At 33.9% G+C, this 45,169-nt stretch carries 36 protein-coding genes (1 of these 36 running past the window's edge); 21 read left to right on the top strand and 15 right to left on the bottom strand.

The window, feature by feature from the left end; translation table 11 throughout:
• Positions 1–477 precede the first annotated feature (477 nt).
• Entirely contained in the window at positions 478–2,763 is a 2,286-nt protein-coding gene (locus AC07XU_RS10775) for a GH92 family glycosyl hydrolase (RefSeq protein WP_494943656.1), read from the bottom strand.
• Positions 2,764–2,912: 149 nt separating this feature from the next.
• Here AC07XU_RS10775 and AC07XU_RS10770 point away from each other — a divergent pair, with 149 nt between their 5' ends.
• A complete protein-coding gene (locus AC07XU_RS10770; RefSeq protein WP_494943655.1) occupies positions 2,913–3,935 on the top strand; it encodes a LacI family DNA-binding transcriptional regulator in 1,023 nt (340 codons plus the stop codon).
• Between the two features lie 77 nt (positions 3,936–4,012).
• On the top strand, positions 4,013–5,104 hold the full coding sequence (mnmA, locus tag AC07XU_RS10765) for a tRNA 2-thiouridine(34) synthase MnmA (RefSeq protein WP_494943654.1): 1,092 nt from the start codon (positions 4,013–4,015) through the stop codon (positions 5,102–5,104).
• A gap of 338 nt (positions 5,105–5,442) precedes the next feature.
• On the opposite strand, the gene AC07XU_RS10760 is transcribed toward mnmA, so the two are convergent.
• Together AC07XU_RS10760 and AC07XU_RS10755 are read right to left on the bottom strand one after the other, a co-directional pair.
• Positions 5,443–6,390, bottom strand: coding sequence for a bifunctional metallophosphatase/5'-nucleotidase (locus tag AC07XU_RS10760; RefSeq protein WP_494943653.1), 948 nt, complete (start codon positions 6,388–6,390; stop codon positions 5,443–5,445).
• On the bottom strand, positions 6,368–7,120 hold the full coding sequence (locus AC07XU_RS10755) for a 5'-nucleotidase C-terminal domain-containing protein (RefSeq protein WP_494943652.1): 753 nt from the start codon (positions 7,118–7,120) through the stop codon (positions 6,368–6,370). The genes AC07XU_RS10760 and AC07XU_RS10755 overlap by 23 nt, the downstream gene beginning before the upstream one ends.
• A 153-nt stretch (positions 7,121–7,273) precedes the next feature.
• On the opposite strand from AC07XU_RS10755, the gene AC07XU_RS10750 reads away from it, so the two are divergent.
• Positions 7,274–8,905 (top strand): ABC-F family ATP-binding cassette domain-containing protein, encoded by a 1,632-nt coding sequence (locus tag AC07XU_RS10750; protein WP_494943651.1) that lies wholly within the window; start codon positions 7,274–7,276, stop codon positions 8,903–8,905.
• Between the two features lie 212 nt (positions 8,906–9,117).
• On the opposite strand, the gene AC07XU_RS10745 is transcribed toward AC07XU_RS10750, so the two are convergent.
• Positions 9,118–9,888, bottom strand: coding sequence for a M90 family metallopeptidase (locus AC07XU_RS10745; protein ID WP_494943650.1), 771 nt, complete (start codon positions 9,886–9,888; stop codon positions 9,118–9,120).
• Positions 9,889–9,950: 62 nt separating this feature from the next.
• On the bottom strand, positions 9,951–10,469 hold the full coding sequence (locus tag AC07XU_RS10740; RefSeq protein WP_494943649.1) for a glutathione peroxidase: 519 nt from the start codon (positions 10,467–10,469) through the stop codon (positions 9,951–9,953).
• Between the two features lie 302 nt (positions 10,470–10,771).
• On the opposite strand from AC07XU_RS10740, the gene topA reads away from it, so the two are divergent.
• The 5 genes from topA (at position 10,772) to pbpC (ending at position 23,230) form a co-directional block, all read left to right on the top strand.
• The gene (topA, locus tag AC07XU_RS10735) at positions 10,772–13,318 is read left to right on the top strand and encodes a type I DNA topoisomerase (RefSeq protein WP_494943648.1); all 2,547 of its coding nucleotides are present in this window, start codon (positions 10,772–10,774) and stop codon (positions 13,316–13,318) included.
• A 158-nt stretch (positions 13,319–13,476) separates the two neighbouring features.
• Entirely contained in the window at positions 13,477–13,881 is a 405-nt protein-coding gene (locus tag AC07XU_RS10730) for a hypothetical protein (RefSeq protein ID WP_494943647.1), read from the top strand.
• 310 nt (positions 13,882–14,191) lie between these two features.
• Complete coding sequence (locus tag AC07XU_RS10725) at positions 14,192–19,777, top strand: alpha-2-macroglobulin family protein (protein WP_494943646.1); 5,586 nt, start codon at positions 14,192–14,194, stop codon at positions 19,775–19,777.
• A gap of 31 nt (positions 19,778–19,808) precedes the next feature.
• On the top strand, positions 19,809–20,528 hold the full coding sequence (locus tag AC07XU_RS10720) for a hypothetical protein (RefSeq protein WP_494943645.1): 720 nt from the start codon (positions 19,809–19,811) through the stop codon (positions 20,526–20,528).
• 323 nt (positions 20,529–20,851) lie between these two features.
• On the top strand, positions 20,852–23,230 hold the full coding sequence (gene pbpC / locus AC07XU_RS10715) for a penicillin-binding protein 1C (RefSeq protein ID WP_494943644.1): 2,379 nt from the start codon (positions 20,852–20,854) through the stop codon (positions 23,228–23,230).
• On the opposite strand, the gene AC07XU_RS10710 is transcribed toward pbpC, so the two are convergent.
• From AC07XU_RS10710 to AC07XU_RS10685, 6 genes are all read right to left on the bottom strand, one after another.
• Positions 23,231–23,959: a lysoplasmalogenase gene (locus AC07XU_RS10710; RefSeq protein ID WP_494943643.1), complete on the bottom strand. Its 729-nt coding sequence runs from the start codon at positions 23,957–23,959 to the stop codon at positions 23,231–23,233.
• A complete protein-coding gene (locus AC07XU_RS10705; protein ID WP_494943642.1) occupies positions 23,940–25,169 on the bottom strand; it encodes a sterol desaturase family protein in 1,230 nt (409 codons plus the stop codon). The genes AC07XU_RS10710 and AC07XU_RS10705 overlap by 20 nt, the downstream gene beginning before the upstream one ends.
• A 177-nt stretch (positions 25,170–25,346) precedes the next feature.
• Complete coding sequence (locus AC07XU_RS10700) at positions 25,347–25,655, bottom strand: RNA recognition motif domain-containing protein (RefSeq protein WP_494943641.1); 309 nt, start codon at positions 25,653–25,655, stop codon at positions 25,347–25,349.
• A 111-nt stretch (positions 25,656–25,766) separates the two neighbouring features.
• On the bottom strand, positions 25,767–26,471 hold the full coding sequence (locus AC07XU_RS10695) for a DUF421 domain-containing protein (protein WP_494943640.1): 705 nt from the start codon (positions 26,469–26,471) through the stop codon (positions 25,767–25,769).
• 127 nt (positions 26,472–26,598) lie between these two features.
• Positions 26,599–27,837, bottom strand: coding sequence for a PAS domain S-box protein (locus AC07XU_RS10690; RefSeq protein WP_494943639.1), 1,239 nt, complete (start codon positions 27,835–27,837; stop codon positions 26,599–26,601).
• Positions 27,838–28,020: 183 nt separating this feature from the next.
• The gene (locus AC07XU_RS10685; protein ID WP_494943638.1) at positions 28,021–28,791 is read right to left on the bottom strand and encodes a queuosine precursor transporter; all 771 of its coding nucleotides are present in this window, start codon (positions 28,789–28,791) and stop codon (positions 28,021–28,023) included.
• 133 nt (positions 28,792–28,924) lie between these two features.
• Between AC07XU_RS10685 and AC07XU_RS10680 the strand changes: the two genes are divergently transcribed.
• The 10 genes from AC07XU_RS10680 to AC07XU_RS10635 all read left to right on the top strand — a co-directional run bounded on the left by AC07XU_RS10680 (position 28,925) and on the right by AC07XU_RS10635 (position 38,459).
• A complete protein-coding gene (locus tag AC07XU_RS10680) occupies positions 28,925–30,121 on the top strand; it encodes a multidrug effflux MFS transporter (RefSeq protein WP_494943637.1) in 1,197 nt (398 codons plus the stop codon).
• Positions 30,122–30,185: 64 nt separating this feature from the next.
• A complete protein-coding gene (locus AC07XU_RS10675) occupies positions 30,186–31,331 on the top strand; it encodes a methionine aminotransferase (RefSeq protein WP_494943636.1) in 1,146 nt (381 codons plus the stop codon).
• A gap of 21 nt (positions 31,332–31,352) precedes the next feature.
• Positions 31,353–32,159, top strand: coding sequence for an amidohydrolase (locus AC07XU_RS10670; protein ID WP_494943635.1), 807 nt, complete (start codon positions 31,353–31,355; stop codon positions 32,157–32,159).
• Positions 32,160–32,187: 28 nt separating this feature from the next.
• Positions 32,188–33,219 carry a glycosylasparaginase gene (locus AC07XU_RS10665; protein WP_494943634.1) on the top strand — a complete coding sequence of 344 codons (1,032 nt, stop codon included), beginning with the start codon at positions 32,188–32,190 and terminating at the stop codon, positions 33,217–33,219.
• A 44-nt stretch (positions 33,220–33,263) separates the two neighbouring features.
• On the top strand, positions 33,264–34,055 hold the full coding sequence (locus AC07XU_RS10660) for a copper homeostasis protein CutC (RefSeq protein ID WP_494943633.1): 792 nt from the start codon (positions 33,264–33,266) through the stop codon (positions 34,053–34,055).
• A gap of 190 nt (positions 34,056–34,245) precedes the next feature.
• Complete coding sequence (locus AC07XU_RS10655) at positions 34,246–34,659, top strand: hypothetical protein (RefSeq protein ID WP_494943632.1); 414 nt, start codon at positions 34,246–34,248, stop codon at positions 34,657–34,659.
• A gap of 273 nt (positions 34,660–34,932) precedes the next feature.
• Positions 34,933–36,720, top strand: a complete 1,788-nt coding sequence (lepA, locus tag AC07XU_RS10650) for a translation elongation factor 4 (RefSeq protein ID WP_494943631.1) — start codon at positions 34,933–34,935, stop codon at positions 36,718–36,720.
• An 81-nt stretch (positions 36,721–36,801) separates the two neighbouring features.
• Positions 36,802–37,683 (top strand): bifunctional 5,10-methylenetetrahydrofolate dehydrogenase/5,10-methenyltetrahydrofolate cyclohydrolase, encoded by an 882-nt coding sequence (locus AC07XU_RS10645; RefSeq protein WP_494943630.1) that lies wholly within the window; start codon positions 36,802–36,804, stop codon positions 37,681–37,683.
• A 93-nt stretch (positions 37,684–37,776) separates the two neighbouring features.
• Positions 37,777–38,037, top strand: coding sequence for a DUF6364 family protein (locus AC07XU_RS10640; protein WP_494943629.1), 261 nt, complete (start codon positions 37,777–37,779; stop codon positions 38,035–38,037).
• Complete coding sequence (locus AC07XU_RS10635; protein ID WP_494943628.1) at positions 38,037–38,459, top strand: PIN domain-containing protein; 423 nt, start codon at positions 38,037–38,039, stop codon at positions 38,457–38,459. Before AC07XU_RS10640 ends, AC07XU_RS10635 begins: the two co-directional genes overlap by 1 nt.
• Before the next feature lie 147 nt (positions 38,460–38,606).
• On the opposite strand, the gene AC07XU_RS10630 is transcribed toward AC07XU_RS10635, so the two are convergent.
• Positions 38,607–38,942, bottom strand: a complete 336-nt coding sequence (locus tag AC07XU_RS10630; protein ID WP_494943627.1) for a Rieske (2Fe-2S) protein — start codon at positions 38,940–38,942, stop codon at positions 38,607–38,609.
• A gap of 46 nt (positions 38,943–38,988) precedes the next feature.
• On the opposite strand from AC07XU_RS10630, the gene AC07XU_RS10625 reads away from it, so the two are divergent.
• Genes AC07XU_RS10625 through AC07XU_RS10615 form a run of 3 tightly spaced genes read left to right on the top strand, consistent with a single transcriptional unit; the run spans position 38,989 to position 41,986 of the window.
• A complete protein-coding gene (locus AC07XU_RS10625) occupies positions 38,989–39,612 on the top strand; it encodes a 7-carboxy-7-deazaguanine synthase QueE (RefSeq protein ID WP_494943626.1) in 624 nt (207 codons plus the stop codon).
• A gap of 47 nt (positions 39,613–39,659) precedes the next feature.
• Positions 39,660–41,555, top strand: a complete 1,896-nt coding sequence (locus tag AC07XU_RS10620) for an OmpA family protein (protein WP_494943625.1) — start codon at positions 39,660–39,662, stop codon at positions 41,553–41,555.
• Positions 41,556–41,557: 2 nt separating this feature from the next.
• Complete coding sequence (locus AC07XU_RS10615; RefSeq protein WP_494943624.1) at positions 41,558–41,986, top strand: DUF6526 family protein; 429 nt, start codon at positions 41,558–41,560, stop codon at positions 41,984–41,986.
• Here AC07XU_RS10615 and AC07XU_RS10610 read toward each other — a convergent pair whose 3' ends face one another.
• The 3 genes from AC07XU_RS10610 to recQ form a co-directional block, all read right to left on the bottom strand.
• Entirely contained in the window at positions 41,987–42,709 is a 723-nt protein-coding gene (locus AC07XU_RS10610) for a YqjF family protein (RefSeq protein ID WP_494943623.1), read from the bottom strand.
• Positions 42,709–43,518 (bottom strand): 3-deoxy-8-phosphooctulonate synthase, encoded by an 810-nt coding sequence (gene kdsA / locus AC07XU_RS10605; RefSeq protein ID WP_494943622.1) that lies wholly within the window; start codon positions 43,516–43,518, stop codon positions 42,709–42,711. Before kdsA ends, AC07XU_RS10610 begins: the two co-directional genes overlap by 1 nt.
• A 99-nt stretch (positions 43,519–43,617) precedes the next feature.
• Positions 43,618–45,169, bottom strand: partial view of a DNA helicase RecQ gene (gene recQ, locus AC07XU_RS10600; RefSeq protein ID WP_494943806.1) — the 3' portion only. It continues 638 nt past the right edge of the window; only the last 1,552 of its 2,190 coding nucleotides appear in the window; the start codon falls outside the window, past its right edge; it ends in the stop codon at positions 43,618–43,620.

Below are 45,169 nucleotides of genomic sequence, written 5' to 3'. Positions count from 1 at the left end.
TCTCTTTTTCCGAATTATATTTTAAATTCCGAAAAGCAATTCCAGTAGTTCTTTTTATCTTTTCAGTCCCGTTTTTCGTTGCAATTTTTTACCCTTAAAACCCCTGAAGGGGATTTGGTAAAAAAGATTTCCACTTCAACCGGGTTTAAAATGCAAGTGCTGTGCAATTATTAAGGTCTAGGGGTATAACAACCATCCATAGAACTACAAGCTTAAGTTAAATAAACGGGATATATGTGTAAATCATTTTGTCATCCTGAGCCTGTCGAAGGACAAATGATTGAAACGTTTAGCCCGACTGACATCAAAAAAAGCTTCTGTCTCTGCTTTTCAAAAATTAATCAGACAAGTGAATTAGGTAAGTTTCGGTCGGTGAGACACCGACCGATAGGCAATTTTTTCATTAGTCTTAAATAATCTAACAAAAAAGCCATCAAATTTGATGGCTTTTTAAAATTTATAGCAAGAATTAAATTTTTAAGACTTCCTAGGCTTTGCGCTCATATAAAATGTAAGTTTTCCACCAGAGGTGATATCATTATGCTTAATAAAAGGTTTTGTAATTTCCTTCCCATTCAATAAAACCTTTTGCACGTAAACATTTTTATCACTTTGATTAATTGCTTCAACATTAAATGTTTTACCATTCTCTAAAGTTAGACTTGCATTTTTAACACCTGGAGAGCCTAAAGCATATTCATCGCCGCCTGGTGAAACCGGATAAAAACCTAAAGAAGAGAACATATACCATGCACTCATTTGTCCACAATCATCATTGCCCCCTAAACCATCTGGTGTAGGTTTATATTGCATTTTTAATATTTTACGAATTTGAGCTTGAGCCTTATAAGCTTGGTCTGTCCAGTTGTAAAAATAAGCTACATGATGTGCAGGCTCATTTCCATGAACATAACCACCAATAATTCCTTCGCGAGTAATATCTTCTGTATCTGCAAAAAATTCGTCAGGCAAATGCATAGTGAATAAGGTATCTAAACGAGCTGCAAATTTCTTTTTACCACCCATTTGCATCATCAACGCCGTTGGATCATGAGGAACAAAGAAACTATAATTCCAGCTATTTCCTTCAATAAACCCTTGTCCATGCGTATTTAAAACATCAAAATCTTTTTTAAAAGTTCCATCCGCTAACCTTGGTCTCATGAAGCCGATTGATGGATCAAAATTATTTTTCCAGTTGCCAGAACGTTTAATAAATTCTTGGTAAACATCTTCTCGATTTAGTTTTTTAGCCAATTGAGCAATACACCAATCATCATAAGCGTACTCTAACGTATTTGAAACAGAAACGCCACTTTTTTCTGCCGGAATGTAGCCCATGTCCATATAATAACCAATTCCTTCGTAATTACGTTTCTTAGCTGTCGCGATGCAAGCATCTAAAGCTGCGTTTGGATCGCCATTATAAACACCTTTTATAATCGCATCTGCAATTACAGAAACACTATGGTAACCACTCATACACCAGTTATCATTTGCATAATGTGACCAAATTGGTAACATTTTTAATGAATTTTGCTCGTAGTGCGCCATCATCGATTTTACCATATCGTTGCTACGAGCTGGCTGCATAATGTTAAAAAATGGATGCAAAGCTCGGTAAGTATCCCACAAAGAAAACGTGGTATAGTTTGTAAAACCATTTGCAGTATGCACATCCTGATCTAAACCCTTATATTGCCCATTAACATCCATGTAAGTGGTTGGGTTAATAAAGGCATGGTACATTGCTGTGTAGAAATTTATTTTATCATCTTCAGCAGCATCAATCTTTATCTTGTTTAATTCTTTGCTCCATGCCGATTGTGCTTGTGATTTAACTTTATCAAAATCCCAACCAGTAACTTCTGCACGCATATTTTGTAAAGCATTAGCCTGACTAACAGGAGATAGCGCAAACTTAATTTTCACTTTTTCTCCCTCGTTGGTATCAAAATCAAAATACATCCTTACTTTTCTGCCAGCAATTTCGGGGTGATTTCTAGTTTGATCAAACTTACCCCAGAAGCCTCTGTAAGCTTGCTTAGCATCATAATTTTTCTGTCCGTAAGATTTAAAAGGCTTAGAAAAACTCATCGCAAAATAAACTGTACGTGTACGAGCCCAACCGTAAGTTTGACGATAACCTGTTACTAAAGTATCATTAACCACTCGAACGTAAGTCCAAACAGTTTTTTCATCATAATTATAAATACCCGCCATTAAATCTAAAATGATATGGCTTTGATCAGATTTTGGAAAAGTATACTGATGAAAACCTACCCTATTGGTTGCTGTAAGTTCAGCTGTAATGTTATCATCATCCAATTTCACTTTGTAATATCCAGCCTCTGCTGTTTCATTTGCATGAGAAAATGCAGAGCGATAACCAGACTTTGTATTGTTTGCAGTACCCGGATTTAACTGCAATTTACCTTGAGTAGGCATAATTAAAAAATCACCTAAATCTGAGTGACCAGTACCACTAAAGTGCGTATGACTAAAGCCAGTTATTGTTTTATCTTCATATTTATATCCTGCGCAATACTTATACACGCTACCATTATACTTGCCATTTACTTCATAAGGAATGGTATCAGTTTCTGGACTTAATTGCACCGCACCAAATGGAACTGTAGGACCTGGGTAAGTGTGCCCCATTTTTTCTGTACCGATAAGAGGCTTTACATATTTTACTAAATTTTGCTGAGCATTGGCAAAAAATGAAGTTAAAATTAATGTATAAAATAAAATTTGTTTCATGTTTTAGTTTTGGGTTCAAAATCAAAAATCTAAGATATAAAAATTACCTTAAAACACTAACTAAAACCTTTTAGTAAATCAATTTTTACGATGTTGTATTTTACCAAGAGCGATAATATTGTATATTTACAAAGCGTAACCCATTTTAAATGCAGAACATTACCCTTCGTGATATCGCTAAAGTTTTAAACTTGTCTGTGTCTACAGTTTCAAGAGCTTTAACAGATAGTTATCAGATTGGAGACAAAACCAAAAAACTTGTTTTAGAATATGCAAAAGCGCACAATTATGTGCCCAATAGAATGGCTCGCGGACTTAAAGAAGGTAAAAGTAGATCTGTTGGAGTTGTAGTTTGTTCTATTGATAATAGTTTTGTTTCGCAAATGCTAGATGGTATTGACCTGTTTTGCACAGCTAATGATTATCAATTAATTATTATGCAAAGCAAGGAAAATTGTGAGCAAGAAAAAGCTTGTGTTAATTTATTGTATGCCGGTGGCATTGATGGCTTACTTATCTCTCCTACTTACCAAACAACAGATTTTGACTATCTAAAGAAACTACAGAATGATGGATTGCCAATTGTTTTATTTGATAGGCTAAGTGAAAATATTAATACCCATAAAGTTGCAGTTGATAATTTTAAAGGTGCCTACAACGCAGTTGTACATTTAATTGCTAACGGATATAAAAACATCGCTCATATAAATAGCAATAGTAAACTTAATTTGGCAACAGATCGTTTTGAAGGTTACAAAAAGGCGCTATGTGATCATCAAATTCCATACAATGATGATTTGGTGAAATTCTGTGATCCAGTTAATTTAACAGATAGCTTAACATTAGCCATCAGTGAGTTGTTTAATTTAGCGCAAAAACCTGATGCTATTTTCACAGCTACAGATCAAATAAGTACTCAAAGCCTTTCGGTTTTAAATGAAATGAATTATCAAATACCAAAAGATATAGCGTTAATAGGATTTAGTAATACTGATTTGGCAAAAGTGCTACATCCTGCTTTAAGCACTGTTTATCAACCAGCATTTGAAATTGGAAATACAGCTGCTAAACAATTGCTTAGTTTAATTCAAAATAAGAATGAAGTAACATTTGAAACCATTTTACTTGATACCGAGCTACAATCTAGAGCCTCTAGCGATCCAAACATCTAGTGTTTTTTACATTGTTCAGACTCCATCAATCATTTAATTAATCTAAAACCTGTATTTTTGCAACCTGATTTTAAGCAATGAGTAAACACGGAAGAATTTTGGTGGCCATGAGTGGCGGTGTTGATAGTTCGGTAGCAGCAGTAATGTTGCACGAGCAAGGTTATGAGGTAATTGGCTTAACCATGAAGACTTGGGATTATGCTACATCCGGCGGTAGCAGTAAAGAAACTGGTTGTTGCAGTCTAGATAGCATAAACGATGCCCGTACTTTGGCTGTAAATTATGGTTTCCCACACTATATCTTAGATATCCGTGATGAATTTGGCGATTTTGTCATCGACAATTTTGTTGATGAATATTTAGCAGGTAGAACACCAAATCCATGTGTTTTATGTAATACCCACATCAAGTGGGAAGCTTTATTGAAACGTGCCAACAAATTAGATTGCGAATTTATCGCCACTGGCCATTATGCAAATATCCGCCAGCAAAATAGTGGTAGGTATGTGATTTCTAAAGGTAAAGACGAAAACAAAGATCAATCTTATGTGCTTTGGGGTGTTTCTCAAGAAAATTTATCTCGTACTAAATTCCCGTTAGGCAGTTTCGCAAAGGCGGATATCCGTCAGATGGCATTAGATATGGGACAAGAAGAACTTGCAAAAAAATCAGAGAGTTACGAAATTTGTTTTGTACCTGATAATGACTACCGAGCGTTTTTAAAACACAAAGTAGAAGATTTAGAAGACAGAGTTGCGGGTGGAAATTTCATCAATAGTCAGGGAATGATTATTGGTCAGCATAAAGGATATCCATTTTATACCATTGGCCAGCGTAAAGGTTTAGGTGTTGCTTTTGGCGAACCGATGTTCGTTACGCAGATTTTACCCGAAAGCAATACTGTTGTTTTAGGCAGAGCCGATGAATTAGAACGTAAAGAAGCGATGGTAAGAAACATTAACTTGGTTAAATATGAAAACATTTACGAACCTATGGATAATGTAATTACTAAAATTCGGTATAAAGATGCAGGTATGTTAAGTACAATTGTACAAGAAAAAGACCAAATGAGAGTTGTTTTTGATCATAATGTTTCTGCAATTGCACCTGGTCAATCAGCTGTTTTTTACGAAGGTAATGATTTGCTTGGCGGAGGATTTTTAGTTTAACCCCTAAATCCCCGCCTCGGCGGGGACTTTAATATATTTCTCTAATTGTTGTTGGCTCCATCGACCATCGTTACGTTTAAATTTAGTTTCAGTCCTTTTCTCATCGACTAATAGGGTAAATACAGTCTTGTTATTACAAGGAATGAGTAATCTCCAATATTAAATATCAGTAGAGATTCTTCGCTGCGCTCTGAATGACAAATAAATCATAATGGTTGGTTTCTTCACCGACTATCAATAAATTTAAGCTCTAGTTTCGGTCGGTGAGACACCGACCGATAAGCTAAAAAAGACAGAATTCTCATCGCTGCGCTCACTCGAAATGACGAGCAAATGAGCTAATCATCAAGTCTATTATTAATTAAATAAGGCGTACCAACCTTCATCTTTTTGGCTTTGTAAGGCTCAAAATAATAATCAATTCTCCCTAAATTAATCCCTGCGAAACCAACTTGATTTATAGTTGTAATTTGTCCATCCAAATTTTTAACATCCTCAGGCACATCTAAAAAGGTATGGGTATGCCCACCAATAATTAAATCAATATTTCTGGTGCTTGCAGCCAAAACTTTATCGGAAACCGTATTGTTACGATAAGAATAACCTAAATGTGAAAGACAAATCACTAAATCACATTTAAAATCATTTTTAAGTTTATTGGCAGTTTCATTAGCAATTGCAATTGGGTCTAAATATTGCGTTTCACCATAATTTTTTGGGTCCACCAAACCTTTTAATTGAATGCCTAAACCAAAAACACCAATTTTCAGTCCAGCCTTTTTAAAGATTTTATATGGCTGGGTAGCTTTAGAGAGTTGGGTATTCCTTAAATCGTAATTTGCAATCAATACTGGAAAATTAGCATTAGGCAATTGTTTGTAAAAGCCTTCTACCCCATTATCAAAATCATGGTTACCCAAAGTTGTAGCATCATACTGCATTTGGCTCATTAACTTCAATTCCAATTCGCCTCCAAACTTATTAAAGTATGGTGTTCCCTGAAAAATATCTCCAGCATCCAACAGTAAAACATTTTCTTGCTCTGCTCTTATTCTTTTAATTAAAGCAGACCGCCTTGCAGTTCCACCCAAACCTTGGTTTCTTGAGCCATCCATCGGAAAAGGTTCTATCCTACTGTGCACATCATTGGTATGCAAAATAGTCAGTTTTTGTAATCGCCCATTGGCAAAAACAGCTAATGAATTAAGGCTTAAAGCAGCAGCAGCACTTGCAATACCACCAGCTTTTATAAAATTACGGCGGTTAATTTTTTGTAATTCTTCCATCTAATTTTGTGTTGATGCTTTTACCAGCAGCTTTAAAATCTTTAACTTCGTTTAACAGTGCATCACGAACCAATAAACCTATATTTTTTCTAGAAATGGGTGTAGCAAAGCCGATAGCATCATCTCCGCCACTGGCAATATAATCTGATGCAACTACCCAATAACTAGCATTTGCATCAAATGATTTTCCATTAATCTGGATATTTTCAGCCTGTTTATCTTTAATGTTAAACTTTAAACCACTTACCGGCTGTCCATTAGAAGCTGCAATGTAATTCACAACTTTTAAAACATCACTTCCTTTTAGGTTAAACATTACCAATTGATTTTCGAAAGGCATCAACTCAAAAATGTTTGAAACCTTAATTTGCCCTTTAGCAATGTCATTTCTTAATCCACCTTTGGTAGTAGGAAAAACAAAATCGACTTTAGGTTCTAACTTTTTTACTTGGTTAAAAACGGCATCCGCGAAAAAATTTCCTAGAACGGATTCAGGTAAACTGGAACTTTTTGAAAGAACTACTTCTGTTTCGCCAACAATCTCATTCATTTCTGCATCTAGCTTGGCTTTATAAGGCAAATATGTTTTAATAATTGTGCTATCAACAGCAATTTCGTTACTAATTTTATACTCTTCTCTGTTCGACTTTACTAACTCATACTTTGTTGTACATGAGCCTAATAGCGATAAGGAAAAAGCAACAGTTAAAATCCTGTTTTTAATATTCATGGAGGATTATTTTGAAGGCGCTAAGATAGATGGCTAATCGATTAAAAACAACATTAAATCGTCACTAAGCTGTTAGAAACAAAATGGAAAGACATTGCTATAAAAAACCATTTCTTCAATTATCTTTGCGGCTCATTTTAAAATACTCAAAAATTGATCGACGTAAATAACATCTCTGTATCATTTGGTGGCACAACACTTTTTAGCGATGTGTCTTTTTCTATCAACGAAAACGATAAAATTGCCCTTATGGGTAAAAATGGCGCAGGAAAATCAACCTTGTTAAAAATTATTGCTGGCGAAGGTAAAGCGACTTCTGGTCATATATCTGGCCCAAAAGAAGCTATAATTGCTTATTTGCCACAACATTTGCTAACACATGATGATGTTACAGTTTTCGAAGAAACCTCTAAAGCATTTAGCGAAGTTTACGTAATGCGTGATGAGCTTGAGCGCCTAAATGAGCAGTTGAATATCCGAACAGATTATGATACAGACGATTACATGAAGTTAATTGAGCGAGTATCTGAATTGAGCGAGAAATTTTATTCGATTGAAGAAGTAAATTATGATGCTGAGGTAGAAAAAGTACTAAAAGGTTTAGGCTTCTTGCGTAGTGATTTTACCCGCAAAACATCAGAATTTTCTGGCGGATGGAGAATGCGAATTGAATTGGCTAAAATATTATTGAAAAAACCTGATTTAATTTTATTGGATGAGCCAACCAACCACATGGATATTGAAAGTATTCAATGGTTAGAAGATTTTTTAATTAACTCGGCAAAGGCAGTAATAGTAATTTCTCACGATCGTGCATTTGTAGACAACATTACAAACCGCACTATAGAGGTTACAATGGGTCGCATATACGATTATAAAGCGAAGTATACACATTACCTACAATTACGCAAAGAACGTCGTGAGCACCAGTTAAAAGCTTATGAGGAGCAACAACGTTTTATTGCCGACAACCAAGAATTTATAGATCGTTTTAAAGGCACCTATTCTAAAACATTGCAGGTGCAATCTCGAGTTAAGATGCTAGAGAAATTAGAAGTGATAGAAATTGATGAAGTTGATAATTCTGCTTTACGTTTAAAATTTCCACCCTCTCCTCGATCTGGAAGTTACCCTGTAATGGTTGAGGAATTAACCAAAGCTTATGGAGATCATGTTGTTTTTGAAAAAGCAAATATGGTTATTGAACGCGGACAGAAAGTTGCTTTTGTTGGTAAAAACGGTGAAGGTAAATCGACCATGATTAAAGCTATAATGGGCGAGATTGATTTTGAAGGCGAATTAAAAGTTGGTCACAATGTGAAGATCGGCTATTTCGCTCAAAATCAAGCAGCTTTGCTTGATGGGGAATTAACTGTTTTTGATACCATTGATCAAATTGCCATAGGCGATGTTCGCGTAAAGATTAAAGATTTATTGGGTGCTTTTATGTTTAGTGGCGATGATACCACCAAAAAAGTTAAAGTATTATCTGGCGGAGAAAAAACGCGTTTAGCCATGATTAAACTTTTATTGGAGCCAGTTAATGTTTTAATTCTGGATGAGCCAACAAATCATTTAGACATGAAAACTAAGGATATCATTAAAGACGCACTAAAAGACTTCGATGGAACTTTAATTCTAGTTTCTCACGACAGAGATTTTTTAGACGGCTTAGCAGAAAAGGTATTTGAATTTGGTAATAAACGTGTACGCGAACATTTTGAAGATATCAAAGGTTTCTTAGCCTATAAAAAGATGGCTAGTTTAAAGGAGATTGAGAAGTAGAAAATGAAGTTCGTCCTTTCGAACGAGGTTTTTCACCGAGGAGAAATCTATTTGTTACAGATAAATTAGATATCTCCTCGCTGCGCTGCGTTCGATATGACGAGCCTATCGGATACCGTCATTCCCGCGAATGCGGGAATCGTAAAGCGTTTGCTACAATTTGCCTTTTATAGCATTACGATTGCCAGTAGAGCTGGCAATGACGAGAGTTTTTATAACTGCTGCCCAAAAGTTTTGCTCAACATCTCGTACAACCCTGGATGTTTGTCTTTCAAAATTTCTGGTTGCTCAAAGAAATACTCAGAAACAACTGCAAAAAACTCAGCTTCATTAGTCAATGCATAAGGATTGATATCAGATTTATCATCTTCAATTTCAGCAATTTTTTCATGCATCAGTTTTACCCAGGGTAAAGTATATTCATGTGCCAATAAATTAGATGGAATGCCATCTACTGCACCATCAGATTTATCTAAAAGATGAACAAACTCATGTATGCCAGTATTTTCTTTACCTGCACTTTTAGAAAAACCATGGCGCAATGCGCTTAATGACAAAATCATTTGCCCATTCATAAAACCACTACCAACCATACCCATAATATTTCTATCGCCACCTTCAAACTGAAAATCTTTATTAAAAGTATCGGGGTACAACAACACGTTTGTTAAATTTTTGTACTCCCAATCGTCAAATCCAAATATGGGGATAACTGCACTAGCTGCAACTAATAATCGATCTAAAGGCGTTAACGCTAATCCTACACCTTCAATTTTAACAATAGCCAAAAAGTGGGCAACCTTTTTTTCAAACAATTTTTTTTTTTCGCCATCAAGGCGGATATAAAAATCTACATTGTCGTTTAAAAGTTTTACATCAGCTTTGCTTAATTGCTCAACTACAACCTTTTTCTTTTTAAAAATGAAATACAAAGCAACGATAAAAACTGCCAATAATATTAACCAGGGTAAAATGTTCATCATCAATAATAACAAAAAAACCCAAAACAATTTAGCTTTGGGTTTCTATAAATATTTAATTCTAATTATAAATTTTGCACAATTTTATTGTCGAATGGCGTAGTAGCAGAACGAAATCTGTGTACCAATTGCCCTTTTTCATTTATTAAGAATTTCTCAAAATTCCATTTAATGTCACCAGTAAAATCAGGATTTTCTTGGCTAGTTAAATAAGCAAACAAGGGAGTAATATCGCTACCTTTAACGCTAACTTTCTCGCTTAATAAAAAGGTAACACCAAAATTCTTTTTACAAAAATCTTGGATCTCAGCATTTGTAGCTAATTCTTGTCCACCAAAATTACCTGCCGGGAAACCAATTAGCACTAAATCTTTACCATACTGTTTGTGTAATTTTTCAAGATCTTCATATTGTTTAGTATATCCACATTTAGATGCAGTATTAACAATCATTATCTTTTTGCCTTTAAATTGAGATAACTTCACCGTTTTGCCATCAATAGTTTTAATGCTGTAATCATAAACAGATTTAGGTGGATTTGGTGCAATCCACATTGTAAGTAGTAATAATAAGGTATTGATCATTTTATTTTAAGTTTAATTGTTTTAACTGCTAAGTTGGATGAAAAATCAGTTTAAAATCTCACATTTCCCATCTAACGTCTCAAATCTTTAATACGAAGATAGTTACTAAACAGATTTATTACCTATATATATTAGTAAGATTATAATTTTTTACAAAATAAATATAAATGCTATTCTAGCAGCATTAAGCAGTGTAAAAGAGCCATTTAAACTTCAAATTTGAATACTCTTTTTAAAATAATTCATTCATCAATTTTGATTTTAGACTTATTTATAGTTTTATTTGCAGAAAAACGTTCTGAATGGCAAAAAATTTACTGATAGTCGAGTCACCTGCAAAAGCTAAAACCATAGAGGGTTATTTAGGAAAAGATTTTTTGGTTAAGTCTAGTTATGGTCATATCCGCGATTTGGTAAAAGGCGATATGGGAATAGATATCGATAATGATTTTTCGCAAACCTACGAGGTGCCTGCCGATAAAAAAGCACTTGTTGCAGAACTTAAAAAATTAGCTAAAGGTGCCGAAATGGTATGGTTAGCATCCGATGAAGACCGTGAAGGGGAAGCTATTTCATGGCACTTATATGAAACACTAGGATTAAAAGAAAGCAATACAAAACGCATTGTTTTTCATGAAATTACCAAACCAGCTATTTTAAAAGCAATCGATAATCCGCGAACTATAGATTATAATTTAGTAAATGCACAACAAGCTCGTCGTGTATTAGATAGATTGGTAGGTTTTGAGCTCTCTCCTGTATTATGGAAAAAAGTAAAACCATCGCTTTCTGCTGGTCGTGTGCAATCTGTAGCTGTACGTTTAATTGTAGATAGAGAAAGAGAAGTAAATAAATTTAATGCTACTGCAGCATTTAAAATAACCGCACAATTTACTACTGGTAACGGAAAGGAAATTGTTAAAGCAGAATTACCACAGCGTTTTGATAAGGCAGAAGATGCAGAGAAATTTTTGCAAGATTGCACAAGCGCTGGTTTTGCAGTAAGTAAGTTAGAAGTTAAACCAGCAAAACGCAATCCGGCCGCTCCTTTTACAACCTCAACTTTGCAACAAGAAGCATCTAGAAAATTAGGTTTTTCTGTTGCTAGAACCATGCAAATTGCACAACGTTTGTACGAGAGTGGTAAAATAACTTACATGAGAACAGATTCGGTAAATCTATCTCAAACAGCAATTGATGCAGCATCGGCTGAAATTAGATCAGCTTATGGCGATAAATACCATCAGCCTAGAGTTTACAAAACTAAGTCTGCTGGTGCTCAAGAAGCTCACGAAGCTATTCGTCCTACTTATTTTAATCAACACAGCGTGGATGGGGATAATTCTGAGAAACGCTTGTACGATTTGATTTGGAAACGTGCCATTGCATCGCAAATGAGTGAGGCAATTTTCGAGAAAACTAATGTAAATATTAGCATCAGTACCAGAAAAGAAGAGTTATTGGCAGAAGGTGAAGTGTTGAAATTTGATGGATTTTTAAAAGTTTATCTTGAATCAACTGATGATGAAGATGACGATAATGAAAATAACAATTTATTACCTCCATTAGCAAAAGGCCAAGCTTTACACTTAAAAGAATTGGCAGCAACAGAGCGTTTTTCTCGTCCGCCTGCTCGATATACCGAGGCAAGCTTAGTTAAAAAATTAGAAGAATTAGGCATTGGCCGACCATCAACATATGCACCAACAATTTCTACGGTTCAAAATCGTGGTTATGTGGTTAAAGAAGATAGAGACGGAAGAAAAAGAGAATTTGCAAGCATGGTTTTAGCTAATGGAAAAATTAGCAAAGTGACCAAATCTGAAATAACAGGTGCAGAAAAATCTAAGCTCTTCCCAACTGATATTGGCGAAGTGGTAAACGATTTCTTAGTTGAACACTTTAAAGGTATTGTAGATTTTAATTTTACCGCAAAAGTTGAAAAACAATTTGATGAAATTGCGCAAGGTTTGCAAGAATGGACTAAAATGCTCCACTCTTTTTACACTCCTTTTCACAACGAAGTTGAAGATACTTTAGAAAATGCAGATCGTGCAAATGGTGAGCGTTTATTAGGAATTGACCCTACAACTGGTAAAAATGTTTATGCCAAGGTTGGCCGTTATGGTCCTTTAGTTCAAATAGGAGAATTATCTGATGATGAGGAAGATAAGCCAAGGTACGCAAGTTTAGGAAAGACACAATCTGTTGGTACAGTAACACTTGAAGAAGCACTTGATCAATTTAAATTGCCATTCCAATTAGAAGACTATGATGGTAAAGAAGTTGCCGTTGGTGTTGGTAGATTTGGACCATATGTAAAATGGGGAGATGCCTTTATTTCTATTCCCAAAAATGAAGACCCATTAACAGTTGACCAAGCCAGAGCGATTGAAATTATTGAGGAAAAAGTTACTGCTGATGCTCCAGTTGCTGAATATGAAGGTTTACCAGTTACAAAAGGAACGGGTCGTTTTGGGCCGTTTATTAAATGGAATAGCCTATTCATTAACGTGCCTAAAGCTTATAATTTTGATTTTCTATCTGCAAATGACATCAAGGAATTAATTGAGAAAAAAATAGAGAAAGAGAACAATCGTTATATACAGCAATGGGATAGTGAGAAAATTGCAATAGAAAATGGCCGTTGGGGACCGTTTATCCGTTTCGGAAAAGAAATGCTGAAATTGAGAAACAACCCAAAAACAAAGGCTAAATATACGGCAGAAGAACTGGCAGAAATTTCTTTGGATGATGTAAAAAAATTAATTTTAGAGCAGTTACCAAAAGCTTTTGATGTTAAGAAAAAGGCACCAGCGAAGAAAAAAGCAGTAGCTAAGAAGAAGTAAGTTTTCAGTTGGCAGTTGGGAATTTTCAGTTTTGGATGCGCAACTGCAATGTGGCAAACAAAATTAAATAACATTTGTCATTAGGATGCAGTGTAGTAGCTCTGCTGAAACGCTCACTAGAGATTCTTTTCTTCGAAATGTCAAAAAAGATTTAGGTTATGAAGGCAGATTTACCAGAAAATATAGTTGAAGATGTAGCCATTGTGGTGGCTTTAGTTGGAGATACACCAGAAGTGGGGAGTTGGACAGTTTATGTAGTTAACTATAAAAATGAACCCATCACCAATGTTTTAATAACATCTAAAGGTTATGGTGAAAAAGAGGGCAAGCAAGTAAAAACATCATTATTAAGACATTTTATTGGCGACTTGGCCGCTAATTCTTTTGCTGGTGTTGAGGCAATCGATCCTGCTGTATTTGGTTTAACAAATGAATATTGGTTAAGCTACTACATTGGTAGCAACATTTACGATAAGAAATTTATTTTTTTACCAGAAAGTATTGTAGAAAACAACTTAATAAGAGTACCTATATTGAATAAACCGGGTGTTATGATTAAGTAAATATTTAGTTTTGGGTGGCTTTAATGTTGTGTGTTGCACTGCTTTTGCCATATAAACCGTATTGAAGCGGCATCCTTTTTTTTGGATTATGTGAACAAACTTACGAAGTCTCTACTAACCGAAATAAGATACACTTCGTGGGTTTTCGGCATCAAAGCCAAAAAAAGATATAGCGTAAAGACGGACTACACTAACCTATTTTCCCTGCATTTGATTTACTAACAATCAACTTAATTGGTTGATAAATAATTTCGTTTTCTAACTTCTTTTTTGCCTAATTTTCATACAACATTTACCAATGTCATTTTGTATGAAAAACAGTCTAAAATATTCCTCTTCCACTTTTAAAAAATTACTTTTTGCTGCTGTAGGCATAGCTTCTGTAGTAGCAATTTATTTCTTGTTCTTTAACCAAAGGAAGGAGCAAGACAATCAAGCCTATGCCAAATACGTAGAATCGTATACTTCTGGTACCATATCTAAAAAAAGTTTTATCAAAGTGCATTTAGCTAGTTCGGTTAAAAGTTTAAGCGATTTAGGCAAAGCCGATGATAGAGACATTTTGGATTTTTCTCCGAATATTAAAGGAAAAGTTTTTTGGTTAGATCCGCAAACTATAGAGTTTAGACCTGATGAACCTTTAAAACCAGATCAAAAATACGAGGCTACCCTAAACTTAGCCACTATAACGACCACAGAAAAAGGCTTAGAAGAATTTAATTTTGATTTTAAGGTAATTAAACCTGGGATGAATTTAGTTCAGAAAGGATTGGTTTCGCAAAATAATACCTCGTTAACCTTTATGAAATTAAGTGGCGAAATTAATACCTCTGATGATGAAGATCAGCAAAAAATTGAACAATCTTTAGCTCTAGATTTTGATCAGAAATTAAAGATTAAATGGACACACGAGCCACAAAAGCATCGTTCTATATTTGTTATCGATAGTATTAAAAAAATAAATAAAGCTGCCGATTTAATTTTAAAATGGAGCGGCGAGGAAATAAATGCAGATGATGATAAAGGTGAAGAAAAAATTATTGTGCCTGCAAAAACGATATTTAAAGTTCTTGATATTAAAGCTATACAAGGCGCAGAAGATTACGCTTTAATACAATGCAGTAATCCGATTAATGTGGCACAAGATTTAAATGGCTTAATTTCTTTAGGAGATTTACAAGACCTCCGATTTACGATTGATGCAAGTCAAATTAAAGTTTATGCTCCAGATGAGTTGCAGGGTAATTATACGGTTAATGTTAACGCCGCAATTGTTGATATAGAAGATCAAAAACTGGAGACAAATAAAGCTGCTAACATTGTTTTTGAAGATAAATTGCCTTCGGTAACTATAGCCGGGTCTGGCACAATATTACCAAACTCTGGAAAATTGGTGTTGCCATTTGAAGCTGTTAACCTAAAAGCTGTTGATGTAACGGTAATTAAAATTTACGAAAATAACATTCCACAGTTTTTTCAGGTAAACAATTATAAAGATGGCAATGAGTTGAGAAGAGTTGCCAAACCAGTTGTACAAAAAACGATTAGATTGGATGAAGATAAGAGCGTAAATCTGCACAAGAAGACACGTTATACTTTAGATTTAGATAAACTAATTAAAACGGAACCTGGCGCTATGTACCGCATAACAATTGGTTTTAGAAAAGCTTACAATGTATATGAGTGTACTGATATGTCAGCATCAAATAACAACGATGGCGACTATGAGGATGATTATGAAGGTTATGGAGAAAAAATTGATGAGGATGATGATTTTTGGAGCAATTACCAAGATTACTACCCCAACAATTACAGATGGAGTGATAAGGATAACCCATGTACACCTTCGTATTACACCAACGAACGTTGGGCAAGTAGAAATCTTTTAGCATCTAATATTGGTTTAGTAGCCAAGAGGGGTAACGACAATAGCATGCTAATAGTAGCTACCGATTTACTAACTGCTAAGCCTTTAAGTGGAGTGAGCTTAGAGTTGCAAGATTACCAACGTCAAATTTTAACGACAGTAAAAACGGATGGTGATGGTTTAGCTATTTTCGATTTAAAAAGAAAACCATTTTTGTTGATTGCCAAAAAAGGAAGTGAGCGTGGTTATTTAAAATTAGATGACGGAAATTCTTTACCCTTAAGCAGATTTGATGTTGGTGGAGATGTTGTACAAAATGGCGTTAAAGGTTTTCTTTATGGCGAGCGTGGAGTTTGGCGACCAGGTGATAGTGTATTCGTATCATTTATATTAGAAGACAAACAGAAAAAACTACCCGCAAATTATCCTGTTACATTTGAATTTTTTAATCCGAAAGGGCAATTAGCTAAACGAACTGTAATTGCACAAGCTTTAAATGGTTTTTATACATTTAAAACAGCGACCGAAAGTATTGCACCAACAGGCAATTGGTTAGTAAAAGCAAAAGTTGGTGGAGCATCGTTTTCTAAAACGATTAAAATTGAAACCATTATGCCTAACAGATTAAAAATTAATTTTGATTTGGGCGGAAAAACATATTTAGGTAACGGTGCCTCATCGGGCACTAACCTATCTGCAAAATGGTTATTTGGTACTCCAGCACAAAACTTAAAGGCAAAAGTTGATGTAAATTTAAATACAACCGAAACGAAATTTAAAGGCTTTGATGGTTATTCTTTTGATAACCCAACGGTGAATTTCGAGTCGCAAATTAAAACTATTTTCGAAGGCACATTAAACGCCGCCGGCAACGCAACAATAAATACTAATTTGAGCGAAAGTGGCGCTGCACCTGGAGTTTTAAGAGCAAATTTTAGTACTAAAGTATTTGAGCCAGGTGGTAACTTTAGCATAGATAATTTTAGCATTCCTTACCATGTTTACAACAATTATTTAGGTCTTAAAGCCCCTAATGGCGATAAATTAAGCGGAATGTTATTAACTGATAAAGACCATAAATTAGAAATTGTAAATGTTAACAGAGATGGAAGGCTTTTAGGTGGCAGCAAAACCGTTAGCGTAGAAGTTTACAAAGTACAATGGCGTTGGTGGTGGGAACAAGATAACCAACAAAGCTATGCCAACTTTACCCAAAACGAATACAACAAGTTGATAACAAAACAATACGTTACATTAACCAACGGTAAAGGCAACTATACATTACGAATTAATGAACCAGATTGGGGCAGGTTTTTAATTTTAGTTAGAGACGAAAATGGAGGTCATACCACAGGAAAATCTGTCTATTTAGATTGGCCAGGCTGGGCACAGCGTGAGCAAGGAAACAATCCAACGGAAGCTTCAATGCTATCATTTACAGCCAACAAACCTAAATTTAATGTTGGTGAAGATATTACATTAACCATTCCGACAGGAGAAAATGGAAAAGCATTAGTTTCTATTGAAAATGGCAGCAGGGTTTTAAAAACATATTGGGTTGATACTAAAAAAGGACAAACACAATTTAGCTTTAAAGCCGAAAAAAATATGGCTCCAAACGTTTTTGCAAATATTACTTTATTGCAACCGCATGCCCAAACGCTAAATGATTTACCTATTAGAATGTATGGAGCAATTCCGCTAACAATCGCAGATCCTGAAACGATATTAAAACCAGTAATTAAAATGGCTGCAACTTTAAAACCTGAGGTAGAAAGTACAATTAATGTTGCTGAGGCTACTGGAAAAGCAATGACTTATACAATTGCTTTGGTTGATGAAGGTTTATTAGATTTAACCCGCTTTAAAACACCAGATCCGCATGCTGTATTTTATGCTAGAGAAGGTCTAGGGGTTAAAACGTGGGATTTATTTGATCAGGTTTTAGGCGCATGGGGCGGAAATTTAGAGAGAATTTTAAGTATTGGTGGTGATGGATCAGTTAACAGAAATTTAAATCCTGCTAAGGCAAACCGTTTTAAACCTGTTGTTAAATTTATGGGGCCATTTTACTTGGCCAAAGGCGAAAATAAAACTCATAAATTTACGCTTCCACAATATATTGGCTCAGTTAGAGCAATGGTTATTGCTGGCCAAGATGGTGCATACGGTTCTGCAGAAAAAGCAGTAGAAGTTAAAAAACCTTTAATGGTTTTAGCAACCTTACCAAGAGTAATTGGGCCTGGAGAAAGTTTTACTTTACCAGTTAATATTTTTGCCACCAATAATAACTTAAAAAATGTATCTGTTCAATTGCAAACTGCAAACTTAATTGTTCAGGGTGCAAAGGTGCAGCAGCTAAACTTTAAGCAAGCAGGCGAACAAATGAGTTATTTTCAGGTAACTGCTCCAAATAATGTTGGCGTTGCAAAGGTTAAAATTATTGCACAAAGTGGAAATGAAAAGACGGTTTATGATGTAGAAATGGATATTAGAAATCCAAATCCATATGTTACAAATGTGGTTTCGGCAACCATTCAACCTAAGCAAAGCTGGAGCATGAAATACGCACCAATTGGCATGAGTGGTACAAACTCTGGCTCAATTGAAGTTTCATCTATCCCTCCTATTAATTTGAACAAAAGATTAAGTTATCTAATTCAATATCCTCATGGTTGTGTAGAGCAAACTACTTCAAGTGTTTTCCCTCAATTGATGTTAGGTAAGTTAACACCACTTACAAACCAGAAAAAAGCCGAAGTAGAAAGAAATGTTAAAGCAGGTTTAAACAAATTAAAAGGATTTCAGACCACAGATGGCGGCTTAAGTTATTGGCCAGGTAATGCGAGTGCAGATGAATGGGGAACAAACTATGCTGGTCATTTCTTAATCGAGGCCCAAAATGCAGGTTACACTTTACCTGCCGGGATGTTTGATGAATTAATTCGTTACCAAAAAACTAAAGCGAACAATTGGGTACCAAACTCAGAGAATTTTTATGGTGGAGACATTAGTCAGGCATATCGTTTGTATGTTTTGGCATTAGCCAAAAAACCAGAAATGGCGGCCATGAATAGATTGAGAACTTTTGAATATCTGTCGGTTGCAGCAAAATGGCGTTTAGCAGCTGCTTATCAACTTGCTGGCCAAGCTGCTGCAGCAAGTGGATTAATTAATGGCTTAGAGCAAAAAGTTAAACCTTATAATCAATTAAGCGGCACCTATGGCTCTGATTTAAGAGATGAAGCAATGATTATGGAAACATTGACCTTGATGGGCAAAAAAAGTCAAGCTGCGCAATTGCTAACTAAAGTTGCAGCAAGATTAGGTCAAGATACCTGGTATAGTACACAAACAACAGCCTACAGTTTACTGGCCATAGCCAAATTTTGTGGTCAAAATAGTTCATCTAATAAACTACAGTACAACTTTATTTTGGATGGTGCAAAGGGAAACACAAATAGCGAGCAGTATTTAAACACAACCGCTTTAACATTTAAGAACAACACCGCAAGCATTACAAATACCGGTAAAAACGTACTTTTTGTTAGGTTAATTTTACAGGGTCAGCCAATTGCAGGTCAAAACAACTTTTTACCAAACAATGCTGATGTTTTAGATATGAGTGTTGCCTATAAAACATTAAATGGTAGAAATTTAGATCCTTCGAGTTTAAAACAAGGAACTGATTTTTATGCAGAGGTAACAGTGAAAAATCCTGGTAAGATGGGTTTCTATGAGCAAATGGCATTAACTCAAATTTTCCCATCTGGTTGGGAAATCATAAACACTAGATTAAGTGACAACGAAGGTGCTCTAACTTCAGCTCCTTACACTTATCGCGATGTTAGGGATGACAGAGTATTTACTTATTTCAATATTCGCGAAAATGAAACGTTAATTTATCGCGTGTTGTTAAATGCATCATACATTGGTAAATATTATTTATCTGCTGTGCAGTGTGAAGCAATGTATAATAATAATATTAGCGCTACACAAGCGGGCAAGTGGGTACAAGTGGTGAAATAGGTTGAGTTTATAGATCCAATAAATAATTTACATGAATAATTCAGAAATAGTAAACTTTATAAGGCTTAATTCAAATGAAACTATTAAAGAGTATAACGATAGATTACTTACTAAACTTGAAGATATCTCAAAAATGATCAATTGGATAAGTATATCTATTATATTACTAGTAACTCTTTATTATTTTTTATCATCATCAATAATTACCCAAGTTGAATTGGGTGTCTTAAAATTCAATAAAATTGATGTCGTATCAATTATAATTCCACCACTATTTATATTATCTATGCTGTGGTATTTAATTGTTAGTGCTCATAAAGCAGAACTTGAGCACTTTTCAAAAGTATTATGCAACTTTTTATTTAGCGTACCAAACATTACAACAAATGATTTCTTACCTGGGGAATTTAATTTTTATTCAAGAATTTATTTGCCGTTTTCCCATTGGAGAGAACTTGAAAAAACTACTAGAGAAAAATGGTCGATTTTAAATGGCTTATTTATCCTTCCACTCACTTTAGTCGTATTTTTGCCCTTTTATTTTGCTGGAGATATGATTTTAGATTTATATGAATTGAAAAACTTATCATTAATTGGAAAGATATCTTTTTATACTACTTCATATTTGATTGCCTATACCCTTTTCTATTTTTTTAGAAATATGAAGATAAACTTATCAAAAAAAGCAGAGAATGAGTTTATAGCTAATCAAGTTATTGAAGAGATTAGATTGAATGAGCTAAAAAAATAATAATTTTTAAAGAGTATATTTTGATGTATTTTTCCTAATAGATTTAAACTACAATCTTGGCTTAATATTAACCATTAAAAATCGAATAAAATCTAAAAGAAGTAACTATTTTCCATTACGACTGATTTATTTATATTCTTCCGTCAGATTTTATGAATTTGGTGATAACAGATTTGAATTTTTGAAAGTTTTAAGACTTGAGTTTAAAGAAAATAAAAAAATGGTTCGTGAGGAAACGAGCCAAGGCGTTAGATTAAAATTAACCATATAGGCACATAGAAAAGAGGCTATGTTTCTATGTGGTTAAAAATTATAAGCAAAAGATGTATAAACAAAAAGCAATCCTAATCTCTGATCTCATTTGCTTTTTGCTATTCCTATTTTTTCTGTTTTCTTTACCAAAACAACTCTTTAAAACGCCAACTTCTTATGTTTTAGAAGCCAGCAATGGAGAATTGCTAAGTTCATCAATAGCTAGCGATGGCCAATGGCGTTTTCCTGTTAGTGATAGTGTGCCAGATAAATTTATAAAATGCATTACTGCATTTGAAGATCAAAGATTTTTCCTCCATTTTGGAGTAGATCCTGTTGCAATGAGCAGGGCAATGAAACAAAACCTTAACGCAAAAATGGTAGTCAGCGGCGGTAGTACATTAACCATGCAAGTAATAAGATTATCGCGGAAGCAAAACAGAACTGTATGGCAAAAGCTCACAGAAATGTGGCTAGCGATGCGCTTAGAATTTACCAGTTCTAAAAAAGATATTTTGGCTTTGTACGCTGCAAATGCTCCATTTGGAAGCAATGTTGTAGGTTTAGATGCTGCAAGTTGGCGCTACTATGGTCGCAAAGCGGAAAATCTATCGTGGGGAGAAATGGCAACCTTAGCAGTCTTGCCCAATAGTCCATCATTGGTTCATCCTGGCAAGAATGCAAAAAAACTAATTAAGAAAAGAAACGACTTATTAGACAAGCTTGCACAATTAAATGTAATAGATCAAGTTACTGCCAATCTCTCAAAATCTGAACCTATACCGGGCAATCCGCTTCCCTTACCTCAAAATGCACCACACCTTTTAAGCAGATTTAAGCAAGAACGTAATTTATTGCAATTAAATTCTACAAAGTTGGCTACAACAATAGATTACGATTTACAATTAAAGCTAAACGAATTACTTAAAAGATATAACAATAGATATAAAGCTAACGACATAAACAATATAGCAGCTTTAGTTTTAGATGTTAAAACTGGAACAGTTAAAAGTTACATTGGCAATTGCTACCAGCCAGAAAATACTGCTTTTGAAAGTTATGTTGACATGATAAAAGCACCACGCAGTCCGGGGAGTACGTTAAAACCAATACTTTACGCAAGTATGTTAAGCGATGGAATGTTGTTACCTAAAACACTGGTTGCTGATGTGCCTACTCAAATTTCAGGCTACACTCCTCAAAATTACGATTTAGGTTATGATGGAGCTATTTCTGCCGACAGGGCATTAAGCAGATCATTAAATATCCCAGCGGTTAAAATGTTGCAACAATATAAATATGAACGGTTTTATGATAAGCTTAAAAAATTGGAATTTAGCACCCTTAATCAACCTGCAGATCATTATGGTTTATCACTTATTTTAGGAGGTAGTGAAGTTACCATGTGGGATTTGGCGAAAACCTATTTAGGCATGGCAAAAACATTAAACCATTTTAATCAATATCAGGGTAAATACAATCCTAAAGATTATTCTGAACCAATTTATGCGCAGGGATTAAAAACTAATTTTAAAAATGAGGAAGTAGAATTAAACTCTTTGCTAGACCATGGCTCAATTTGGGCAACTTTTAATGCGATGGAAGAAGTAATGCGCCCAGGGGATGAAGGATTGTGGGAGCAATTTTCATCATCACAACGTATAGCTTGGAAAACAGGTACAAGTTTTGGTTTTAGAGATGCCTGGGCAATAGGGCTAACTAGTAATTATGTTGTTTGTGTTTGGGTGGGCAATGCCGATGGCGAAGGCAGACCAGGACTAGTTGGCATTGATGTGGCTGCACCAGTTTTATTTGATATTTTCAGACAATTGCCATCATCAAAATGGTTTGTAACACCACAAACAAAATTGAAAAAAATGTTAGTTTGTAAGCAAAGTGGACACAAAGCTGGAGATTTTTGTACAGATAAAATTATAGAACTTGTTCCTTTTGCAGGCGATAAAACTACTACTTGTCCGTATCATAAACTTATACATTTAGATAGAACAGGAAAATTTAGAGTAACTGACAATTGTGAAAATACAGCTATGATGATTCACAAGAAATGGTTTGTACTACCACCCTCAATGGAATATTACTACAAAATAAAGAACAGTGATTATCAGTTATTACCAGCCTTTAAAAATGGATGCGATGTTATTGGTAATAATGTAATGGATATGATTTATCCCAAAAGTAATGCAGTTATCTACATTCCGGTTGAACTAGATGGAACTAGAGGCAAAGTTGTGTTTAATGCAGCACATAGAAACTCAGAAAGTAAGATTTACTGGCATATCGATCAAGAATATATTGGAAGCACAAAATCTTTTCATCAGATGGCAGTTAATCCATTACCTGGCAAACATACTTTAACATTAGTCGATGAAAATGGCGAGCGTTTGGTACAGGTTTTTACGATTTTAGATAAAGAAAAAAGAAGCAATTAATTATCTTTTTTTCGGATCTATTGCTGTAGATTTTTTTAGCTTACGTTCTACAGCACCAACAGTGATTAAAAATTGTGCTATCATGTAAGTAGACATAATTACTAAACCTGAGTCTTCAAATGGATGAACAAATTTATTAATTGCTATTGAACAATCTGAAATGATAAATATCACGGCGCCAAAGAGAATAAGATTGTAGCTTAAACTACTTACTCTACCTTTTCTATTAACAGCCATAATTGCCATTAGAGAAATTGTAAATGCGTAAACCAAAACTGGTATTTTCATCGCACCCAAATGTGGCCTAACCATTAAATAAAAAACCAAACATATTGATCCAAATACAAATAATGCTATTCTGGTTGCAGACTTTTCAATAGATGGATTCCATTTATAATCTAAATAAAATGCAGATATATAGGATAAGTGCCCTATTAAAAATGCGATAAGACCGTAGATAAAAAAGCTTTCATTTAAATCAACAAACATTAAAAGGCTATCGCCAGCCAAACCAAAAGATAAACCTATAAAAATTCTTTTTGCAAACCTACCCTTTAGTTGCGTTTGATAAAGGTAGAAAACCATCAATGAAATGGTTATAAGTGGCTTTACAATATATTTAAAATCACCCAAAACTAAATGTGTTGTCTTAGGATCAGATTCTACAAGCAATTGAACAATAAAAATGATTAAAAAAGCAAAACTAAATTCAAGATATTTTTTTAGCATGAGAGGTGAATTTTTGTATATAATAAAACCAAAATATAGAAATAACTTGAATTGAAATTACTATAATCAGTAAAATGTTAAAAATAGGTAAATCTTTAAAAAAAATTAAAGACAATAAACTTGTAAAAATTCTAGCATATTCAAATTTTTTGAGCCACTTTTTATCTTCTAATAAAGCTCCACAACTAAGCAACAACAAAATAACTTGAATTGATGCGATTGCAAGGTGATATAATTCTATTTTAGTATATAAAAACAATAAAGTAGAGCCTAAAGCCAAAGCTAAAATAAACTGAAAAATTACATAAGCAACCACATTTTTATTGTATCCAGTATCAAATTTTTTATAATTAGCTACATCAATTTCTGGAGCATATTTAAAGCCTCCCAATGAGTTTGGAAACCAACCCGGAGGTTTCACAAATACCTTAAATTTATCGCCAATATTGTTTGCTTTTTTAGCTGTGCTCCACAATTCATTCCAGTAATGAACATTAGCCCAAACTGGGTTCCAACTTGCTAATGGAGTTGTAATACCATAATAAACTTCGTCCTCTTCTTTCTGAAAAGTACCAAACATTTTATCCCAAATTATAAGCGTTCCAGCGTGGTTTTTATCGATGTATTTTGGATTACTACCATGGTGTACACGGTGATGTGCCGGCGTATTAATAATGTGTTCTAATAATCCCATACTTTTTATGGCCCTTGTGTGTATCCAAAACTGATAAAGGGTATTAAATGAACTTAGAGTTAAAAACATTATCGGATCGAAACCCATAAAAGCCAATGGGATGTAAAACACCCATGAGAACCAGCTCTGAAACCATGATTGACGCAATGCTACAGTTAAATTATATTCTTCAGATTGATGATGTACAATATGTGCAGCCCATAGTGCATTAATTTGATGGCTCATTCTGTGAAACCAATAATAGAAAAAATCTACAGCGAAAAAGAGTATGATCCAAACCCAAATTGTTTGTGGAAAACTGAACAACCGCCAATTTTCAAATACGTAAGTATAGCCAAAGAACAAAACTGTTTTCATAAACAACCCCGTAATTTGAGAACCAATTCCTTGACTTAAATTAGCAATGGAATCATTTAATCGGTAATAACTTAGTTTTTTATGAAAAGAATAGGCAAGTTCTATCGCTATAAGGATAAAAAATACTGGAACAGATAAGGCAATATAATCAACTTTCATTACTCTAATTTAGCAATTAATTTATCTTAAAATAAACGAAAGGGATGATATTTTGAGGTAAAAAAAATTGCGGACTTAAATCCGCAATTATATTTTATTAAACCAAATTCTGGCTTAAGATAGAAAAATTAAATAAGAAATGATGCATAACTTAAAAAGTCATGTATCATATTGTAATTAAAAACTACGTTCTCTTGTATTGTTACGTTTAAAACCACCACCAGTGTTACCACCGCCGGTATTTGGCTTATCTTGAGCCTCAGCAACTTTAATTCTGTTGCCATTGTAGTCTCCACCGTTCATTCTTTTGATAGCTTCTTTAGCTTCCTCATCATTAGGCATCTCTACAAAACCAAAGCCACGGCTCTGATTAGTTTCGCGATCTTTAATAATTCTAAGTGATTTTACTTGACCGAAATCACCAAAAACGGCTGTTAATTCTTCTTCCCCTACTTCTAAAGGAAGGCCTGTAATAAATATCTTCATTAATGTTTAAAAATTTGGACAAAGATACAAAAAATTATGGAATTTTTTACATCTGAGTGTCAGTTAATAGTATTATAAGTTATTGTTTTTCAATTATTTTAGTAAAACATATTAAGTGATCCTCCTATTATTTATAGATTTTACCCATTCTGTTTTTTTACAATTCTTGCAAATGGAAATATTACAAATGTTTAATTCATCGGTATATCCACAAAAACTGCATGAATAATCACCTTTTTCTTCAATTACAACATGTTTTTGGCAAAAAAGATGAGGCAAAATTGGCAAGCCTTTTTTAACTAGATCATCCTCATAATAGAACAAACTAACACTGCCAGATGTTTCAATTATTGCCAATTCTACCTGACCTAGATGAGATACTCCTTGAAATCTCAGCTCAGAAAAAAACTCATCCTGTGCCAATGTTTCTTTTTTGAAATTTTCAATCGCAAACATACCATCCTCTATCAAATATGTAGCCTGTCCTTCTAAAATTTGCTCTGCCTTTTTACTTCTATTTACTAATAAAGATGTTAATTTATAAGAGCATATTATTATTATGAAAACAGTTAACGCAGTTAAAACACCTACTTCTTGATAAAACATCGGATCTCCGGCTGCTGAGCCTAAGCTGATAATTACTACTAATTCAAATACAGAAAGTTGTTTAACGCCCCTTTTACCTAATACTCTTAGGCTAAAAAACAAAATCAAATACATAATTAATGTACGCACAGCGATTTCTGGAATGAAACCCCATTCTACATCACCTTTAAGAAAACTATCTAGATCTTTAATAATTGCAAGTGCTGTCATAAGAAAATTACTATCATAACATAAAAAGCGTGGTTATGTTTAAGGTAAAAATCAAATACTTACATAAATAAAATTGTTATGGAATATGGATCAAATAATCTATCAACAGAAATTCATCATTGTAAGATTAATTTGCTTGTTTCACCATATTACTAATAACATCATCTAATTGTGCTACAGATTGTTTTATATGATATATTAATTCCTTATTGGGATCATTTTTAACTTCGGTTGATAATAGATTTGTCAATCCAATTATATTGGCAACTGGAACTCTTATGATATGTGATTGCATATAAGCAATCTCCTTTAATTTATTATTTTGTTCTTCTATTGCTTGTATGTGTTTTATGCTTTCAGAAATGTCAGTAACAATTACTAGGTTTGCTTTGGCATTATCAAATAAAATCTCAGTGCATCTAATCTCTACAGTAATTTCTTTTCCGCTTTTGGTAACATTGGTTGATTTGAAGGGTCTATCGAAAATCTTTACTTCTGAATTGTAATCCTTGATTAACTTAAGATCATCTAATTTCATTTGCATAAATTCTTGCTCAGTATAACCATAAATATTTATAGCAGACTTATTAACTTGCAGAATTTGATTTGTAATACTTTGAACAACAAAAATTGCGACAGGACTATTAGAAAATAGTGTCATGTATTGTTCTTTAGTTTGTTCTAAAAGCTGGTTTTGCTTAACCTTAAACTCTATTTCTTTTTCTAATTGCTCAAAAAGATTTGCCTTTTTAACCATTGTTTTTTCTAAACCATTAAGTAACTGTCTTAACATAATCACGATCATCAAATCCAAAAACAAAAAATTCGAAGAGTAGATTATCCATCTCGGAAACGACAAACTAAAATATGCAGCCAGTATATTTCTATCAAAAAAGAAAATAATGGTAAAAATAAAAAATATAAAAACCCTGAAAAGATGTGAGAGTACAGCCACCGGAGTTGAAAACTGAAGAGAAATAAAAATGGTTAAGGATGAGAAATAAATAACACCCATACTAAATGAACCTAAAGCCATTTGAGTGAGAGAAAATACACTAAGTAAAATAGCTACAACCACTTTACGATCAGCTAAATCGATTTTATGGTTTAACGCAATAAAATAAGCTATTAAAAATGCCATCACATCTATAAGTGCAATTGTATAATTACCTTCCCAAATTTCAAATATTACACTAGGTATAAGTGCCAAAATACATGCAGGCATTACGTAGGTAACCAAGCTCGCAAAAGTCTTATTTCTCCAAAAAGTAAAAATATTACTATCGTCTAAATTATTGCCGTGTACTGCAAAGTTTACGTATTGTTTATATCGTTTTATCGAATTGTTTATAATATAGAAAGGCATGCAATAGGGATCTGCAATTAATTATCCAAAACCACTTGGTTAACTGAGGTAAAAATATAAATTAATGGAAGTTTGTGATGTTCTTATTTGACATTAATTACCTACATCAAGAAGCTTGATTAGGTAATTGGTTTAATTATTTTCGAGAATTTAATTATCAAAAAACTAAATGATTGGATTTAGCTATCCCCTACTGGCCAACTTCGTCATCCTGTAGGCTAAATCTTTGCCCAAATATTGGTCAATAATGCCATGTACTAGATATAAAATTGGGGTCATAAGTAATGCGATAACAAATTTATAGGTATAACCAACTAATCCGATGGCTGCAACCATTTGCCAGCTCCAATGGTAAGCCGGATTTAAATAAAAAGCAATAAAAATAACTACAAAACTATCTATTAACTGAGAAAAAATAGTTGATCCAGTTGCTCTTAACCACAATGCCTTATCGCCGGTAAATCTTTTTATTCTATGAAAAACCAACACATCAACCATCTGACCAATTAAAAAGGCAGTTATAGATCCAACAATTATCCACATGCCTTGCCCAAAAATTGCATCAAAAGCCGAGATCATATTTACATCTTGCCCTTTTACGTTTTGCATCACCCAAAAATCTGCTGGCTGTAATTTCATAGCCAACCAAACAATTAAAAAGGCAAATCCTATTAAAACACTTGTTAAAATTGATAAAAACCTTACCTGCTTTACACCAAAGTACTCATTTATAATATCAGTCATGATAAAAATGATTGGCCATGTTAAAACACCCGCAGACATGTTAAATGATAAGTTAGGTACACCAAATAAATTGATATCAAACTTTTTGAAACCTAAAGTTTCTTCAACCGAAAAAATTTTAACTCCAATAAATTCTGATAATATCGCGTTAGCAACAAAAAATGCACCTAGAACAAGTAGCAAACGGCTTTCTTTGGTTTTAAAAGTCATGTTTATAAAAATACAATTAATTTCATATAAATGAAATTGTTTGATGCTACAATTAAATAAGCTCACCTAATTTTACAATTTGGGTACTTATGCAACATCATATTTTGTCATCTTTGCAGCTTCAAAAATTTCAATGGCTAAATCAAAATCATTTTATACCATACTTATCTTAGGCTCTTTAGCAGCATTGGCGCCGTTTTCTATTGACATGTATTTACCTGGTTTTAAATCAATTGCAAAAGATTTAAATACAGATGTACCTAGTGTTTCCTTATCGTTAGCAACCTTTTTTATTGGCATATCAGCAGGGCAACTGCTTTACGGACCATTATTAGATAAATTTGGAAGAAAAAAACCGCTTTATTTTGGTCTTGCACTTTACATTATATCTTGTTTAAGTTGCGTATTTGTTACGTCAATAGATCAATTAATTGTGTTAAGATTTATACAAGCTATTGGTTGTTGTGCAGCAACAGTTGCAGCCATAGCAATGGTTAGAGATTTATTTACTGTAGAAGAAAGTCCGAAGGTTTTTGCCTCACTAATGCTTGTAATTGCAGTTTCACCAATGCTTGCACCAACAGCGGGAGGTTATTTAATTACCGTTTTAGGTTGGAAATCAGTTTTTGTTTTTTTAGGTATAACGGCCATTTTAATGACTGTAGCCACCAAATTTTGGTTAAAAGAAAGTTATATCCCAGATCCAAACTACTCCCTAAAACCTAAACCTATTTTAAACAATTTCTATATTGTTATAAAAGAACCAAGCTTTTATACCTATGCCTTAATTAGTGCAATTACTTTTAGTGGTTTATTCGCGTACGTATCTTCATCGCCTGTGGTATTTATGGATATTTATAAAGTGACCGAAACTGGCTATGGGTGGATATTTGCCTTATTATCAGTATTTTTTATCGGTTTTAGTCAAGTTAACAGTTATATCTTAAGGTGGTTTAGCAGTAAAAAAATAATTGCTTGGGCTCTGAGTTTGCAATGTTTTTTTAGTGCGTTATTCCTTTTGGCAGCAACATATGATTTGTTAAATCTTTATGCTACAATTGCATTTATCGCCTCATTTTTAGCTTGTTTAGGCTTTATAAATCCAAATGCGTCTGCACTTGCTTTGGCTCCATTTGAAAAAAATGCTGGTAGTGCTTCGGCTTTAATGGGTGCTTTACAAATGGGTTTAGGCGCATTAGCATCAGCAGCTATAAGTATGTTTGCTGCAGATGTGGTATGGCCAATGCCAGCGGTTATGTTTACTGCTACAGTTTTAGCAGTTTTATTTTTATTAATGGGATCAAGACAAATTAAAAATAGAATTCTGTAAATTATACCTATCATTCAATCCACAACGTTATTAATCTATCAGATTATTTCTATTTTCGTAATGAATGATACATATAAACTCTAAACTTCCAAGCGTTGGCACTACAATATTTTCTGTAATGTCTAAATTAGCACAAGAGCACAATGCGATAAATTTATCTCAAGGTTTCCCAGATTACCAAACCGATAAAAAGTTGATTGAACTCATTAATGAGGCAATGTTAGCTGGCCATAATCAATATGCTCCAATGCAAGGCTTAGCTTATTTAAGAGCTACCATTGCGCAAAAGATGTTGAATAATCATAATGTAAATTATGACCAAGAAACTGAAATTACCATCACGGCTGGAGGTACACAAGCTATTTTCACAGCCATTGCTTCGGTAATTAATTCTGGTGATGAGGTTATTATATTTGAACCAGCTTATGATAGTTATGCACCAACTGTTAAACTTTTTGGTGGCTTAGTTAAACCTTTTGTTTTACATGCACCAGATTACAAAATTGATTGGGAAATGGTTAAAAAGCTATTTTCGGCAAATACAAAGATGATTATTTTAAATAGTCCTCAAAACCCAACTGGTAGTATTTTAAGCAAAGCTGATGTAGAGGCACTAATAAAATTAACTAAAGACACCGATGTTTTAATATTGAGCGATGAAGTATATGAACATATCATTTTTGATGGAGAACAGCATGAAAGTATTGCACGTTATCCTGAATTAATAGAAAGAAGTTTTATTATCGCATCTTTTGGCAAGCTTTTACACACAACAGGCTGGAAATTAGGTTACTGTTTAGCTCCAGCTAAATTAATGTCAGAATTTAGAAAGGTACACCAATTTAATGTTTTTAGCGTTAACACACCTATGCAATTAGGTATTGCCAATTATTTAAAAGACGAAAATATTTATAAAAACATTTCTATGTTTTTTCAGCAAAAACGAGATCTATTTGCTGCTTTGCTTAGCGAGACTAAATTTAAATTATTACCTTGCAAAGGCTCATATTTTCAATGCGTTAGTTTTGCTCACCTTGCAGATGAGAGTGATGTAGAATTTGCAAAAAGAATAATAACCGAATTTGGTGTGGCAAGTATCCCCGTCTCTGCCTTTTACACCAATAAAACAGACGATAAAATTCTAAGGTTTTGTTTTGCCAAAGAACAAAAAACATTAGAAGCGGCTGTAGAAAAATTGATGAAAATATAATTTATCCCTAAAAATTATAAAATGGAAAATCTTAAATATCTAAATATAGAAAACCTAAAGATCACCGTCTTTCAGGCGTACTTATTTTGGGAAAATGCAGATAAGAATTTACAGAACATTTCTTTAAAATTATCTAGCGGGGTAAGAGAAAAAACAGATCTTATTGTTTTACCTGAAATGTTTAACACAGGTTTTACAATGCGAGCTGATGAAATGGCCGAAGAAATGGATGGAAAAACCATGGAATGGCTTAAAAAAACTGCTGCTAACTATGATTGCGTTATTACTGGAAGCCTTATCATTAAAGAAAATGGCAATTTTTATAACAGAATGATTTGGATGAAGCCAGATGGTGAATATGAATATTACGATAAGCACCATTTATTTAGCATGGCTGATGAAGACAAACACTTTATAGCTGGAAATGAACAACTTATAGTTGAACTAAAAGGATGGAAAATTAGATTAGCCATTTGTTATGATCTGCGTTTTCCGGTTTGGTTAAGAAACAAAAATGCTGAATACGACATTTTGTTGTTGGTTGCTAGTTGGCCAGATAAACGTTCTTCACATTGGCGTACATTGATACATGCAAGAGCAGTTGAAAATCAGAGTTATGTGGTAGCAGTTAATCGTGTTGGGCACGATGGGAACCAGATTTATCACAGCGGCCATTCTATGTGCATTGATCCTTACGGAAATACCATTTATTATAAACCAGAAGATGAAGATCTTTATACCTTTAGTATCAATTATCCTGAATTAGAAAAAATAAGAAGACAATTTCCTTTTTTACAGGATGCTGATGACTTTAATTTAGATAACTAATTAAGCTTAATCTAATATCACCTCTCTAATGTTTAACAGAAGAAAATTTATAAAAGCATCTGCGCTTTCTACCGCATTATTGGCGGTTAATAAAAACAGTTTTGCAGCAGGCGTTCAAGAAAGTACGCAAATAATAAACAAACCCATAGTTATTTCTACTTGGGATTTTGGTGTAGCCGCAAACGCGGATGCATGGAAAGTTTTAAGCAAAAATGGAAGAGCACTTGATGCTGTTGAACAAGGTGTTTGGGTACCAGAGGCTGATGAAACTAACCAAACTGTTGGTTATGGTGGCTTGCCAGACCGTGATGGTAGAGTAACTTTAGATGCTTGCATTATGGATGAATTGGGTAATTGTGGAGCTGTATTAGCTTTAGAACATATTAAACATCCAATTTCTGTGGCCCGTAAAGTGATGGAAAAAACACCTCATGTGATGCTTGCTGGAGATGGAGCTTTACAATTCGCTTTAGAAAACGGTTTCAAAAAAGAAAATTTATTAACTCCGGCTAGTGAAAAAGCTTGGAAAGAATGGCTAAAAGAAGCTAAATATAATCCGGTGATGAATATTGAGAATAAACTTTATGACAAAGCTGCTCCTCAAAGATTACCGGGCAATCAATATAATCATGATACTATTGGCATGATTGCCTTAGATGCTCAAGGAAATCTTTCTGGTGCTTGTACTACAAGCGGAATGGCTTATAAATTACATGGTCGTATAGGCGATAGTCCAATTATTGGTGCAGGTTTATATATTGATAATGAGATTGGTGGGGCCACATCAACAGGTGTTGGAGAAGAAGTAGTAAGAAACGTAGGCTCTTTTTTAGTGGTAGAATTAATGCGCCAAGGCTATCCGCCAGAGGATGCATGTAAAGAGGCAGTTATGCGTATCATTAGAAAAAAACCAGAAACTGCAAAAAATATTCAAGTAGGCTTTTTAGCGATGAACAAAAAAGGAGAATATGGTGCTTATGCCATACAAAAAGGTTTCTCTTATGCAGTTTGCGATGCCAAAAAACAAGATTTAGTGATTAAAGGAAAAAGTTATTATTAATCAGAAAATTCTTTAAAGCGGAACTTAAAATCTACACTAAATTAATGACGCAAAATAACAAGCCAATTCAGGCAAAGTCCCCAGTAGCGGATTTAGGGTTTGTGATAGAAATCTGTGCCAACTCTTATACATCTGCTTTAGCTGCGCAAAATGGTGGTGCACATCGTGTGGAGCTTTGCGAAAACATGGCAGAAGGTGGCACCACTCCTAGTTACGCACAAATTAAATTATGTAAAGAGAGATTAAATATCCAAGTTTGGCCAATTATTCGTCCACGAGGTGGAGACTTTTTATACAGTGATGACGAGTTTGAGCTGATGAAAGAAGACATCAAAATTTGTAAGGCTTTAAATTGTGATGGTGTAGTTTTAGGCATTTTGCTGGCCAACGGAGAAGTTGATGTAAAACGTTGTAAAGAATTGGTTGAATTGGCAAAGCCGATTCCTGTGGCTTTTCACAGAGCTTTTGATATGAGTAATGATTTAGAAAAAGCTTTGGAAGATTTAATTGAATTAGGTTTTGTAAGGGTTTTAACATCTGGCGGAGCAAATAATGCCAACGAAGGCATAGAGATTATTGCCAAGTTAGTTAAACTAGCAAACGGTAGAATTGAAATTATGCCAGGAGCAGGAATAAACCCGTTAAATATTGCTGAAATTGCTAAAAGAACAGGTGCAAAAAATTTCCATTCATCTGCCAGAATAAATATTGAAAGCAAAATGGAGTTTCGTAACCAACTTACTAAAATGGGTAATATTGAGGACGAGTATCAATATCAACAAACCTCGGCAGAGTCAGTTAAACAAATGATAGATCAATTAATTTCAAAACAATGAATGGTAGATACATAAGTTTTACGTTAGGAATAATATTTTTTATATTATCTTATGTTGTAAAAAAGACAGCAGCAATTAATTTTCAAGATACGCTTTACGTCATTGAGTATGCTTTTGTATTTAAATTAATAGCTTTTTTTGCATTTTTTGTATCTGTTATTTTAAGTTTTAAAAACAAAAACTCTAACAAATGAGGCTATTAACCTTACTCCTATTTTTGCCGTTATTTTCTTTAGCTCAAAAGCACAAAGCGCCAAATTTTGCTTCTGGTAATTTTACGGATGATTATAAAATAACCTACACTATCAATGATACACTTTGGATCCAACACCCTAACACCAAATACCACATTATTAAGTGGAATAAAAAAAAACAATATTTAGTAGCAAAAAACGCTACTTCAAATAAAGAGGATGCTAACAAATTTACCCGTATTGATTATATGACTTTTAGCAATATGGAACCATATTTATGGGGTTTTTGTTTAACGGTTTATGATGCAGCAACTGAAAAAATTGCTAAAAAAACTGCTTATGTTGATAGGAAAAATCCAAAAAAGGGTTGCAATGGTTATCCTTTTTCTAGAATGAAAAGAACTGAGTAGAAAGTTGCTGAATAAAATCTCAAACTCTGTTTAAAACTTTGCAACCTGAGATAGTACCAAAAAACTTACTTAACTAAACCAGATTGAAGCGAAAATCCTTTTGTATTTTCATGCTGAGCAAAGCGAAGCATTAAACAAAAGATTGTAGCAAAAAGCTGGACCGAATGATCAATTAAACTTCTGCAATTGCTTTTCAAATAACAATTTTATCCTTCAAATATCTTCCAATTTCCGTTTTCCAACTTACCTTAAAAAACATATCTTTGCACAAAGATGAAGCACATACGTAATTTTTGCATAATTGCACATATAGACCACGGCAAAAGCACTTTAGCCGATAGGTTATTAGAATATACAGCGACGATTTCTCAACGCGAAAGTCAGGCTCAATTGCTTGATAACATGGATTTAGAGCGTGAACGTGGGATCACGATTAAAAGTCATGCGATACAAATGAATTTTAAGATTGACGGCCAAGAGTACAATTTTAACCTTATTGATACCCCAGGACACGTAGATTTTAGTTACGAAGTTTCTCGCTCAATTGCGGCTTGCGAAGGCGCATTGTTAATTGTAGATGCATCGCAAGGGATACAAGCACAAACCATTTCTAACCTTTATTTGGCATTGGAGCATGATTTAGAAATCATTCCGATTTTAAATAAAATGGATTTGCCAGGGGCGATGCCTGAAGAGGTAAAAGATCAGATTATTGATTTAATTGGCTGTAAGCGAGAAGAAATTATACCTGCATCTGGTAAAACAGGAATGGGCATACCAGAAATTTTGCAAGCCATTGTAGATAGGGTTCCGGCGCCAGTTGGCGACCCAGAAGCACCTCTACAAGCTTTGATTTTTGATAGCGTTTTTAATTCATTTAGAGGCATTATCGCTTATTACAAAGTTGTAAATGGCGAAATTAAAAAAGGTGATAAGGTAAAATTCATTAATACTGGTAAAGAATATTTGGCTGATGAGGTTGGTATTTTGAAGCTAGATATGTCGCCACGTATTTCGGTTAAAACAGGAGACGTTGGTTATATTATATCGGGTATTAAAGAAGCTCGTGAGGTAAAAGTTGGTGATACAATTACAAACGTTGCAAGACCATCGCTAGATGCAATTCAAGGTTTTGAGGAAGTAAAACCCATGGTGTTTGCAGGCATTTATCCGGTTGATACAGATGAGTTTGAAGAATTACGCGAGGCGATGCACAAGTTGCAATTAAATGATGCTTCGATAGTTTTTGAGCCAGAAAGCTCGGCAGCTTTGGGTTTTGGTTTCCGTTGTGGTTTCTTAGGAATGCTGCATATGGAGATTATTCAGGAGCGTTTGGAGCGTGAGTTCGATATGACGGTTATTACTACAGTTCCCAACGTTTCTTACATTGCTCACTCTACCAAAGGCGAAGAAATTTTTGTAAACAATCCATCTGATTTGCCTGATCCTAGTAAATTAGATTCTGTTGAAGAGCCATTTATTAAAGCAAATATTATTACCAAAGCCGATTTCGTTGGCCCTGTAATGTCACTTTGTATCCAAAAAAGAGGAACAATCATTAATCAGTCTTACCTAACATCTGATAGAGTAGAATTGGTTTTTGAAATGCCAATGGGCGAAATTGTATTTGATTTTTATGATAAGTTGAAAACAATTTCTAAAGGTTATGCCTCTTTCGATTATCACCAAGTTGGATATAGAAAATCTGATTTGGTGCGTTTAGATATGTTAATTAATGATGAACCTGTTGATGCTTTGTCTTCACTAATTCATCGTAGCAATGCATACGATTTTGGTAAAAAAATCTGTGAAAAGTTGAGAGAATTAATCCCTCGTCAACAATTTGAGATTAAAATACAAGCTTCAATAGGTGCAAAGGTTATTGCTCGTGAAACCCTTAGTGCTTTACGTAAAGATGTTACCGCAAAATGTTATGGTGGTGATATTTCTCGTAAACGTAAGTTATTAGAAAAACAGAAAAAAGGTAAAAAACGTATGCGCCAAGTTGGAAATGTAGAAATTCCACAAAGTGCGTTTATGGCAGTTTTAAAATTAGATTAACTTAGTATCAAGATTTGAGTATCATGTAGCAAGTTAATTGCAGTCTCGATACTTGATACTCGATACTCGATACTTATAAATATGCAACTACTCGACGGCAAATTCGCATCAGAAAAGATAAAAACAGAAATAGCGGCAGAAGCAGCAGATTTTTTAGCACAAAGTGGACGTAAACCACACTTAGTTGCCATATTGGTTGGTAATGATGGCGGTAGCGAAACTTATGTTGCTAGTAAGATGAAAAACTGTGAGAAAGTTGGTTTCAAATCTTCGTTGTTCAGATATGATAATACCGTAACTGAAGCAGAATTATTGTTGAAAATAGAAGAAATTAATCAAGATGCAGATGTTGATGGTTTAATAGTTCAATTGCCGTTACCAAAACACATCGACCCTGAGAAAGTTACTGAAGCTATTGATTATCGTAAAGATGTTGATGGTTTTCACCCTGTGAATTTGGGTAGAATGATGCGTAATTTACCTTGTTTTATTCCCGCTACACCTTATGGTATTTTGTTAATGCTGCAAGCTTACAATATTGATACTACCGGAAAACATTGCGTTGTAGTTGGTAGAAGTAATATTGTTGGTAGCCCGATGAGTATTTTGATGGCACGTAACGCAAACCCAGGAAATTGTACAGTTACGCTTACACATAGCAAAACGCATAACTTAAAAGAAATGGTTTTGCAGGGCGATATTGTTGTAGCGGCTATTGGCAGAAAAAACTTTGTTACTGCACATATGGTTAAATCTGGTGCTATTATTATTGACGTTGGTATTAACAGAGAAACATCTACAGAAACCAAATCTGGCTTTAAATTATATGGTGATGTAGATTTTGAAAATGTAGCACCAAAAGCATCGTGGATAACACCAGTACCAGGAGGTGTAGGTTTGATGACTATAGTTGGCTTGTTAAAGAACACTTTAGCATCTGCTAAAGGAGAAATTTATAGTTAGATAAAAGCTTGTATATCAAAGCAATATTTACACGTATAAATATTTTTTATTCCACGTAAAATTTATTATCTTTGATAAATAAATTAAATGATCATGGATGCAAAATTAACTTTAAGTTTTAACCAAGATGTTGTTGCAAAGGCAAAAAAATATGCTGCTGCTAACAATATCAGCCTATCTCGCTTAATAGAGCATTTATTAACTCAAGTTACAGCTAAAGAATACAAATCTCTCGAAGATTTTCCGGTAGCAGATTGGGTAAGCATGGTTGCTGAGGGTGAAGCAGAATATAAAAGAACAACAAAAAAATCTCGTAAAGCTAGTAAGGATGAGTTTTTCTCTTCTAAAAAATAATGGTTAGGATTTTTTTAGACGCCAATGTTCTTGTTTCTGTTTTAAATAAAGAATATCCAATATTTACTTATTCATCTCGCATCTTAAGTTTAGCTGCTCATCCAAATTTTGAAGTTTACACCTCTCCCATTTGTTTAGCTATTGCTTTTTATTTTGCAGAGAAAAAACATAAATCAGCTATTGCAAAACAAAAAATTGATTTATTGTGTGCGCATATTCATATTGCCGAAAATTTAAAAGATGGTGTAATTAAAACTTTAAGCAATAAGAAAATTCATGATTTTGAGGATGGTTTGGAATACTATGCTGCCAGAGAAGTAAATTGTAATTGCATAATTACCGAAGACACGGAAGATTTTTATTTTTCTGATATTGAGGTTCTTGATTGTAAAGGTTTTTTTAATCGGTATTTATTGAATTAGTTGTTTGGATTTACGCTCTTGCGTTAACAATTGAAGCGGCATCCTTTTTGGCTGTAATCCTGAGCGCCTGCCTGCGGTAGGCAGGTGGTCGAAGGACAGCTAAAAAGATACAGCGGAAAGCGTGTTAAAACGCCCAAAAAAACAATATTATTTCCACAAACGTTTCCAAAAATTTTCTTTCAAACCAACATATAATCCGTCTTCCTTCAACTCTGTTGGATAGATGTCAATATAATCTCCTTGCCCCTCTGCACCTCTCCCAGTGGTTAAATTATATTCGTAACGGTGTATCGGACAAACTATTTTACCCTCTGTACACCATCCGCCACTTAACAAACCACCCGCATGCGGACATTTATTTTCAACTGCAAAAAACTGCCCTTGCTGTTTTATTACACATATTTTCTTTCTATCGGCCTTTACCATTTGTATAAAATCACTCTTTTCAGTTTCTTGTTTTGACAAAACCTTTACCCAAATCATCTTTTCTACTTTATTGAATGTGTATATTTGCGCTCTAATTTACAAAATGGCACACAATATACCAGAAGATGGCACATTACTTCCGCTAATGGAAGAGTTTTATACGATACAGGGAGAAGGATACAATACGGGAAAAGCTGCCTATTTTATACGTTTGGGCGGATGTGATGTAGGTTGCCATTGGTGTGATGTAAAAGAAAGTTGGGACGCAGAATTACATCCACTTACACTTTCTGATGATATTGTAGCTAAAGCTGAAACTTTTCCGGGTAAAGCGGTTGTGGTTACGGGTGGTGAGCCATTGATTTATAACTTAGCTTATTTAACAAAAAAACTACAAGATAAAGGCATTTTAACTTTTATCGAAACCTCTGGTGCTTATCCACTTTCTGGATCTTGGGATTGGATTTGTTTATCACCTAAAAAATTTAAAGCACCTAGACCAGACATCACTCCTTTTGCAAACGAATTAAAAGTAATCGTTTTTAATAAAAGTGATTTTGAATGGGCCGAAAAATATGCTGAAACAGTTTCTCCTAATTGCAAATTATACTTACAACCAGAATGGTCAAAATCTAAAGAAATTACGCCAATGATTGTGGAGTATGTAATGGCAAACCCAAAGTGGGAAATTTCGCTGCAAACGCATAAATTCTTAAACATTCCTTAATACTCAATATTTTATTTACATTAGTCATGATCAAACTAAGGGCTTAAATGACTAAATTATTAATCTTCTTTTGTTGCTTGATAGCTTTTTCGGCAAGTGCCCAAAACTCTACAAATAAAAAAGCGCAAGAAAGTTTTGAAGACGCACAACAATACCTGAGGCAAAATATTTACGATGAAGGCATCAAGTTTTTAGATGAAGCCGTGAAGTTAGATCCAAAATTTCAGTTGGCATATATTCAATTGGGCGATATTTATAGAAGATTAAAAGATCATTCCAAAGCAAAAATAAACTACCAAAAAGCAGTAAATTCTGCATCTACTATCGAACCTCGTATTTATTATGTTCTTGCTGAAAGTGAATTGCTAACAGGCGATTACGCAAAAGCAAAGCATAATTTTCTATTATTTCAGCAAAAAAATGTTGGTGCAGACCAAGAATTTATTGAAAGAACTAAAAAATATATTTTAGATTGTAATTTTGCGATAACAGCAATTAAATCTCCAACTAAATATGAACCCATAAACATGGGATTTAATGTTAATAGCGCTCACAGAGATTATTTTCCGGCTTTAACAGCAGATGGACAAACCATTATTTTTTCTAGAGTGGTTGATAACAATGAAGATTTTTACACATCAACAAAGAAAAATAATCAGTGGCAACAAGCGCAGCCATTAAGCACGAAGATCAATACACCAAATTTTAATGAAGGTGCTCAATCTATATCTCCTGATGGTAAATATTTATTTTTCACAGGTTGCAATCGCCCAGATGGCTTAGGTAGATGTGATATTTATGTTTCTAGAAAAGAAGGTTTAGAGTGGGGAAAAGCAATTAATTTAGGCAAAAGCATAAATTCAGAATATTGGGAATCGCAACCATCTATCAGCCCAGATGGCTCTACTTTATATTTTGTAAGCAACAGACCTGGCGGAATAGGAAGTTACGACATTTGGAAAAGTACTTTAACAGACGAAGGTCAATGGACTAATCCAACTAATTTAGGACCTAGCATAAATACTCCATATGATGAAAATACTCCATTTATGCATGCTGATGGTAAAACATTGTATTTTGCATCTAACGGTTGGCCAGGCTTTGGAGATAAAGATATTTACTGGAGTAGATTAGATGAGCTTGGAAATTTCTCTAAGCCTACAAACCTTGGCTACCCAATTAATACATTTAATGAGGAGGTTGGATTAATTGTTACTGCTGACGGAAATGAGGGCTTATTTTCATCAAATATTAAAGATGGAGGTTTTGGAGATTTAGATATTTATCGTTTTAAATTACCAGAAAGCGTAAAACCTTTACCCGTAACTTATGTAAAAGGAATTGTAAAAGACAAAGAAACCAACCAATTGTTAGAAGCTAATGTTTTGGTAATAGACTTAAAAAACAACAACTCTGTTTTTAATGATTATACCTCTAAAGAGACCGGAGATTTTATAGCCGTTATGCCAATTGGAAGTGAATATTCTTTTAATGTAGATGCACCGGGATATTTGTTTAATTCACAACATTTTGAGCTTTTAAATAGCCAGAGCAACCAACCAGCAGAAGTTGAAATTTTATTGGAAAAGATTAAAGTAGGCAGTAATGTAACTTTGCAGAACATCTTTTTTGAGACTAATAAATTTGAGCTTTTACCTCCATCTGTTATTGAATTAAATATTTTGGTTGATTTGCTGAAGGCAAATGAAAACCTTGCCATAGAAATTGAAGGATATACTGATAATGTAGGTGATGATAAACTGAACCAAAAATTGTCTGAAAATAGAGCTAAATCTGTTTATGATTTTCTAATTAATAATGGGATTGATAAACGTAAATTGGCTTACAAAGGATACGGAAAAACTAAGCCAAAAGCTGATAACAACACTGAAGAAGGAAGAAGAAAAAATAGAAGAACTGAATTTATTGTAACTAAAATATAAAAATGGAACAAAATCTAAAAAATCATAGCAAGTATGTAAAAGGCTACCACATTGTACTTTTATTCTTAACAGTTGCAGGTACAATTGGTGCAACTATAAATTTTTACCACTCATGGGCAAATGCTAACCATTATAATTCTGCCTTATTGTTAATCTTATTTATGATTGCAATTATTTTGTTTTGGTACGTGAGGCAGTTCCCGTTAAAAGCTCAAGATAGAGTAATTAGGGCCGAAGAAAACATAAGGTATTTTAGCTTGACTGGTAAATTATTGCCAAAAGAATTAAGAAAAAGTCAAATTATTGCATTGCGTTTTGCAGGAGATGAAGAGTTTGTAGCTCTAGTAGAAAAAACATTAAAAGAAAATTTATCTGCAAAAGATATTAAAGCACAAGTTAAAAATTGGAGAGCAGATCATTATCGTATGTAATTAAGCTCTAATTTTACGGCCATTTTTAACGTAAATTTCAGAGCCTTCTACCAACATGATAGAATCTGGTTTCTCATTTTTTAAATGACTGAAATCTTGGCCATAATTTTTTTTAAAGTCGATATCAATTTCATATGAAGATATTGGGTAGGTTTCCCATCTCGGGTGACCTACTCCATATTCTGAAGTTATGTTGTTACCAATCTTAGTGTATCCCCAATAATGCTCTGTAATAAAATCAGCATCGCTATTTAAAGGAATAGGTTCTCTTGTTGGATTTGCTGTAACAGAAAATTTATTCCAATTACCATTTCTCCAAGCATATTCTACAGTTAAATGCTCATTGGTTTCTGTCCATTTATGTTTCATGGGCAATGTTCTATAACTTTCTTTATAAATCGTATTTGCAATAAAAGTGATAGCTGGTTTAGGTACTACTTCACTTATAAAAACAGCTCCTCTTTTCCATTCGCCATTATCATTATACTTTACGTAAAAACGTAGGTTCACTTCTTCAAAATTTCCATGAAAAGGAACTTTTAGTCCTTTAAGCTTAGTATTTAAGAACATGAAACCAACAATACTTACATAATGTTTTCCGTTCCAATCATCTAAAACCGTAAAAGGCGGAAGGTACTTTTCGAGTACTTCTTTATCAACTGTATAGTTAATTAGTATTAACTTTCTCCATTCAGCTGTTAAAAAAATATCGTTACCTATCATTATATAATTGCTTGTCTAATTCGTAAAAGTTTTATCAACAAATCTTCTAGCAATGCTAAATTAAGCATATTAGCTCCATCAGATTTTGCATTTGCAGGATCAGGATGTGTTTCTATAAATAGACCATCGGAGCCAACTGCAATAGCTGCTTTAGCAATTGTTGTTATTAATTCTGGTTTTCCACCAGTAACACCGCTACTTTGATTTGGTTGTTGCAAAGAATGTGTACAATCCATTATTACAGGCACACCAAAGCTCTGCATTTCTGGCAAACCTCGGTAATCAACAATCAAATCCTGATAACCAAAAGTATTTCCCCTATCTGTTAGCATAACTCTATCGTTGCCACTATCTTTTATTTTATCAACTGCAAATTTCATTGATCCAGCAGATAAAAACTGACCTTTTTTTACATTAACAACTTTACCAGTTTCTGCTGCAGCTATTAATAGATCTGTTTGTCTACATAAAAATGCTGGTATTTGTAAAACATCTACATATGCGGCTGCCATTGCAGCTTCTGCACTTTCATGTATATCTGTAACAGTTGGTATATCAAAGGTTTTACCAACTTTTTCTAATATTTTTAAAGCTTTTTCATCGCCAATACCTGTAAATGAGCTTCCTTTACTTCTATTCGCTTTTCGGTATGAACCTTTAAAAATGAATGGTATTTGCAGTTTATCAGTAATTAGCAAAATTTCTTCTGCAATTTGTAAAGCCATTTCCTCGCCCTCAATTGCGCAAGGGCCAGCCATTAGAAAGAAATTATTTGAGTTTTGGTGTTTAAGTTTATCTAGTTGTAGCATTTTTTGAGATTTGAGAGGTGAGATATGAGAAGTTAGATTTAAGATATGAGTTTGAATACTTTGTCTCAAATCTCACATCTCAATACGCATATCTATTTTTTAGTTTCCTAATTCTGACATGAATTTTATTCGCATCAATTGTATTTCTTCACGAGTATAATCACTTTCGCCCAGATCGTTTAATGCAGCATCAATAGAATCATTGTCTGCAGCTCTGAAGTAATCAAAAACTTCATCCTGTCGATCTTCATCAATTACTTCATCAACAAAATAACCCAAGTTTAATTTTGTACCAGAATTTACAATAGCCTCAACTTCTTTTAAAATATCGAAATAAGTGATGCCTTTTGATTTAGCGATATCCTCTAAACCTATTTGTCTATCAATATTTTGAATAATAGAAACTTTTAGGGCTGATTTATTGGCTTGGGTTTTAATCACCAAATCAATAGGGCGCTCAACATCATTGTCCTCAACATATTTTTTGATGAGTTCAATAAACGGATTACCGAATTTTAATGCCTTTCCATGCCCAACACCAGAAATTTGCTTCAATTCATCAACCGTAATTGGATAATGCGTACACATTTCTTCTAGTGATGGATCTTGAAAAACTACAAATGGAGGTACATTTTTTTGCTTTGCAATTTTTTTACGCAAATCTTTTAACAAACCTAGTAACTGAGTATCTAATGCACCAGTACCATGTTTAACATCTTCCTCATCATCATCTGCAGCGCTTTCTATCAATTCATTTAAAATGAATTTTAAGCTATACGGATTTTCAATGAAATCTTTACCAGCTTTAGTTAATTTAAGGATTCCATAACTATCTATATCTTTTGAAACAAAGTTATTTAATACAGACTGTCGAATTAAAGATTTCCATAAAATTTCACCTTCAAGCTTTCCTAAACCAAATTCTGGTAATTTATTTTGCTCGTAAGCAATAGTTTGAGCAGTTTCACTGCCCATAAATATATTTAGCAAATGGCTATCATCAAACTTTTCGCCTGTAGACTTTACTAATTTTAAAAACGTTAACAGATGTTCTTCAGCATCAAACTGTTGTTTTGGTTTTTTGCAATTATCGCACATGCAATTACAACCAGTTTCATTAAAGTTTTCGCCAAAATAATGCAAAATTTGTTTTCTTCGGCATACGCCTGATTCAGCATAATCAATTACTTCTTTAAGAATTTGAGTACCAATTTCTCGTTCAGAAACTGGTTTGTCTTTCATAAACTTAGCTAGCTTGTCTACATCTTTTTGCGCATAAAAGGCTAAACAATATCCCTCACCACCATCTCTACCTGCCCTACCAGTTTCCTGGTAATAACCCTCCATACTTTTTGGTATATCATGATGAATAACAAACCTAACATCTGGCTTATCTATACCCATACCGAAAGCAATTGTTGCTACAATTACTTCTGCATCTTCCATTAAAAATTTATCCTGAGTTTCTGCTCTAACTTTAGGCTCTAAACCTGCATGATAAGGCAATGCTTTAATTCCGTTTAAATTTAAAGCTTCAGCAACTTCTTCAACTTTCTTTCTGCTTAAACAATAAATAATTCCAGATTTACCAGTATTATATTTAATGTATCTGATAATTTCTTTAATTACATCCCTTTTAGGGCGAATTTCA

This window comes from Pedobacter sp. GW456-11-11-14-TSB4 (assembly GCF_059424425.1).
Note: the sequence above shows the minus strand (reverse complement) of the source record. Positions and strands in the feature narration are given on the sequence as shown.

Excerpts from the sequence above, each read along its gene's own strand:
- AC07XU_RS10775 (WP_494943656.1), bottom strand. The coding sequence starts at position 2,763 with ATGAAACAAATTTTATTTTATACATTAATTTTAACTTCATTTTTTGCC.
- AC07XU_RS10770 (WP_494943655.1), top strand. The coding sequence starts at position 2,913 with ATGCAGAACATTACCCTTCGTGATATCGCTAAAGTTTTAAACTTGTCT.
- mnmA (WP_494943654.1), top strand. The coding sequence starts at position 4,013 with ATGAGTAAACACGGAAGAATTTTGGTGGCCATGAGTGGCGGTGTTGAT.
- AC07XU_RS10760 (WP_494943653.1), bottom strand. The coding sequence starts at position 6,390 with ATGGAAGAATTACAAAAAATTAACCGCCGTAATTTTATAAAAGCTGGT.
- AC07XU_RS10755 (WP_494943652.1), bottom strand. The coding sequence starts at position 7,120 with ATGAATATTAAAAACAGGATTTTAACTGTTGCTTTTTCCTTATCGCTA.
- AC07XU_RS10745 (WP_494943650.1), bottom strand. The coding sequence starts at position 9,888 with ATGATGAACATTTTACCCTGGTTAATATTATTGGCAGTTTTTATCGTT.
- AC07XU_RS10740 (WP_494943649.1), bottom strand. The coding sequence starts at position 10,469 with ATGATCAATACCTTATTATTACTACTTACAATGTGGATTGCACCAAAT.
- topA (WP_494943648.1), top strand. The coding sequence starts at position 10,772 with ATGGCAAAAAATTTACTGATAGTCGAGTCACCTGCAAAAGCTAAAACC.
- AC07XU_RS10730 (WP_494943647.1), top strand. The coding sequence starts at position 13,477 with ATGAAGGCAGATTTACCAGAAAATATAGTTGAAGATGTAGCCATTGTG.
- AC07XU_RS10725 (WP_494943646.1), top strand. The coding sequence starts at position 14,192 with ATGAAAAACAGTCTAAAATATTCCTCTTCCACTTTTAAAAAATTACTT.
- AC07XU_RS10720 (WP_494943645.1), top strand. The coding sequence starts at position 19,809 with ATGAATAATTCAGAAATAGTAAACTTTATAAGGCTTAATTCAAATGAA.
- pbpC (WP_494943644.1), top strand. The coding sequence starts at position 20,852 with ATGTATAAACAAAAAGCAATCCTAATCTCTGATCTCATTTGCTTTTTG.
- AC07XU_RS10710 (WP_494943643.1), bottom strand. The coding sequence starts at position 23,959 with ATGCTAAAAAAATATCTTGAATTTAGTTTTGCTTTTTTAATCATTTTT.
- AC07XU_RS10705 (WP_494943642.1), bottom strand. The coding sequence starts at position 25,169 with ATGAAAGTTGATTATATTGCCTTATCTGTTCCAGTATTTTTTATCCTT.
- AC07XU_RS10700 (WP_494943641.1), bottom strand. The coding sequence starts at position 25,655 with ATGAAGATATTTATTACAGGCCTTCCTTTAGAAGTAGGGGAAGAAGAA.
- AC07XU_RS10695 (WP_494943640.1), bottom strand. The coding sequence starts at position 26,471 with ATGACAGCACTTGCAATTATTAAAGATCTAGATAGTTTTCTTAAAGGT.
- AC07XU_RS10690 (WP_494943639.1), bottom strand. The coding sequence starts at position 27,837 with ATGCCTTTCTATATTATAAACAATTCGATAAAACGATATAAACAATAC.
- AC07XU_RS10685 (WP_494943638.1), bottom strand. The coding sequence starts at position 28,791 with ATGACTTTTAAAACCAAAGAAAGCCGTTTGCTACTTGTTCTAGGTGCA.
- AC07XU_RS10680 (WP_494943637.1), top strand. The coding sequence starts at position 28,925 with ATGGCTAAATCAAAATCATTTTATACCATACTTATCTTAGGCTCTTTA.
- AC07XU_RS10675 (WP_494943636.1), top strand. The coding sequence starts at position 30,186 with ATGATACATATAAACTCTAAACTTCCAAGCGTTGGCACTACAATATTT.
- AC07XU_RS10670 (WP_494943635.1), top strand. The coding sequence starts at position 31,353 with ATGGAAAATCTTAAATATCTAAATATAGAAAACCTAAAGATCACCGTC.
- AC07XU_RS10665 (WP_494943634.1), top strand. The coding sequence starts at position 32,188 with ATGTTTAACAGAAGAAAATTTATAAAAGCATCTGCGCTTTCTACCGCA.
- AC07XU_RS10660 (WP_494943633.1), top strand. The coding sequence starts at position 33,264 with ATGACGCAAAATAACAAGCCAATTCAGGCAAAGTCCCCAGTAGCGGAT.
- AC07XU_RS10655 (WP_494943632.1), top strand. The coding sequence starts at position 34,246 with ATGAGGCTATTAACCTTACTCCTATTTTTGCCGTTATTTTCTTTAGCT.
- lepA (WP_494943631.1), top strand. The coding sequence starts at position 34,933 with ATGAAGCACATACGTAATTTTTGCATAATTGCACATATAGACCACGGC.
- AC07XU_RS10645 (WP_494943630.1), top strand. The coding sequence starts at position 36,802 with ATGCAACTACTCGACGGCAAATTCGCATCAGAAAAGATAAAAACAGAA.
- AC07XU_RS10640 (WP_494943629.1), top strand. The coding sequence starts at position 37,777 with ATGGATGCAAAATTAACTTTAAGTTTTAACCAAGATGTTGTTGCAAAG.
- AC07XU_RS10635 (WP_494943628.1), top strand. The coding sequence starts at position 38,037 with ATGGTTAGGATTTTTTTAGACGCCAATGTTCTTGTTTCTGTTTTAAAT.
- AC07XU_RS10630 (WP_494943627.1), bottom strand. The coding sequence starts at position 38,942 with ATGATTTGGGTAAAGGTTTTGTCAAAACAAGAAACTGAAAAGAGTGAT.
- AC07XU_RS10625 (WP_494943626.1), top strand. The coding sequence starts at position 38,989 with ATGGCACACAATATACCAGAAGATGGCACATTACTTCCGCTAATGGAA.
- AC07XU_RS10620 (WP_494943625.1), top strand. The coding sequence starts at position 39,660 with ATGACTAAATTATTAATCTTCTTTTGTTGCTTGATAGCTTTTTCGGCA.
- AC07XU_RS10615 (WP_494943624.1), top strand. The coding sequence starts at position 41,558 with ATGGAACAAAATCTAAAAAATCATAGCAAGTATGTAAAAGGCTACCAC.
- AC07XU_RS10610 (WP_494943623.1), bottom strand. The coding sequence starts at position 42,709 with ATGATAGGTAACGATATTTTTTTAACAGCTGAATGGAGAAAGTTAATA.
- kdsA (WP_494943622.1), bottom strand. The coding sequence starts at position 43,518 with ATGCTACAACTAGATAAACTTAAACACCAAAACTCAAATAATTTCTTT.